Raw genomic sequence first — 57,671 nt, forward strand, 5'->3', positions numbered from 1 at the left:
CCTCCCAAAAGTGCTATTTTGCTGACTTTTTATAGTATTATTATACCATATTTAGCACTTTTTTGAAAGAGATTGGCGTATTTTACCCTACAATTAGTCCGAAAAATTTTTACTCCTCAGCGCTGAAAAATTTTCATCCTCTTGTTCATATATTATGTCTATTACGAAGGATACATATTTAAGCGCTTAAAAATGTAATTTCAAAATTAAAGTTCATAACAAACTTCTGGTGGAACATATAAATGAAATGATGAATGATGATAGTAAACAGGGCAACGCGAAATCGCCTTTGTTTTTCTCACTTGTAATGGTATATAAATGCTGGTAGAATAGTTATAAAGTTGTCGAATGTATAAATTTTTTAATTTTGGGGGTAAAGACATGAAAAATTGGATAAAAGCGGTCTTGGTTATAGGCGTTATACTCGTGTTGTTGGCCATATGGGTAATAAACGGCTACAATAGCCTGGTGGCAAAGAATGAACAGGTGCAAACGGCTTTGAGCCAGATAGACAACCAGCTTCAGAGGCGAAACGATTTGATACCCAATCTAGTGGAAACTGTAAAAAAGTATGCTGCCCATGAATCGGAGGTGTTCGCTCAGATTGCCGAGGCCAGGGCAAAGCTGGCTGGTGCCACCACCGTTGAGGGCATGGCACAGGCAGACGCCGAGGTTGCCAGTGCTTTGTCCAGGCTGCTTGCCCTAGCAGAGAATTATCCCGAGCTTAAGGCTAACCAGAATTTTATCCAGTTGCAGGATGAGCTGGCCGGTACCGAAAACAGGATTGCGGTTGCAAGGCGGGATTACAACGAAAAAGCGCGAGATTACAACACCGCTATCAGAAGGTTTCCCATGAATATCATAGCCGGCGTGTTTGGATTTGAACGCGCTGAGTATTTTGAGGCATCTGAAGATGCCAGGCAGGTTCCCGATGTAGGCGAACTATTTGGAGATTAAGGGTGCTTGAGCGTGAAGTGTATAAAGGATTTGAGGATAGTTGTATTTATATCAGCGATTGTGTTATTGTTTTCTGCCTGCAGCGCTGCACAGGACAGCTATCCTGACCCTACCGAGGCTTTTTATGTGAATGACTATGCCGGTGTGCTGGATACCGATGCCGAGGAGCACATTCTAAGGGTTGCTAAGGAGCTGGAGGACGTCACAACGGCTCAGGTAGTTGTTGTGACCATGGAAGGCATTGGTGACAGGCCGCTGGAGGAATACACCCTTCGGCTGTTCAGGGATTGGGGGATTGGTCAGAAGGATAAGAATAACGGCGTGTTGATATTTGTTGACGTACAAGGCAGGCAATCCAGAATTGAGGTGGGGTACGGCCTTGAAGGGGCGCTTACCGATGGCAAGACCGGCAGGATACAGGATGAGCACATGATTCCCCATTTCCGTAAGGGCGAGTACAGCCAAGGGATTGTTGCAGGGTTTAATGCGATAGTAAATGAGATCTACCTGGAGTATGGCTATACAGATAAATTGGTTGGAGACGATGCGCTGCTTGAAGAGCCAACTTTGCCTGTAGAGCAGCCTGAAGAGGACGATTTTTCTTTGTCCAGATTTATACTATGGCTGGTGCTCATTGTGGTATTTATCATCTTAGATTTTGCCTTTTTCAGGGGATCTATCACTTCTACCATATTCCGCTCTGGGGGTCGCGGAGGATATGGAGGCTGGTTTGGCCCGGGCCCAAGGGGTGGCGGATTTGGCGGTGGAGGCTTTGGAGGTAGAGGCTCTGGCGGAGGAGGCAGTGCCGGAGGCGGAGGAAGCTCACGGAGCTGGTAAAAGGATCTTGCATTATAAGCAGAAGGAAAATATTGAACTTTTGTACAGTGGTTTAGATTATACAGTAAGCGAGGCAGGGGAGGGAAAATGATGCCTAAAAGGCTTTGGAGAATATTGTCCGTTATCATGATTTTTGCAATGGTTATAATGGCTTTGGTTGATACAGTGGCGCTGGCCCAGGGTAAGGTTACTATGTCGGTAAGAATGAGTCCTTCGGTCGTACAGCCGGGAGAACCCTTTGAGCTCATCTATAATATAACAAATTCTATGGATAAACCTGTTAAGGTGCGCATAAGGGAAGAACTGTACAACCATGTTACCAATGGGAAGGAAACCACAATGCTGGAGAGGAGCATCGCACCGGGAGAAAAACAGGAAATAAGCAGTACGGATGAGGGCGAAGCTTACAAGGCCATAGATGGCTATGTGACCTATTTGGTGGAATATCAGGTCGAAGGGCAAAACGAATGGGCGGTTTTGGGAGAAGGCGTTTTCGATATTTTCAACATAGGATTTAACGTAAGTTATGCTGCCAGTGCATCCCAGGTGAAAAGGGACGACGAGGTAGAATACGTTGCGGTTGTGGAATCCACCTCAAACGTGGTTTTAACGGATATAGCGGTCATGGACAGCCAGTTTGGTGAGCTGGGCAGGATTCCAAGGCTGCAACCGGGCGAAAAGAAGATGGTGAAACGAAAGTTCAAGCTGGAAGATACCACCGAAAGCTACCTCATATTGAAATACAAGGATCCTCTGTCGGTACGGGGAGATGTGCTACAGGAATTTCCCGATGCAAGGGTCAAAGTTGAAGTGGAAAAGCCGCAGCCTGTATATTCTCTGGAGGTACAAGGCAGCGTTGACAAACAACAAATCACCTCAGCACAAGAGGTGACCTTTACTCTCAAAGTGAAAAACACCGGCAACGTTACCCTCCAAAATATCCAGTGTACCGACTGGAAGGGGAAGACCTTTTATGAGATAGTCCAGCTGCTTCCAGGGCAGGAAGCTACTGCTATCTATAAGGCTACAATTGACTCAGCGGGGAAATACACCATAACGTGCAGCGGTGTACCCGAAGACGGAGCACAAAAGGTGCAAGCTCATTATACTGTAGAGATATCCAGGGTTGAAGCAATGGTGGAGATCGAGAGAAGATTTGAGCCCCAAAAGGCAGCGCCGGGAGATACCGTTACCCTGACATATATAATCCGTAACACTGGCAAGGTGACATTGAAGGATGTGTCGGTGGATGAACCAGAACTGGGGGACATAGTCTCATTTGACAGCTTGAAGCCTGGCGATGAGAAAGTGGTTTCAGTGGAAAAGGAAATGGATGATGACGGCATAATAAGCAAGACCGTTTTGACCGCCAAGGATGAGCTGACGGGGGCTCCTTATAGATACGAGGCTGATGAGCTGCTGATTCCTGCCCAAGCGTTTGATAAGGCGGCTCATGTATCCATTGATGTAGAAGTGGATCCTCCCAGCCTGGAAAAAGCAGGGGCGGTACAGGTAAAATGCACCATAAAGAACGATGGCGGGGTAGTGCTGAAGAATATAGAGGTCTTCATTGAGGACTTGGTTAAAGAAAGAAACATCGGGATGGGAAGCATGCTTGTGCTCAACCCGGAGGAAGAGCAGACGTTTAACCTGCCATACCTCAGCGTAGAGGAAACCAGCTCCTTTGTTGTGGTGGTAAAAGCACAGGATCAAGAAGGGAATGACTTAGAGTTCAGAAGCCAGCACTTTGAAGTGGCAGTGGGGGTAACGGATGAAGCGCGAAATCAGCGTGGCTCAGATTCGGGAAAGGTGACCCTTCTTAAAGTTGCCCTTACCGTCGTGATATTTTTGATTATCCTGACAGCGGGAACCTTGATCTATCTGGTGCGCGATTCACTGCCCTTCTTTAGGCGGCGAAAGAGCCTGAAGCACAGAGCTGCAGGTGGGGATTAATTCCCATACTTTTCAACTAGGTGTTTGATGGACATCCAGAATTCCTGGGCTTGTCTGGCAGCGCTTGTTTTGGAGCGCTTCCGGGCGGTGGGTGGAGAGAACATCCAGCGTAAAAATCCCATCCAGGTTTTGAGCATTGTGGCGTTTTTGCCGGAAGGCAGAGGTCGTAACTGAAAGCCCATACGCTTTACGCCGGGGCCAAACAGGGTGACACCCCACAGCGCCTTTACTCGCGGGTCCAGCCTGCCGTCGCGGGCAAGCCGCGCCAGGTTGTACATCTCCTCCCTAAATAGAGGGAGCAGGTGTATGTCCGAAGCCACCGTTACGTTTCCTACTTTACCGCTGTATATGACGGTGTTGGAGATGTGAAGCTCGGCCACGTATTCTCCAGGCTGAAGGGTCGAGCCATCCTCCAAGGGGAGAGGGTCGCCGCTGTATGGATGGATGCTCATCCTCAGCAGCCCATAGGGGGAATTTTCAACGGTATAGATGTTGTTCAGCCTAGAAAATATTTTTTCCCACAGTATAAAGACGGGAGCTATCAGCCTTTTGATCATGTCCTATCTCCTTTCAGCTGGTCAAGGGTTACAAATGTGTAACCCTTTTTCTTTAACGTGTCGATAATGGAGGGGAGTGCTTCCAGGGTTTTGGCAGGTGCCCCGGGGGCTCCCCTGTTATCATGCAGCACCACTATAGAGCCGGGCTGTGCCTGGGAGATGACGGCGTCGTATATGTGCCGGGCTGTGGTTTTGGCTTCCCAGTCCTGTGCTTCGATGGACCAGTAAGCGATCTCAAGGCCCAACCTTCGAGCCGCCGCTGCGCTGCAAAGATTGAACATGCCCCATGGGGGCCGATACCAGCGGGGCTGATGTCCTAAAGAACTTTTGATGGCCTGGCAGGTCAGCTCAATGTCACTGAAGGTGCGCAGGGGGGACATCAGCCATGAATGGCGATGGGAAAAAGAGTGGCATCCCACGGTGTGCCCCTCGGAGTGCGTTCTGCGAAGTATATGAGGATACCGGAGTGCCTGCTCTCCAACGACAAAAAAGGTAGCCTTTACGCCGGCCTCTTTTAAGATATCCAGTAGCTTGGGCGTATATATCGGGTTTGGTCCATCGTCAAAGGTGAGGGCTATCCATGGCTTATTGGTCTCTCCGCATCGCACGACTCGTTTTGAACGGTTGCGCATCCAGTAGTTTGGTATGAGGCAGTAAATAGCAAATATCGCGATTGCAGCTGCCGCTATAGATGCAAATACCCACATCTTTTACGACCCTTTCCTGATACAGATATTTTGCTTTTTGAGTTTCATAATTAATTTTGCTGCAAACTTAATTTTTTGCCCACTCTCATTTTTGCTTCAAAATTGTCGATTTCGTTTTGAGCAGCAAAATTGACTTTTTACAGTTATAGTGGTTCGGTTTTGCTCATCATAGCATAAATAATTTACAGTGCTATGATGATGCAGTACCATTACGATGTAGTATATTGAATCGAATAACGCCAGTGTTTTATGCTTTAGTTACATAAAAAGGCTACAGGTCGATTTTATGATATAAACAGGTTGGGCTGCTGCGAACCATTCCTGTAGTTCTCGGCCATCTGTACTATTATATTTGCAGCGTCCCTGGCGGCAAAAGGCTTTGATATGGGTTCCATGGCCTGTGCCATGCTTTTCAGTATGGAAGGGTCATTGATGCAATCGATGATGGTCTTGATCACTTCCTCCTCGTCATCCACCTGTACGGCCACTTTGTAGCGAACCAGGAAGCGGGCGTTGCTCCTCTCATGGCCGGGTAGGGGTTTGTATATCAGCATTGGCAGCTTCTTGGCCAGAGCTTCAAATACGGTTACCCCTCCCGCCTTTGTCAGCAAAAGGTCGGATATTTCCATGAGCTCCGCTATGTTGTCTACGTAGCCCAGTACGCGAAGAGGTATCTTGGAATGTTGCGAAATGTCCTCCAGCCTTTTGGCCAGTGCATAATTGGTGCCGGTCACCGCTATGGCCTGCATGGGCAAGTCAAGCTTTGCCAGGCTTTCGCATATGTCCTCCATATCTGACAGCAGGCCGCAACCCCCGCCCATCATCAACAGCGTGAAGAGATCGCGCCTGAGGCCGTAGCGCTCCCATATTGAAGGATCATGGCACGGGGCCATGAACTCCTGCCGCAGGGGAAGTCCCGTGACATATAGGTGCGATGGAGGTATGCCTTTTCTTTTTAAGTATTTGGCCACGACGTCGGCCGCCAGTATATAAGCGTCCACGTACGGATGGATCCACTGGCTGTGGAAAGCCACATCCGTAATGACCGTTACAAGGGGTGTGTTTATATAGCCGCGGGATTTAAGGTAGGAGATCACCCCGGCCGGGTTGGGGAAAGTACACACTATGGCGCTGGGTGAACGGCTGTATATGGCTTCCAGCAGCTTTTGCCTGCCGATTCGGTTTAACATGCGCTGCCATCTGGAATCAGGAGGCAGATGGCGCGTAGCCTCGTAAAACCATTTATATCCGGTCGAAAAGTGTTTGATGACCTGGTGATAGCCAAACAGCAGCGTTTGCTTGAAAAACGGGTTTATATAATTTAAAAAATCGCATATTTCAACGTTCCAGTCGGGACGCTGCTGCTTTATGGCTGTGGCCAGTGCATTGGATACCTGGTAATGCCCTGCTCCGTAGCTGGCAGAAAATATTAACACGTCGCATCTGGTGCCTGGTCCAGAGGCCATAAAGCCATTCACCTCGCTTTTATCCAGTAAAGTTTATGGTTTCTCTCCGTTATTCTTGCATATTTAAGATTTGTACCGCTTTAATACAAATTATATTATACCAGAGTTCACCATATTTTGTATAATGAATTTTTTGTAATATATTTTTGGTAAAACGGACTAAAAACGCTAATTCAATTGCATACGCTTCAAATGTAAATTAAGCTATAAATAGTTTTGAACATTCTATTGAAAGGTGATAGAATATTATTGGTCGTATTATTCATGTTTGATATTATCTTTATGTAAAAGGATTCTTGTATGTTTTGTTAGTGTAAAGATTTATTTTGGTGCTCAAAACAAATTTTGAAAAAATGTAGCTGCAAAAGGAAGTCGGTTGATGGATAGGCGTCCGCGCACTCGTGATTTTAATCATGAGTTAGGACGTTAAAGTTGTATTAACATATATGAAGCAGGAATCACGCGACTTCTCGTGGGAGGTTCAAATGGCTGAAAATGGGATAGAATTAAACTGAACCGTTGATAAACTGAAACCGTCTTGAGAGTTTGACAGTCTAATTCTAATAGAAAACCAGGGGCAATACGGGAGAGTGTGAATATGCTGGATTTGAGCAAGATAAGCCTGCAGCTGATGGAGATGGCACGGGCCCGGCAGCAGGAAATACAGCAGCTGAAGGAGAAGGAGCGCTGCGTGCTGGAAGCCGTTTGCGATTTTCGAGAAAACCCGCAGGCTTACATAGAAAAAATAGATTCGGATTCACGGCATTTTTTTGTAGCCTTTCCCAGGGGCAGGTTAGATGATGTTTTTCCTCTTCCACAGCCCATTTCCACCCATACCGTTATGGCGGTGGACGGATCGCAAATCGATGTGGACACGCACGAGATCGTATTGTGCTATGTGCTCAACATAGGCAGGGTGGTGCTGCATTACGGTACAGGGGACCCGCCGCTTATGGACAGCCTGCCCTACCTGTATTATAGGGATGAAGACCTGTACAAGCAGGGGGAATTGGAAGTATTTCTGCTGCGGGGAGAGGATCTGGCTGAGAAGCGCGCCGCCATGGAGGCCCAGCACCTGAAGGATTTGATTTTAAATCACCGAAGAGAGGGTATCCCCACAGTGGCATTGGTGGACGGCACGCTTGTATCCTGGGATAAGGCGGCATCGGCCAAAAAGGATATAGGCGGTTTTACCGCTCCGCACTTCAAAGATGTCTTCAAAGTGGGACAAAGCCTTGGCATTCCGGTGGCAGGATACATATCGGGTTCCCGCACCTCCCTTGTGATAAACACTTTGCGGGCCCGTGACTGTACTCAGCCCATCATGAACTGCGCTGGCTGCGAATATCGAAGCGACGCGACGGCGCCCTGCCACAGGCTGGAGGGTTTGAGGGATACCACCCTATTTGCCCGCCTCCTCAGGCCAGGAGAGCGATCGGCATGCTTTTACGGCGGCATCAACACGTTGCCGCGGCATGAATGGCCCCTGTACCGTATAGGGTTCTTCTACATAAACGTCGGTAGCGAGATAGCCCGTGTGGAGGCGCCCGACTACGTGCTGGAGGACGAGGGCCTGCTTAACCTGCTTCACTGGGCGGTGTACGATCAAGCACAAAAGGGCATGGGCTATCCGATAGCGCTTCAGGAAGCACACCATTTTGCGGTGATAAGGGGCGAGGAGCGGGAGGCGTTTTACCGCCTGGTGGAAGGGCAGTTTGTCAGGCGGGGGCTTCCCAGCCGTGTCACCAATAAAGAACTGCGCAAGCGCACCAGGATTTTTTAGAAAGGGGTGCATACCTTGATAGGGGAGATCATAGAGAGCAGGACGGCCGAGTTTGTGGCCGAGGCAGTCAGGTACGACCAGGTGCCTGCCTATGGCTCATTTGTCAGGGTCATGGATGGTGAGCTGCGGGTATATGGCATTGTTTCGGGGGCTTATACAGGCAGCCTGGACGGCATGAGCAAGGCAAAGGCTTTTTTCAAGTCGATCGATGAGCTTAAGATGGAGCAGCCGCAGATCTTTGAGTTGCTTCGCACCGAATTTTCCTGCGTAGTGGTGGGGTATGCCCAGGACGGGCGGTACCATCCATATTACCCGCCTATACACCTCAGCCTTCATCTGCCTGTGGAAAAGGCGGATGACGATGAGATATTGACCATTTCGCAGCACCTTGGTTTTCTGGAAAAGACGCTCAACAGCCCCGCAGGTAACGGTGAGGAGCTGACGGCTGCGGCCATTCGCATGGCAGCCCGTTTTCATCCCGATCCGCGGGAATATATAGTCAGGGCAGGGCGCGAGCTTCTGAAGATGCTGAACTACGACACCCAGAGGCTCAAGTCCATTTTAGAGAGGGTGGATATAGCGTGAGGGGGACTATCCTCAGGGGTTCGCTTTCAGGCGGCCTGGAAGTAAGGCTAGATATAGGCGAGAATATAGAAGAAGTCAAAGTAGGCACCTTTTGCGTGGTGGAAGGCAGGACCCATGACTTTTTTTCAATGGTAGTGGATGAGGACATTGAAGCGGCCAATCCGAAGGCTTTTTACGAGACGCTGTCGGACAACTCGCTCCTCAATGAGGTGGTCAGAGGTACCGGTATAATAGACAAGGTGAAGATTCAGCCCATGATTGCCATAAGGCGTGAGGATGGCAGGGTACAGCCCGTAAAGAGCATACCCTCCTACCTGTCCCGCGTCCGTGAGGCACGGGAGGAGGACGTCTTCAAGATATTTGGGCGGCCTGACCGAACGCATTTCCATGTGGGCTCTCCACTGGATATGGATCACATACCGGTATGCATAGACCTCAAGAAATTCATAGAGAGGTCCAACGGGATATTTGGCAAGTCGGGTACCGGCAAGACCTTTTATACCCGTATCATGCTGTGCGGCATGATAAAGAGCGGGCTGTGCAACGTGCTGGTGTTTGACATGCATTCGGAGTACGGCTGGGAAGGCGAGGACGAGGATGAGACGCGCAAAAAGGCTAAGGGGCTAAAACAGCTGTTTGGCTCCAAGGTGGCCATCTTTACCCTGGACCCAGAGTCTTCGCGCAATCGAGGGGTGCATCCCGACTTTGTGGTGGAGATACCTTACCGCTCCATCGAAGCCGAGGATATCGTGATGGTGCGGGAGGAGCTGAACCTAAACCCCACTGCCCTGGAGGTAATATATGTGCTTCAAAAGCATCTGGGGCAGGACTGGCTGATCACCTTTTTGAACATGGACGCATTTGCCATAGAGGAGTTTGCTGAGAGGACTGGGGCTCATGCAGGGGCGCTACAGGCACTTCAGCGTAAGCTGTTCAAGCTGCAGAAGCTGCCGTTTATAAAGGAAAATCCGGCAGACGATGCGGTGGAGCGAATAATGCAGTATTTGGATAGCGGAATGAACGTGGTGCTGGAGTTCGGCCATCAAAGGAGCATGCTGGCCTATATGTTGGTGGCCAATATCCTGACCCGTCGCATCCACGAGCTGTATGTCAAGCGCAGCGAAAGGGCTTTGGGGGGAATGCAGGGCAATAACACGCCCCTGGTCATAGTCATCGAAGAGGCCCACAAGTTTTTGAGCCCAGAGCTGTCGCGCCAGACCATATTTGGCATGATCGCCAGGGAGATGAGGAAGTACAACGTAACGCTGTTGGTGGTGGACCAACGACCCTCTGGCATTGACCCCGAGGTGCTTTCACAGCTGGGTACAAAGATAGTGGCCCTGCTCACCGAGGAAAAGGACATAGAGTCGGTACTGTGCGGGGTAAACAATGCCAGGATGCTGCGCAACGTCCTGGCCAGCCTGGACACAAAGCAGCAGGCCATCATCATGGGGCACGCCGTTCCAATGCCCGTGGTTATAAAGACCAGGACGTACGACGAGACCTTCTATAAGGAAATCACCAGGGACGAGGATGGCGCGTTTAGCCGGGGGCCGATGGCGGGACACAAGCAGGCTTTTGGCAGCCCTGCAGGGAACTATGGCGTGGATGAACTGCCACCGGGTAAAGAATTCGAAGACCTTATGAAGGAGCTGTATGGCATATGATGGAGCCCATTCGCCTGATTCATACCGGTGACCTTCACATAGGGATGCAGAATTACGGCAGGCTGGATAGCGCCACCGGTATCCATTCCCGCATCAACGACTTTTTAACCACCCTGGATAAGCTGGTGGACTACGCTATAGGCAACGAGGTCGATGCCGTACTGATATGCGGTGACGTATTTAAGAACAGGGAGCCCGATGTCACCCAGCAGCGGGAGTTTGCCAAAAGGGTGAAGCGCCTTTCGGATGCCGATATAAAGGTATACATAATAGTGGGCAATCACGACTTGCATAGTGCTGCTGGGAAGGCCACCTCGGTGGAGATATACGATGTGGTTGACCTCCCGGGCGTATACGTGCGCCGGAAGCCCAGCCTGGATGTTTTAAATACGCGGCGCGGCGCTTTCCAGGTGGTGGCGCTGCCCTATGCCTCGCCCAGCAACCTTGCCGTTGAGGGTTCTACCATAGAGGAGATCTCCATCGCCATCCGCACCAGGCTGGGGCATCTGCTGGATATGCTGATAGAAAAGCTTGACCCTGCGCTGCCTGCCGTTCTCATGGCGCACTTTTCTCTGATAGGCGCGGTGTCAGGGTCAGAGAGGGCCATCATGCTGGGGCGGGAAGTGACGCTCCCTGTTGGCTTCTTTGCCAGGCCCGAAATTGACTATGTGGCTATGGGACACATACACAAGCACCAGGTGCTTTACGATAAGCCGCCTGTGGTCTACTGCGGGAGCCTGGACAGGGTGGACTTCAACGAGGAAAAAGAGGATAAGGGCTTTGTCGAGGTGTTGCTCAAAAAAGGTGAGACTTCCTTTGAGTTCATAAAACTGGATACCCGGCCGTTCAGGACCTTTTATGTGGATGCCACCACCGGTGATCCCTTCAAAAAGGTGGTGGAGGCCATTCAAGGGCAACCTTTGGAAGAGGCTATCGTCAAGGTAAAGGTGAGGCTGCCGGCCCATGCCATGTCCAATCTTAGAGAAAAGGAGCTTTACAGGATACTTCGCGAGAGGGCCTTTTATGTGGCCGGCATTGAAAAGGATATAATTTCCGACCTTTCGCACTTGAGACACCCGGGCATCACCGAGAGGATGGATGTCGTGCAGGCCGTGGCCGAATACATTTCAAAGAAGCAGGAATACCAGGAAATAAGGCAGGCGCTGCTTAAGGCGAACGAGCAGTTGATTCAGGAGCTCAAGGAGGAGGGAGCCATATGAGACCTCTTAGTTTGTATCTGCGAAATTTTAAGTCCTACGGCGAAAAAGCACCGGTGCTGGATTTTAACTTATTTGATGTGGCGCTGCTCAGCGGCGACAACGGCAACGGCAAGTCGTCCCTGGCAGATGCCATAGCCTGGTGCGTGTGGGGCAAGTGCAAGGGCATGGACGGCAGGGGTGGTGTAGATGACCTGGTGAGGACGGGTGCCGACGAGATGGAGGTGGCCTTTTCGTTTGAAGAAGATGGTCAAGTTTACAAAGTGGTGCGCAAGCGCGACAAGCGAAGAGGCCTGTCATCCCTGGACTTCATGATAAAGAGGGGTGACGCTTTCGTGCCCATAAGCGGAAACCGCATAGATGAAACCCAGCAGAAAATCCAAGAGGTCATCAAGCTGGATTATGAGACCTACCTGTGTACCGGGTATTTGAGCCAGGGCAAGGCTGACCTGTTTGCCACCAAAAAACCCAGCGAACGGAAGGAGATACTGGCCGAGATACTCAATTTATCGGTTTACGATAAGCTGGAGAGAAAGGCGCTGGATAAGCGCAACGAGGTGCAAAACAGCCTGGAGCTACTGGAGAGGGAGATAGAGCTGCTGCAGCAACAGATTGCCGAAAAAGAAGCTGTTCAAAGCGATATGTTTCAGGTAGAAAATACCCTTGATGAATTGCAGGCAAAGGAGAAGAGCCTGAGGGAGCAGCTGGAGGTGCTGAACAAGCAGAGGGAAGAGAAGAACGCCATAAAGGAGAGGATTGAATACCACCGGCAGCAGCTTATACTGGAACAAAAGCAGCTGGCTGCCCTGGAGAAGGACAGGGAAAATTTGCAGGCGCGAATCGAGGACTACAGAAAGGTGCTACAAAACCAGCATGAGATAGAGGAAAATTATGCCGAATTTAAGGCCCTGGAGGAACGGGAGAAGGTCCTGGCCTATAAATACCAGTGCATAGCCGAACTTAAAACCAGGAGGGAGCGCCTGCTGGGTGAGCTGCGCATTAAGGAGCAGGAGCTGCGCCACCACATCGATGTGCTGGAAAGGGAGAAAGCGCAACTTGAAATCAAGATTGAACAGGCAGAGGCTCTGCACAGGGAATATCAGTCCTGCCAAAAGAGCATTGAGGAGCTAAATGCGCTGGAGAAGGAGCTGGAGGCGCTGGAGAAAAGGGTGACAGAAATTGGACAGGAGACAGCTGATCTGGCTGGCAGGGAAGGTTCTCTGCGACGACAGCTGGAAGAGCTGAAGGAAAGGTTTACTGCGCTTAAAGGTGCCGAGTCCAGCTGCCCGGTTTGCGGAAGGCCGCTGGATGCACAACACAGGGATGAATTGTTGAAAGAGGTAGCGGAGCAGGGGAAGGCCGTTCAGCAATCCATACAGGGGCTTAAAAAAGAGATAGCCAGCCTTGAAAATGAAAGGAACCAGGTACAGCTGCGGATTGATAGCATAAGGGCAAAGCTTAAAAGCCGGAGCAGATTGGAGTCACGTATGGCTTTGATAGACCGCCAGATCAGTGAAATAAAGGAGGCGCGGCAAAGGATCGAAGAGCTGGTGGCACAGCTTGATCCCCTTAAAAAGCAGCTTGAAACAAAGGACTACGCCCAGGAGGCTATGCAACAGATAGAGGAGACAGAGCGTCAGATACAGCAGGTGGGCTATGACCCGCAGGAGCACAGCAGTGTGCGGGACAGGTTGGGTAAGCTGGCTAAGGTGCCCAGCCAGTGGGAGGCCGTGCAGAAGGCCCGGGCGCAGATGGATTCCGACCTTGAGAGCCTGCAGCGGATTGTTAGGCTCATCGACGACAGAAAAAAGCATATCAAGGACATGGCGCTTTTGTTGGAGACGCTGCAGGGCTCCATAAAAGACCTACCCGAGATACTTGCCAGGGCTTCTGGGCTGGAGAGAGAGCTTGAAAGCATTCAGAAGGATATCCGCTCGATGGAAGCCAGGAGAGGAGCTCTAAAGGAGCGCATGAACAAGATTTTGGCCGCCGAGCAGCAGCTTGAGAAGAAGAGGGAGGAGCAGCGCCAGCTGCATGAGCAGCTGGAGGTGTACAAGGCGTTGGCTTTGATATACGGCAAACGGGGCATACAGGCTGCCATCATTGAAAATGCTATACCCGAGCTTCAGGACGAGGCCAACCGGATTCTGGCCAAAATTACCGATGGGCGCCTTGCGGTGGAGTTTTTGACGCAGCGCGATACCAAGTCGGGCAACGTGGTTGAGACGCTGGACATCAAGATATCCGACGGCATGGACACCAGGAAATATGAGACATATTCCGGGGGCGAGGAGTTTCGCATAAACTTTGCCATACGCATTGCTCTTGCCAAGATACTGGCCAACAGAGCCGGAGCCAACATGCGGATGCTGATACTTGATGAGGGCTTCGGCGTGCTCGATGAGCAGGGGCGGGAGCGTCTGGTGGAGGTCATAAACGCCATAAGGGACGAGTTTGACAAGATACTGGTGATCACCCACGTCCAGGAGTTGAAAGACGCTTTCCCGGTTCAAATCGAGGTCATAAAGACGCCCGAGGGCTCAACCTTCAGGTTGGTGGGCTGAAATCTATAAACGCAATAAAAAATGTGTATTTTTTATGTAATGATTGTGATGTCAGAAGTAACGTAATAAAGGGAATGATATTTCTCAAAATAATTGCTGATAGTAATGCAATGACCATGAGAATTATAATAAAAATATATGTGCTTCAATATGACAAATTAAATTGCGGTATGTCAAATAAATATTTATCAGGCGCTGGCGTACCATTGGCTTATGATATTGAAAAAGCGGTTTTTATTTTTTTGCATTTAGACTGGTGCTTTGATAAAAGTTTGATGAAAATACACATAAAAGAGCATGAAAATTATAAAAATTATACAAAACCCCTAGAAATTCGACATGTGTATTAAACGTCTATATTTATTGTGGTATAATTAATATCTAGTAAGAAAGCGTTTGTTGGGGAAGATAACAGTTGACAACAGTTTGGCGATAGCTGGGGTATGTGTAATCTAAAAGGGGGGAGGGAATTGAATGAGCGATGAGGCCTTGCTTATAGAAATGGCCCAAAATGGCGATGTGTCGGCGTTTGAAGAGCTGGTCTCCCTTTATGCAAAGAAGATATACAGCTACTGTTATAGGATGACCGACAGCCGTGAGGACGCAGAGGACTTGGTTCAAGAAGTGTTTATAAAAGTATATCGAAATCTAAAGTCGTTTAAAGGGAACAGCAGGTTTTCAACCTGGATATACCGCATTGCATATAATACATGCGTTGATAGATATCGAAAAGGCAGGAGGCTTGATACCGTTTCGCTAAATCCAGGCAAAGGGGAAGATGCCGTTGAGATAGAGCTTGTATCCAGTGACCCCTTGCCGGAAGAAGAGGTGATAAAAAGGGAACGATACAGGAAGCTGCAAGCCTGTATCGCCGGTTTAAAGCCCGAATATAAAACGGTGATTATACTGAGAGATATACAGAATTACAGCTATGAAGAGATTGCAGAAATCCTGCAGGTCCCTTTGGGTACCGTTAAATCCCATATAAGCCGTGCAAGGGCTGCATTATGCGATGCTCTCCGGGAAATGCTGGAGTGACAGGAGGTGAGCCGTAGGATGGATTGCAGGGTTGCGCAGGAACTTATCTCCCCGTATATAGATGGTGAGCTGGACAGGGAAGAAGCCCGACAGCTGGAGGCACATATAGAGAGCTGTTCTGGATGCAGACAGAGGTTTGAACAGATGAAAACTGTGGTGCAAATGGTAGGTGCGCTCGAGGAAGAGGAGCTGCCCGATGGCTTTTTGGATAGGCTGCGGGCTCGCCTGGAGGCCGAGCAGGTAACCGGGATGGTACACAGAAAGCACAGCAGGTTTTCTGGGTGGATAAAGTGGGTGGGTATAGCTGCAGCAGCGGCTGTTATCGTACTGGCCATCAGGGTGCTGAGCCTGGACGGGCTGCTGTATACCTCTCCGCAGGAAAAGGGGCAGACCGATTCGGCAGCTCCAGAAGACATGTATAAAAGCTCGATGGAAGGCTCGCAGGCCGAAGAGTCGGCGGGTTCAAGCGATAGACTGGCAGTCGAGGCTGAGAAGCAGCAAAAGCTGGATAGAGGTGATGTTAGCGCTTCTAATGCTGAATCTGAAACATTAGAGCAAGCCCGAGAGGCCGATAGCTACATCAAGTCGGATAAGGTTGAGTTGAGGGTGCAGGATGTATGCATAACCCCTCAAACCCTTATGATAAGGGCCATTCAACATGGGATAGACATGGTTGATCAGACGGAGAACAGCATTACGCTGAGAGTTACGTCCATTGAACAGCGCAAGGCTCTGTATCATGAACTTGAATTGCTTGGAGTGGTGGAAGAGGTGGGAACCAATTTTGAATCGGATACGGTAACCATTGTGATTGTAGAGCAAGAGTGATGTATTTTTAAATTTTATAATATATACAGCATCAACTGTATAAACAGGATAATTATGGTTAATAATATTAGGTAAAAATTAATAAATCGATCGGGAGGGATATGAAATGGCTAGGAATGAAACCATCAAGAATGACAACGCTATGGACAACAGTGCACCAGGTATTGATGCTGAACTCATGTCTTCTATGAAGGAAGAGGTACTCCGTGCCAAAGAGGAAAATGTTCCTATGCTGCAGGCTTTCGAAGCGGTAGCGAAAAAGAGCGGCCTTAAGGTCAATACCATAAGAAACTATTATTACCGCTATTTGCATGCCCAGCTAGCCGGTGATAACGAGTCAGGCGAGAAAAGGGAGAAAGTCAGGTCCTTGAAAGGAGTAGCTGGCAAGTCTTTTACAGAAGACGAGGTCAAAAATCTGGTCATGTCTATATTGATAGCCCAGGCCGAAGGCGAGTCGGTACGCTCGTGCGCCAATCGCCTGGCAGGTGGAGACCCAAAGAAGATGCTGAGATTACAAAACAAATACAGAAATGTAATAGCCAGCCAGCGTGAATATGTTGAGGGTTTGATGGCCGAGATGTCTCAAAAAGGGATCAGGTATTTCAATCCTTACACCAGACAAATAGTGGATGGCGACTCTGTTTCAGCGTCTGCCCAACGAGATGTAGAAACTACAGGTGATACAAGGAGCGATGTGGATGTGCAGCGCAGCCGCAAGGATTCCCTTATAGGGATAATCGGAGACGCTGTTGCCAGCATGAGCACATTCGACGATTTCTTGGTTGAAGGTTTCTTCAGGGGATTGAAGCAGCTGGTAGACATGGCGGCAAGGGGTAGAGAAAAAGGAGATGGCGATGAGCTGACTCGTCTGGAAAAAGCAAACAAAGAGCTAAAGAACAAGCTGGAGGAGCTTCGCGATTTTGTGCGCCAGCTTGCGGGTATCAATCAACGGTTTGTGGATTTGCCGGATGAGCAAAAGCTATTTGCATTGAATGACTATATAAATGAAGTTAAGGCGTGGTTGGAGACTTATGAGAAGGTATATAAAGATGTCCACACTGCGAAAGATTAAGCGAACGAAAACAGGATGTCACAAAGACTATGATGGCCAGGGCCAGCCCGATCTTATATGAAAGGGCTGGTTTTTTGCTTTTATTGATGAAAACACAAATCTTTAGAGTTTCTAGATTAATTTGTACTGGTACTTGACCTGAAGAATTTAGAGACAGTAAAATATAAAGATGAGTGATGGTAAATTAACTTGGTTTTGAGCAAAGGTAATTTTAAACAAAAATTTAAGTTTGATTTTTTTGATTTTTTGTATTTATTGACCTATTTGCTATAATTTCATAAAAGTTGGAGTGAGCGAAAAATGATTTCTATGAAAGAAATAGCCAAGCAAGCTGGCGTGAGCGTAACAACGGTATCTAAAGCTTTAAACAATTACCCTGATATTAGTGAGGAAACCAGAAAAAGGATAATAGAAATAGCTAAAAAATATAATTACTCTCCTAATTTTACTGCTAGGAATTTGGCATTAAAAAAATCAAACATTATTGGTCTTGTTCTTTCTGATATACGTGAAACTGATAGCAACGGAAATATTATATATAGACTATTAATTGGAGCTAAAAATTTTTGTTCTGATAATGATTTTGAACTATTAATAATAAATACTGATCACAAAAAACAAAAAACAAAAAAATTGGAACAACTATGTAAAGAGAGGCAAATTGCCGGTGTTATAATATACGGGTTAAAAATAAGTGATCCTTATTTTGAAGAAATATCAAAATTTAAGCTTCCATGTGTATTAATCGATATAAGCATTGAAGGGAACGATAATGTTACTACAGTGACTACTGACAATATTAAAGCGGTAAAAGAGGTAATAAATTATTTGTATTTAAAAGGCCATAAGAATATTGCATTTATTAATGGTCTGAGAGAAGCTTATGTAAGTAAAGTTAGGGAATTAGGGTATAGAGAAGCTTTAAAGGGTTTAGGTTTGAAAGTACGTAATGAATATATAAAATATGCAGATTATTATGAGGATGTAGCATATGAAAAGGCTGTAGAATTACTAAAAGAACATCCTGAGATTACGGCTATATTCTGTGCTTCAGATTTAATGGCTTTGGGTGTGTTGAGGGCCATTAATGATTTAGGTAAAAAGGTTCCTGATGATGTTGCGTTAGCAGGGTTTGATGGAATTCAGTTGAGTGAATATGTTAATCCTAGGTTAACGACGGTTGTTCAGGATTTTAAAGAGATGGGGAGGATTGCAGCACAAAAATTGATAAAAATGTTAAAAAATGAATCTGTTGAACGGATAGATTATGTACCTTATGTTTTTAGAAAAAGAGAAAGTGTATAAATTTGATTTTATAATCTACAAAAAATTTGAAAATGGTCTTTACTTACGAAAAAACATGTAGTATAATGTTACTTAGAACGAAAGCGGTTTCGTGTGGTGATTATGGTGAGGTTGGTAATTTTTGATTTAGATGGCGTGATAACAAATACATCTTATTTTCACTTTTTAGCTTGGAAACAGCTAGCAAATGAGCTTAATATAAAATTTGATAACGCAATAAATGAAAGTTTAAAAGGGTTATCGAGAATGGATTCTTTGGAAAGAATTTTGGAATATAACAATATAAATGCTAAATTTACGCCGGCTGAAAAAGAAGAACTTGCTAATAGAAAGAATACTTATTATGTGAATATGCTCGAAAAATTGAATAGAGCTAATATCATGCCTGGGATAGAAGAATTTCTTGAGGAACTTAAAAGGGAAAAAGTTTATACGGCTCTAGCAAGCGCATCTCGAAATGCAACGTTTATACTTGATAAACTTGGCTTGATAGACAGATTTAATTACGTCGTAAACCCTAAAGAAGTTGCTAGAGGTAAACCTTTCCCTGATATTTTTCTAAAGGCAGCGGTAGAGTTGGGGGTACATCCTTACGAATGTGTAGGCATAGAGGATTCTGAAGCGGGAATTAATTCCATAAAATCTGCGGGTATGTTTAGCGTTGGAATCGGAGAAAAAAAATCTTTGCATAAGGCGGATTTGGTTTTGAAAAGTACATCAGAATTAAGATTTAAAACAATTAAGAGTTTTTATGAGAATTGGAGAACGATTAAATATTCAGTTTTGAATTTGAGCATATAAGAGAAATTTATGATGTATTTGTACGTATGGTTAATGAAATCAGAAAAAGTGAGTTGTTTTGATATCATGCAGAATTCCCTTTTTTACTGAATTTAATATGTAACGAATGTATAGTTCTACAAAATCGTAGGGAACTTCTGCCTGATATAAAGTAAAATTCTAGAAATAAAAATAAAGGTGGGGAGGAAAAAGATATGCTGAAGAAAAAAATTTTAATTGGTTTAGTTGTTTTAGTTATGACGGTGGCTTTGGTTTTAAATGGTTGTACTAAACAAAAATCTGGAGACGATGGGCAAATATCGAATGGCCAGAAGGAAGAGGGTACATCAGAACAAACTGATAAGCAGATTAAAAATGTAGCTATTGAGTTACTGCATGGACAGCCTGAAGAAGCCCGTGTAAAGACAATTCAAAGCATAATTGATAGTTTTATGGTTAAGAACCCGGGGATAACAGTAAAGCAGGTTCCGGTGCCTGAAGATGGTTTGTGGACTAAAATAACAGCTCTTATGTCGTCTGGTCAGCTTCCTGCGATGATAGAAGGGTCTATTGATCAAATGAGGTTAATGTATGAAGAAGGTGTTATTGATACTGAAGCAAACACAAAGGCCATTAACTCTAAGGGAACAGATGCATTTTTTAAAGGAGCATTAGCTGTATTAAAACTTCCTGACAAAGAAGAGTATATAGGTGTTCCTGTATCAGGTTGGGTAGCTGGTATTTGGTATAGAAAAGATTGGTTTGAAGAAAAAGGTTTTAGTGCGCCTGATACATGGGAAAATATATTAAAAGCTGCTCAAACTTTTTATGATCCTGACAATAAAAAATATGGTATTGTTTTTGCAACTGAAGTTTCGGATTTCACAGAACAGACATTCCAGCAAATTGCTCTTTCAAACAATGCTGAGCTTTTTGACGGAAATGGACAACCGAAATTTAATTCGCCTGAAATGAAAGAAGCAGTACAATTTTATAAAGATTTGTATCAATACAGCCCAAAGGGTTCCAATGGTGTTACTCAAGTAAAGGATACTTTTGTAGGTGGCAATGCGGCTATGGCAATGTATTCTACGTATATTATGCCTAGCTTGTATGAACAAAATATGGCTGACAAGATAGGGTTTGCGATTCCAACTAAAAAGGTAGCTGCAAGCTTTGGTATGACATCTACAATGACAATTTCAAATATGGTAAAACCAGAGGAAAGAGAAGCTGCTGTTAAATTCTTAGCGTATATGCTTGAGCGGGAACCCAATATAATGTGGCTTCATATGGCTCCTGGTGGGGCTAATCCAGTATTAAGAGATATTGCAAAAGATGAAAAATATTTATCCCATGAGTTGTTAAAAGCTTTTGGCGAAACTGCTGCAAAAGTACCAGAGGCTTTTGAAGACCTTAGAATGTTTGGCTTCCAAGACGGAAAAACCCATCCTAAGATGGGGAATATTACAGCTAAGCTAGTGATTCCGAAAGCTTTAAATGCTATACTTGTTCAAAATAAAGATATTGATGAAGAAATGGAAAGAGCTCAACAATTAATGGAAGAAATAGTCAATGAGTAAATACTGTAAAAGGGGCCCTGTTTGCCAAAAAACAGGGCCCCTCAATAAAAATTGTTTTAAGTGGAGAGGTGGATAATGTTTGGTCAAAGAAGACGGGAAAAAAGAGTGAGCCTCAAACAGGCGGAAGCAAGATTGGGTTTTTTGCTTATGCTTCCTGCGATACTTTTAATATTTTCAATCATTGTGTATCCAATAATGTATAATATATATTTAAGCTTTCATAAGGTTTCGTTAAGCCCTATGAAACCCCATAAATTTGTGGGAGCTAGTAATTATTTAAAGCTTTTTTCAGATGAAAGTTTTTTGAGGTCATTGTTGACTACTTTTATGTATGTGATAATTACGGTAGTGTTTTCTACAATAGTAGGATTACTTGTGGCCCTTTTAATGAATAGGGAATTTAGAGGAAGGAAATTTGCACGTTCATTAATTATTCTTCCTTATGTGGCGCCAGTTATTTCTACGGTTTTTGTGTGGCAATATATGTTTAACAGGATTTATGGAGTTGTCAATTACCTGACAGTAGATATACTATATCTGTTTAAGGATGCTCCTATGTGGTTTGATCACCCGCTTTTTTCTTTGATGTTGGTAGTACTGTTTGATACATGGAGAGTTTTTCCTTATAGTTTTATGATGATACTAGCTGGGCTTCAATCTATAGATAATTCATTATATGAAGCGGCTGAAGTTGATGGAGCAAGGGCGTGGAGTAAATTTTGGCACATTACTCTTCCAGAGATATTGCCCATTATAAGGTCGTTGGTGATTTTAAGAAGTATATGGAATTTCTATAAGTTTGAGGATATATACTTGTTAACTAAGCAAGTTCCAGTAATAGGAGTCTATCTTTATGAAACGGCTTTTTCGGTTAATAATCATGGCTTAGCAGCTGCTATTACTGTTGTGCTATTTTGTATAATTATGACTTTCGTGTTGTTTGTTGGAAGGAAGGTGTTCAAGAGAGCATGAAGTCGCTAAAGAAAATTAAAAAAATATTGTTTTACCTGCTTATACTGCTCATATTAAGTATTGTGTTGTTTCCGTTTTATTTAATGGTTACAACGGCGTTAAAGACTTCAGCGGGTTCCGTGGCATATCCTCCAGAGATTTTCCCCAAAGCAATTACGTTCCAACATTTTATCGACGTGCTAAATCCAGAAATATATCCATTTTTAAGGTATTTTTGGAATAGCACTCAGATAGCGTTTGCTACAGCTACTCTAGCTGTAATAATAGGAGGAATGGGTGGTTACAGTCTCGCTAAATTAGAGTTTTTTGGCAAAAAATATATTCAAGAAAGTACTTTGGTTGTATATATGTTTTCTGGCATATTATTGGTAGTTCCCTTGTTTAGGATAATATCTGGAATAGGCTTAAATGATAATAAGATGGCTGTTGTAATAACTTGTCTGGTGTCTACTATGCCTGCTACTTTGTTTATGCTAAGCAGTTATTTTACTACTATCCCGACTTCAATAGAAGAATCTGCAATGATAGACGGGTTAAATAGACTTCAAGTAATTTTTAGGATAGTGTTGCCACTTTCTATACCAGCTGTAATGTCGGTGTTTGTATATGTGTTTATGATTGCGTGGAATGACTTCTTGTTCTCTTTTACTTTTTTGTCATCACCTGAGAATATGACTCTCTCTGTAGGGTTAAGACAGCTTTTTAATTCAAAGGATTATGTTTGGGGACGGATGATGGCAGGGTCTTTCCTTACAGCAATACCCGTTATCATCATGTTTTCACTGGTCGAAAAGTTTATTACTGGAGGTTTGACTAGTGGTAGTATAAAAGGCTGATGTTTGAGTAAAGTTTCATTTCAGACAAAGATAAAAGATGGTGCAATAAGAAAGGAGGATTAAAATATGCCTAGACAGTTGGTGGCTGTTGCGCCGAGAGTGGCTGCTATAGTTGAATACGAGGATAGGGAAATAATGCCTAATGAAGTTAAAGTCAAAGTAGAGTTTGCATCTCCAAAGCATGGAACAGAACTTACAGATTTTAGAGGACAAAGCCCTTTTATTAAAGAAAAATATGATCCGGAATGGCAGTTATTTTTACCTAGGGAGGACAAGGATGAACAAGGGGTAAAATTCGGTGAGTGGAACCTTGGTAATCAGTGGGTTGGCAGAATAATAGAAAAGGGTGCTGATGTTAAGGATTTCGAAATAGGTGACAGGGTTTGTTCATATGGTGGTATACGAGAGACTCATATTGTTAATGCTGTGAATAATTATAGATTAAGAAAAGTGCCGGAGAATGTTTCGTGGAAAAATGCGGTGTGTTATGATCCTGCCCAGTTTGCTTTAGGTGGAGTTAGGGACGCAAATATAAGACCAGGTGACAGAGTGGCTGTTTTTGGGTTGGGAGCAATAGGGCAAATAGCGGCTCAGATTTGCAAAAAATTGGGGGCTAGTCTTGTCGTTGTCGTTGATCCTATAGAGCTCCGAAGAAATGTTGCCCTTAAAAATGGAGCAGATGTGGCTCTGGATCCTAATGAAGTAGATGTTGGATTTGAACTTAAAAAGCTTACAGATAAAATGGGTGTGGATGCTGTTATCGAAACAAGTGGGCATGTATCAGCGTTGCAACACGCTCTCCGGGGATTGGCTTATGGGGGTACTATTTCTTATGTTGCTTTCGCAAAAGAATTTGGAGGATTAAATTTAGGTAGAGAGGCGCATTTCAATAATGGCAGAATAATTTTTTCCAGGGCATGCAGCGAACCCAATCCCGATTATCCAAGATGGAACAGAAGACGAATTGAAGATGTTTGCTGGAAGATGCTCATGGAAGGGTATTTACAATGCGAAGATATAGTGTATCCTGTTGTACCATTTGAAGAATGCGCTGAAGCTTATATGAAGTTTGTAGATAGGGAACCCCATTTGAGCATTAAAATGGGTGTGAAGTTTTAGGGCAATTTTGATTATTTGGGAGGATAGAATTTATGAAGCTAGCAACGCAGGATAAACCTTTTTTTCCAGATAATTTTATTGAAAAATTAATGATGGTTAAAGATTTGGGATTTGATGCCTATGAGGTAGATGGGAATGTGCTTGTTAATAGGTTTGAAGAAGTGGAAGAAGCTGTTGTAAAAACAGGCGTTTCTATTTCAAGCGTCTGTGGTGGATACAGAGGATGGATAGGTGACTTTCAAGAAGAAAGGCGTAGGCAGGCATTGCAGGATATAGAAAAAATACTGAAATGTGCAGGAAAGATAGGAGCTAAAGGTATAGTAGTGCCTGCTGCCTGGGGAATGTTTTCACTGAGGTTGCCTCCCTTAGTACCCCCAAGGTCACCACAGGAGGATAGGGCTGTATTATTGGATTCTTTAGGCAAGCTTGATATTATAGCTGAAAGAACTGGTACAGTCATTTTATTTGAACCGTTAAACAGATATGAAGATCACATGGTTAACACGCTAGGTGCTGCCAAAGAATTAATACTTGCAGGTGGCTTTAAACATGTGCAAATCACAGCTGATTTCTTTCATATGAATATTGAGGAAAAAGATATTGCGCGTAGCATTATAGAGTGTGGTAATCTTATAGGCCATGTTCACATTGCGGATAGTCATAGGTACCAACCAGGAGATGGCCATATGGATTTTGTGAGCGGTTTTAAGGCGTTACATGACATAGGTTTTGATGGATATATGGCCTTTGAGTGTCGAGTTCTTGGAGATGACCCCGTTGTAGAATATAGAAAGTCTGTAGAATATATAAAACAGTGTATTGCTAAGGTGGTGCGTTAGAATGGGGAAATTGCGAATAGGGGTTATAGGTGCAGGACAAATAGCGGAAGTATCTCATATTCCGAATTACAGCAAACATGCAGATAAAGTTGACGTAATTGCTGTGTGCGATGTTAATTTAGAACGTGCGAAGTATATAGCTAATAAATTTGGTATACCTAAGGTCTACCAAGATTATAGAAAAATGCTAGAAAATGAAAGTTTAGATGCTGTAAGCGTTTGTGTTACCAATAAATATCATTCTGTGGTTACTGTGGATGCCTTAAATGCTGGTTGCCATGTTTTATGTGAAAAACCTCCCGCTATCAATTATGCAGAAGCTTTAAAAATGTATGAGGCTGTACAAAAAAATAAGAAGATACTTACCTTTAACTTTCATTATAGACATTCTAGCGAAGTAAAGGCTATAAAAGAATTAATTGATAAAGGAGTATTTGGGGATATATACGCAGCTAGAGTGCAGGCTTTAAGAAGGAGGGGTATTCCGGGCTGGGGAACATTTATTAATAAGGAATTGCAAGGAGGGGGACCGCTTATCGATATAGGCATACACATGTTGGATACTGCGTTGTATTTGATGGGATATCCAGAGCCAGAGTGTGTTTTAGCATGCACATATCAAAAAATTGGCAACAGGCCGGGTATTGGCCTGATGGGTTCATGGGATTATACCAAGTTTACAGTTGAGGATTCTGCATTTGGGTTTATTAGGTTTAAGGATGGGTCCTGTATAAATATAGAAACTTCATTTGCTTTAAATATTAAAGAAAGTAAAGTCATGAACGTGCATCTTTTTGGAGAAAAAGCAGGTGCTTCGATATTTCCGGCTGAGATATATTCTGAAAATGGTAGTAGTTTAACTAATATAGAGCTGCCGTTTTTGCCAGAAGTCGATAAGCATTATGAAAGCATCACTGATTTTATAATGAGCTGTATTGAGGGAAAACTTCCGGTATGTAAAGTTGAAGAGGCTCTTATGATACAAAAAATAATAGATGCTATGTATGAATCCGCTGAGAAAGGACAACCAATGATTATATAACTTAACAACTTAAAAGGAGTAGGTGATATGCTTAGTTATAGCAAAGGTACCGGTGAATACGAGAATTGGATTTTGGCGGAAGAAGATTTCGATCTTAAATATCAAAATAAATGTGAAAGCATTATGGCTTTGGGGAATGGATATTTAGGGTTAAGGTCATCCTTTGAGGAGCCCTATGTAGGTCAGATTAGGAATATGTTTGTTGCAGGTACGTATAATAAGGCAGATGTTAATGAAGTAACAGAACTTCCTAATGCTGCCGATGTGGTGGAAATGCAAATATATCTGAATTCAGAATTGTTTTCGTTGACTTATGGGAAAATACTTGAATATTCACGATATCTTAATCTTAAAGATGGAGAATTGGTAAGAGAAGTACTATGGGAAAGCCCCAAGGGCTTGAGATATAGATTATTATTTAGAAGATTTGTATCCCTTGATGATTTGCATTTTATAGGGATTAAAGTTTCTATTACCCCTATTGATGAGGATGCAATAGTAAAAATAAAAACTGGAATTAATGGGAAAATGACTAATTCGGGTGTGCAACATTTTAAAGATGGAGAAAAAAGAGTTTATGAGAAAGAATATCTCCAGCTTATCCAAACAACTACCGAATCCAATATCGACTTTGTTATAAACTGCTGTTGTTCTTGTTACTTAGAGAATAAAATGAATAGAATCTTCTATATACGGAAAGATTTTTTTCTTGAAAGGCGTAGTATTTTTGGACTGTACGAGTTTAAAGCTAAAAAAAATTTAACTATAAATTTTGAAAAGTTTGCTAATGTTTTTACTTCAAGAGATAAGGAGTACGCAGAAAAATATAACCTTCAGGAGATGAGACATGATTCCCTGGAGCACTTAAAGATTTGTTCTTTATTAAGCTATGATGAGCTTTTTGAGAAAAGCAAATCAAAATGGAGACAATATTGGAAAGATGTAGAAGTAAGGGTTGAAAGCAAAAACAGTGTTGATCAACTTGCTTTGCGGTTTGCGCAATATCATTTACTTATAATGACGCCCATGCATGATGAAAGGTTTAGTGTTGGAGCAAAAGGCTTAACTGGTGAGGGATATAAAGGGCATGTGTTCTGGGATACTGAACTGTTTATTTTGCCGTATTTTCAATATAATATGCCAAACATTGCAGGGCAACTACTAAAGTATAGGTATTTGACATTGGAAGGTGCTAGAAAAAAAGCTAAACAATACGGATATGAAGGGGCTATGTATCCTTGGGAAAGCGCTTATACAGGGGAAGAAGAAACGCCTGAATGGGCTGCAATAAATATTATAACTGGTGAGCCTACGAGGGTATGGTCAGGGATAAAAGAGCATCATATCACGGCCGATATTGCGTATGCGGTTTGGAACTACTATCTTTCTACAGACGATGTAGATTTTTTGAAAAAGTATGGAAGCGAGATAATTTTTGAATGCGCTTGGTTTTGGTGCAGCAGAGCAAAGTGGAACAGTAATAAGTCGAGATATGAAATACTGGATGTGATAGGGCCTGACGAATACACGGAACATGTGGATAACAATGCTTATACCAATTATATGGCGCACTACGTTATATCAATAGCACTGCGTTTATATGACCTATTACCTGAAATAGACAGAGAAACGTTTGAATTCTTAGACCGTAAATTAAATCTAAAAAAGAGGTACGACACTTATTTAGATGTATATAACAAACTATATCTACCCAAACCAAATGAAAACGGAATTATTCCACAGGATGACACCTTTTTATCTAAAAAGCAAATTGATATAGATAAATACAGAAATAGCGAAGCAAAGCAGAGTATATTATTAGATTATTCTCGGGATCAGGTTGTTAACATGCAGGTGTTAAAGCAAGCAGACGTCGTTATGCTTTTGTATGTATTAAAAAACCTATTCGATAAGGAGGTGATTGAAAAAAACTGGAAATATTATGAAGCTAGAACTATTCATGATTCATCGTTGAGTATGGCTATACACAGTATTGTTGCTACTTTTTTTGATGATATTCAGGCAGCATACGAGTGCTTTAAACAAGCGTCTATGATTGATATGGGACAAAATCCAAATTCGTCTGATAATGGAATACATGCAGCTTCTATGGGAGGCATTTGGCTTGCGGCTGTTATTGGATTTGGAGGTGTCTTTAATAATGAAGGCATATTGGAATTAAATCCCGCATTGCCATATGAATGGGAAGGATTAGAGTTTGACATAAAATTGAAGCTAAGGAAGATTCATATAAGTATCGATAGGGATAAGATTGAAATTACTTCAAAGGACGGTGGAATTACTGATATCATGGTTTATGGTGAAAAATATATTTTAGAAAAGAGGCTTGTTTTGCCTTATAGAAAAGAATCTCAACAAGGGTGTTCTCCTGATGTAAAAGCAGAGGATTATTTATCTTGATTTAAAAGATAAGATGTTAGGGATGAAATAATTTTATTGAAAAGTTTAAGGAGGCTTTTGATGACATTGATGGCATTAAGTAATGATTATTCCCCAAAATTAATGGAACTTCTTCAAGTGCTATATGGAGAAAAAAGCAGACGATTATATAAGTCGTTTGATGCCTTTATAAATATTTGGAAAAATAAGGCAAAAAATTACAGCTCTAAAGGTTGGGTTACTGAAAATGATGTTATGCTCATTACCTATGCAGATTCGATCAGAGATGAAGAAGAAAAACCTCTTGTAACATTGAATAAGTTTTTGAGTACTTATGCTGATGATGTTATAACAGCAGTCCATATACTTCCAATGTTTCCTTATACTTCTGATGATGGATTTTCGGTGGTAGATTATTACAAAGTAGACGATAAATTGGGCAGTTGGGATGATGTCAGGGAATTATCAAAGAAATTTGATTTGATGCTGGATGCCGTTATAAATCATGTTTCGAAATCCAGCAAATGGTTTCAAAGTTTCCTCAAATGTAAGGGTAAATATAAAAATTATTTTATTGTTGCAGACCCTAATGAAGATTATTCAACTGTTATAAGGCCAAGGGCATTGCCTTTACTGACGCCTTTTGAGACAGCTGAAGGCGTAAAATACCTTTGGACCACCTTCAGTGATGATCAAATAGATCTAAATTTTTCAAATCCCAATGTTTTATTGGAGGTTCTCAATGTCATTTTAACTTATGCTTATAACGGGGTAAGGTTTATAAGGCTGGATGCGGTGGGGTTTGTATGGAAAAAGCTGGGCACTACTTGCATGCATCTTAAAGAGACCCATGCGGTTGTAAAGTTAATAAGGTTGGTATTGGATGAAGTATTTCCAGGTACCATGATCATTACAGAGACCAATGTTCCGCACAAGGATAATATAAGCTACTTTGGTAACGGGTATGATGAGGCGCATCTGGTATATCAATTTCCCTTGCCTCCTTTGGTGCTTTTTTCCTTTATTACTGGTAATGCTGAAAAATTGAGCAAATGGGCTAAATCTTTAGAGAGTACGCCTCTTTCTGAATATACTACGTATTTTAATTTTTTAGCATCTCATGATGGAATAGGGCTTAGACCCGTTGAAGGGATTTTATCAGATGATGAAGTACAGATGATGGTCAATACTGTCATAAATCATGGAGGAAAAATAAGCTATAGGTTCAATAGTGATGGTTCCCAAAGTCCTTATGAGCTTAATATTACTTATATGGATGCGCTGACTGATCCAAAATCTAAAAATATGCAAGAAAGAGTCAATAAATTTATTGCGGCTCATGCCATACTGTTGTCATTAAGAGGAGTTCCAGGGATATATATTCACAGCTTATTAGGTTCGCAGAATTGGTATGATGGGGTAATAGAATCGGGTATAAATAGGAGAATAAATAGGGAAAAATTAAATTATAAGCTTGTGTGCCGAGAGATTGAACAGAGTAATACTCTTAGAAATTTGGTATTTAATGAACTTTCTAAACTTGTAAAAATCAGGAGAAGGCACCCCACCTTTTCGCCTAATGCCTCGCAGGAAGTTATATTTTTGGATGGTAGAATATTTTCGTTTGTAAGGTATAATAATAGGTCAAACGAGAAGATTTTAGTACTTGTAAATGTTTCAAGTGAAAGGGTCTCAATTCCTAATGATTTTAGAGGCATTGATATAATAAGTGACGAGAAGATTTACAATGAAACCATAGAGATGTTGCCATATCAGGCGAGATGGATTGTAATTGAATAATTATGGACCTGATTAAGTTTTGTGCAAACAGCTAAGGAGAGCAAGCATAAAGTAATCCCTGCCTTAGACAGAGGTGGGGATTGTCTATTTTTTTAAGCTTTTCACGCTGTAATACACACGCACAACAATATCCTGGTCATAGTTACCAAACCCTTTGCCATAAATGGTGACTCCTCCTATGTGTTTTGCGTCGTCCAGCACCGCGATGCGAAATGTCCACTGCTTCAAGGTGAGAGATAAGTCTTCAATGGTAACTTCCGATAGCTTTTCCCCGTCTATGAAGCTGCCTTTATCGTTTACGCGGATAACCTTCAGCAGGCCATACTGATTTATATTGTTGCTCCACCACGAAGGAGTATATATCCCCCTTTTGCCTCCAAAATCGCCGGGGCTAGTCCATTTTCCGATGTATACCCCGTTGATGAAGAAGGATATGTCCGATGGCCAATTGTTGTTAACGCCTGGGGCTTCGGAGCCCAGCTCTATTGAGATCTCCAGCTCTTCGGGTTGCTGATTGGGCAAAAGGTAATTCGGGATTTTGTATTCCACATACCCTTGCGTAAACCACAGGATTCTGGCGTTTACCCTTTCAGGGTCAAGAAAATAGCGGGGGTCGTCAAAATGGCCTATGACTTTTTCGTGGGTAGCCAATCCACAGGTGGGGGTCACCTTAAAATCGGTGTAGTGGCCCACAGGGATGGATATTTCGTGGTACTTCCTTTGGGGCTTTTGACCTGTTGGAAAAGATATTTCCAGCGAATCTATTGCAAGGCTGCACAGTTTTTGTATACCGCCCCTACAGGGAGTGATCTCGGCCTTTATGATGCCGGCTTTTTCAAGCTTTCTTATATGCATGGTCATGATTGCATTGCTGAGATTCAGCTTTTCGGCCAGCTCCTTTATATTCATTGGCTTTTGTGCCAGAAGGTTTATTATTCTCAGCCTTACGTTACTGGCCAGTGCTTCGTATACAGGCAGCCATCTTTCGGTGGTGTCTATTTTCATACAGGTACGGCGCATGAAGTTCCGTCACTTTGATCTTGTTGGGCTGGGAATGCGCCTTCTCCTCCTTTCTGTAGCTTGGCGTGTACTTTGGCACAGCTTTGCAATTAATAGTATTATAAACAACTTAATCCATACAGTAAAGCCTGTGTTTGCCGCCAAGAAGTTTGTCTCTGTCGCCGACAGCCCATTAATATTATAAGAACGCGTTTTGTATTGCTGTTGCTTTTTATAGTGTACGTATGTTTTTGTGTTTACACAATGTGTCGGGCACGCGTTATTTAAACCGATGTTGAGAGGCGTATTTGCAGTTATAACGCTTTAATAAACGTATATTTCATGTATGAGGCATATATTAAAAGTGTTCAAGAACATTTGATAAATAAAAAATTGACAGGTATTACATTGACGTCTTATAATGAATACAAACAATTGTATTAAGCATTTAATATAATCATTAAACACTTAAAAGGCGAGCAGGAGGGGATTTAAAATGGTCAAGATGATCTTGAATGCCGATGTCAAAAGGGGGAGAATAAACAAAAACATTTACGGGCATTTTGCCGAGCATCTTGGCAGGTGCATCTATGAAGGGTTCTGGGTAGGCAAGGATTCGCCCATTCCCAACACCGACGGCATACGCGATGATGTGGTTGAGGCCTTGAGGAAAGTGAAAGTGCCTGTGCTCAGATGGCCGGGAGGGTGTTTTGCCGATGAATACCACTGGCGGGACGGCATCGGCCCCTATGAGAGCCGACCCAAAACTATCAATACCCACTGGGGTGGGGTGGTGGAGAACAACCACTTTGGAACACACGAGTACTTCAGGCTGTGCGAATTGCTGGGTGCAGACGCGTATATCACCGGCAATGTGGGGAGCGGCACCGTCAGGGAGCTCCGCGAGTGGATCGAGTACATAACCTTTGACGGGGATTCTTGGCTGGCCAACTTAAGAAGGGCAAACGGCAGGGAAAAGCCCTGGAAACTGCCTTATGTTGGCATAGGGAACGAAAACTGGGGCTGTGGAGGGAACATGCGCCCTGAATACTATGCTGACCTGTTCCGCCAGTACGTCACTTATGTGCGTAATTTCAGCGGCAACAGGATATACAAGATTGCCTGCGGGCCCTCAGATGCCAACTACCATTGGACTGAGGTGTTGATGAGGGAAGCTGGACGCTATATGGATGGCCTGAGTCTGCATTATTACACCGTGCCGGGGACGTGGCAGAAGAAGGGATCGGCTACCCAGTTTGACGAGCGCGAATGGTTTGTCACCTTGAAGAAGACGCTGATTATGGATGAGCTTATTACCAAGCATTCCACCATTATGGACCGGTACGACCCCGAAAAGCGGGTAGGGCTTATTGTGGATGAGTGGGGCACATGGTATGACGTGGAGCCGGGTACCAATCCGGGGTTCTTGTATCAGCAGAATACCCTGCGGGATGCGCTGGTAGCGGGCATCAACCTCAACATATTCAACAACCATTGTGACAGGGTGCACATGGCCAACCTGGCTCAGACGGTAAACGTGCTTCAGGCCATGATTCTGACCGAAGGCGAAAAGATGATCGTCACTCCCACCTATCACGTATTCGATATGTACAAGGTCCATCAGGACGCTCAGCTTCTGTCTCTGGAGTTTACCAGCAGCCTGTACAGCTACGGAGACGAGAGCATTCCTCAGATAAGCGCTTCTGCTTCCGAGGACGACCAGGGCAGGGTCCATATATCGCTGTGCAATCTGGATCCCAGCTCGGTAGCCGATATACGCTGTGAGCTGAGGGGAACCAGCAGGACCAAGGTAAGCGGAACCATACTGACATCCTCTGAGATGAATGCCCACAATACCTTCGATGAACCCAATGCTGTCAAGCCGGTGGCCTTTAGCGATGCAACTCTGGTGGATAACGTGCTGGAGGTCAAGCTTCCATCCAAGTCGGTGGTAGTGCTGACTCTCGAATAGAAAGATACAGCCTAAGGGAATGCACTGTTCAGATGAATGAGATGAGTATTCTTAAGAGGTGCGATGCCATGGAAAACGGTGAATGCAAGGGATGCAGCGCTACCGTTAGGCTTTCACAGGAGGAGATAGATAAAATATTCGGCGAGACGCTGAAGGTAAAAAACGTCAAGCTGGTAACCCGGGAAGAGTATCGCAGCAGGCTTGAGATTTGCAGGCAGTGCCAGTATTTGGATTATGGTACCACGTGCAGGCTATGCGGCTGTTTGGTACAGATTAAAGCCAAGCTGGCTGGTGCGCGGTGTCCTTATCCATATCAGCCCAGATGGTGATAGTTTTAAGTAGCCCCTGAAGGGATTTCCCAGGGGCTTTTCTTTTTGGTTTTTGTACTTTTCAATATGAAAAGGAAAAGGGTGGAAATGGATGGAACAAGGTTATGATTTGATGCTGTGCAGATCGTACGGCCAATTTAATATGCCCGCTGTGTATTTTGGAGAGCAATCCTTAAAGAGGTTAAAATGCAGGATGTACAGCCATGTGTTTCAAGCAGGGGCGAGAATGGAATTTGATTGCTTAGCCTGTCCGGCATGCTCCACTAATTGTGAATTAAACGGGTTTTACAAATTTGAAAGATGTAAATTTTAAAATTGCAAAATTTTGAATAGTGCATGGATTAAATGTATCAGTCACACTTGACTTTTATATTGCATAATTCTATAATAATCCTTGTTATTCTAGCGTTGGGAGGATTGAAGGAAGTGGGAGTGATAGTTGCAAAATTCGGGGGGACGTCCCTTGCAAATGCCGCGCAGTTTTGTAAAGCGCAGAACATAATATTGAGCGATCCGCGAAGACGATATGTGGTGGTGTCTGCACCCGGGAAATGTCACAGCGGCGACACCAAAATAACCGATCTTCTATATACCTGTCACAAAAAGGCCAGTCAGGGTGAGAAGTTCGAAGACGTATTCGAGGTTATAGCGCAGCGTTACAGGGATATAATCAAGGGGCTAAACCTCGATCTGGATTTTGAGCCGTTGTTGAGTGATATCAAGGAGAGGATTGCAGCCGGAGCTTCCGCAGACTACGTTGCAAGCCGCGGCGAGTATTTGAACGGCATTATTATGGCAAGGCTACTGGGATATGACTTTGTCGATGCCGCAAATATCATATTCTTTGATCAAAATGGCATATTTGACAGCGAACGCACCAACGAGGCTGTAGCACGGCGCCTGAGCCAGCATGAACGAGCTGTCATCCCCGGGTTTTACGGTTCGATGCCAAATGGGGAAATAAAGACCTTCCCTCGAGGAGGTTCTGATATTACCGGAGCCATCATAGCGCGGGGCGTAAATGCCGAGGTATACGAGAATTGGACTGACGTTTCGGGGTTTTTGATGGCCGACCCGCGCATAGTTGAAAATCCTAAGCCCATTCGCAAGATCACCTATCGTGAGCTGCGAGAGCTGGCCTATATGGGAGCCAGCGTGCTTCACGAGGATTCGATATTTCCGGTCAAAAAGGCCGGCATTCCGGTACACATAAAGAACACCAATGCTCCCGAAGAGCCGGGGACTATAATAGTAAACGAGGCAGAGCCGGTTACCTGCACGGGGGGTATAACGGGTGTAGCCGGCCGGAAGGGGTTTACGGTGATTGCCATAGAGAAGACGCTGATGCATGTGGAGCTGGGGTTTGGACGGCGTCTGCTTTCCATCCTGGAATCTAACGGCATCTCCTTTGAACACATGCCATCGGGCATCGATACTATATCCCTGGTGATCGCCGACTCACAGCTGGATGGCAAGCTTGAAAAGGTGATTGAGGAGATCAAAGCACAGCTCCACCCCGATTCGGTAGAGGTTCATTCCAACATGGCGCTGATTGCCACCGTAGGTCGCGGTATGGCCCACACTCCTGGCATAGCGGCAAAGCTGTTTACGGCGCTGGGCAATGAAGGCATAAACGTTCGGATGATTGACCAGGGGTCCAGCGAGATCAACATAATCGTGGGGGTTGAGAATGAGGAGATGGAACGGGCGGTCAGGGCCATCTACTATGCTTTTGTGGATAGTTGCAAATGAAAAATTGCAAAAATTGCAGCTAGGCCTTTACAAATGAGCGTATTTTGATTATAATACTTGCAAATGGGGAATTTGATTGAAAGTCGGAAGGGAATAGTCCTATAACTCGGAGCAAAACGTGATGAAGGGGAGAAGTAGGTACCTTTGATGGCACAGCGAGTTGGGGATGGTGCGAGCCCAACCCACAACAAAGGTACTGAATATCACCCCGGAACGGCCGGCCGAAAAGTGTTGCCATGTGGCGGCACGTGAGTAGGCTGGGACGGGGCCCTACCGTTACAGAGGGAGCATATAGGGTAGTCCCTGTATGCGCATAAGAGGGTGCATGTATGCTGTGCGCCAAATCAGGTGGTACCGCGGAAGCCAAGCCTTTCGTCCTGGTAATGGATGAAAGGCTTTTATTTTTAAGCAAAAATTTTATTATATCCGCTGTTTTCGAGTGGAACTGGGCGTAAACCTTTTAAATGTGTATAAGTTGTGCTTGGTAACCCAGAAATACCTCGATTAGAGCCTAGCTTTTTACGGAAACGCTTTATTTAAAGCGTGTAAATTCTGAATGCGAGACTATATTGAGCTGATGGAGGGGACGGTATGTATCAGAAGGTTTCAACCAGCCTGGATTTTGCCCAGAGAGAACAGAAAATACTGGAATTCTGGAAGCAGAACCGCATATTTGAAAAGAGCATAAAGATTCGAGAAGGTGGCCCCACCTTTACGTTTTACGACGGGCCTCCTACGGCAAACGGCAAACCCCACATAGGGCACATATTGACTCGCGTGATAAAGGACATCATCCCCCGGTATAAGACCATGAAAGGGTACAAGGTGCTGCGTAAGGCCGGATGGGATACCCACGGTTTGCCGGTGGAGCTCGAGGTGGAGAAGGAACTGGGCATAAACGGCAAGCCCGAGATCGAGAAGTACGGTATTGAGCCGTTTATCAACAGGTGCAAGCAGAGCGTGTGGAAATACAAGCAGGAATGGGAGAAGATGAGCGAAAGGGTTGCCTACTGGGCCGACATGGAGAACCCTTACGTCACTTATTACAATGAATACATCGAGTCGGTGTGGTGGGCCCTTAAAAAGATATGGGAGAAAGGGCTGCTGTACAAGGGACACAAGGTGGTACCCTATTGCCCGCGCTGCGGCACTTCGCTGTCCAGCCATGAAGTAGCCCAAGGTTACAAGGAGGTCAAAGACCCATCCATTTACGTAAAATTTAAGGTGAAGGGTCAGGATAACACTTTCCTCATGGCATGGACGACCACCCCGTGGACGCTTCCATCCAACGTGGCGCTTACCGTCAACGGCAACGAAACCTATGTTAAGGTCAAGTGCGGGGACGAGATATACATCCTGGCCGAGACGCTGGCTCCCACCGTGCTCAAAGAGGAGTATGAAGTGCTGGAGCGCATGAAGGGTGCAGATCTGGTGGGCATGGAATACGAGCCGCTGTTTGACTTCGTCAAGGTGGACAGAAAGGCCTATTACGTCGTGGCCGACGATTTCGTAATGCTGACCGAGGGTACCGGCATCGTGCACACCGCTCCTGCTTTCGGCGAAGATGACGCCAAGGTGGGCAAGCAGTACAACCTGCCTTTTGTTCAGCTGGTGGACTCTGAAGGCAAGTTTGTGGATGCCGTCAAACCGTGGAAGGGAATGTTTGTCAAGGACGCCGACCCTGAGATAATAAAGCACCTGGAGCAGAGAAACCTGGTATACGCCGTGATGGAGTATGAGCACTCCTATCCTTTCTGCTGGCGGTGTGATACCCCTCTGCTGTACTATGCTAGGGATACCTGGTTTATCAAGATGACGGTAGTAAAGGAGCAGCTGCTCAAGAACAACCGCCAGATTAACTGGTTGCCAGAGCACATAAGGGATGGCCGGTTCGGCAATTTCCTGGAGAACGTGGTTGACTGGGGTTTGAGCCGCGAGCGATACTGGGGTACCCCGCTGCCCATATGGGAGTGTGAGTGCGGTTACCGCCATGTGGTGGGCAGCATAGCCGAGCTTAAGGAGATGGGCAAGGATGTACCCGATGATATCGAGCTTCACAAGCCATATATTGACCGCGTGTTCTTGAAGTGTCCTGTGTGCGGCAATGACAGGATGAAGAGGGTGCCTGAGGTCATAGACTGCTGGTTTGATTCGGGGTCTATGCCCTTTGCCCAGTGGCATTATCCTTTTGAGAACCAGGAACTTTTCAAGGAAAACTTCCCTGCCGACTTCATAAGCGAAGCCATTGACCAGACTCGAGGGTGGTTCTATACCCTGCTGGCAATTTCCACGCTGCTGTTCGACCAGCCGGCATATAAGAACGTGATAGTGCTTGGCCTGGTGCTGGATAAGGACGGGCAGAAGATGAGCAAGCACAAGGGTAACGTGGTGGACCCGTGGGTGGTGCTTGATCGCCAGGGGGCCGATGCAGTACGATGGTACTTCTATATAAGCAGCGCACCGTGGTTGCCCAGCCGCTTTTCGGAGGAAGCGGTAAGCGAGGCCCAGAGGAAGTTCATGGGCACCCTGTGGAACACGTACGCATTCTTCGTGCTGTATGCTAACATCGACCAGTTTGATCCCACCAAGTATGCGCTGGAATACGATAAGTTGTCGGTGATGGACAGGTGGATATTGTCCAGGCTGCACTCGCTTATAGCCGTGGTGGATGGCAACTTGAGCAACTACCGCATCACCGAGGCCGCAAGGGCCATACAGGATTTTGTGGATGATCTGAGCAACTGGTATGTCAGGAGGAGCCGTGAGCGCTTCTGGCAAAAAGGTATGCCGCAGGACAAGATAAATGCGTATATGACTTTGTACACTGTGTTGGTAGAGCTGGCTAAATTGGCGGCGCCTTTTGTGCCCTTCATTACAGAGGAGATATATTGCAACCTGGTAAAGAGCGTGCGAAGCGACGCTCCTGAGAGCGTGCACCTGTGCGATTATCCGCAGTCTGATCCAAAGTGGATCGACAAAGAACTGGAGCAGAACATGGACATGGTGCTCAAGCTGGTGAGCCTGGGGCGTGCCTGCCGCAATGCAGCCAACGTGAAGGTACGCCAGCCGCTTAAGGCGCTTTATGCAAAGCTGGGTAGCAGCCTGCCCGAGAGCTTCATCGAGCTGGTTAAGGATGAGCTCAACGTCAAAGAAGTGGTGTTAACCGATGATATCGATAGGTTCACTGTTGTGACCATCAAGCCGCAGCTTAAGACTGTGGGGCCCAAATACGGTAAGCTGGTGCCCAAGATTTCAGAGGCACTAAAGGCGGTGGATGGCAAGAAGGCGCTGGAGGACTTCGAGAACGGTAGGCCGCTTGTGCTGACGGTGGACGGTACGACGGTGGAACTTACCAGGGATGACGTGCTGATCGAGACCGGGCACATGGAGGGCTTGGTGGTGGAGAGCGAACACGATATAACGGTAGCTCTTGACACCAACCTTACGCCCGAGCTGATTGAAGAAGGTTTTGTGCGCGAGATCGTCAGCAAGGTGCAGAACATGAGGAAGGAAGCCGGCTTTGAGGTAACCGACAGGATTGTGCTGTATTATCGCGACAACGACAGGATTGCCGGAATAATTGAGCGCAACAAGGGGGCAATAGCCGAGGAGGTCCTGGCGCAGGAGATACTTGAGGGGAGCGCCGAGGGGTACACCAAGGAATGGAACATAAACGATGAAAGGGTAACGTTTACTGTTGTGAAGAAGTAGGGGAGATTTAGAAGGATGGGGTTTTTACCCCATCCTTTTTTGATTCGTTGTTTTTGATACTGCATTGTCGAAGGCGTATATAGACAAAATGTGATTGACAGAGAATTCATAATCTGCTATGGTCATAGTTAAGGTTTCAGGCCACGCAATTAAAGCAGTGTAATACTGATGAAGTATACGAGGCCGGTGTTTTATTATGTTGAAAAAAATTGCCAACCCCCTAAAGAAGCGATCTAAAGAGTTGAAAAAAGAGGTTGCAGCGCTCTACCTTGCATGTAAGAGAAAAGATGTTCCCTGGTATGTAAAGGCTGTTGTCACAGCTGTAGTTGCCTACGCTTTAAGCCCTGTTGACCTTATTCCAGACTTTATCCCTGTGTTGGGCTACTTAGACGATCTTATAATATTGCCTTTAAGCATACTGCTGGCGATAAAGCTTATACCAGCTGAAATTATGGCTGAGTGCCGCAGTCAAGCCGGTGACTTATTTAAAGATGAGAAAGTTTTAAAGGAGGGAGGAGATTAGCATGAAGTGGATAGACATAACCCTGCCCATGGAGGAAGGTCGCCCTAGTTGGCCGGGCGATACTCCGTTTACCCGTCGTGTAACTCGCGAGATAGGCAAAGGTTCTAATGCCAATGTATCCACCATTGAATGCAGTGCCCATTTTGGAACTCATCTGGATGCTCCCTATCATTTCATACCCGATGGCAAAAAGGTTGATGAGTTGGATTTGAATCTGCTCATTGGGCCCTGTCAGGTGGTGGAGGTACCAGCAAGGGGCGTATATGTAGACCTTGAAGCCCTTAAAAAGCTTGTGGTGCCGGGAGTCAAGAGGCTGCTCATCAAGACCACCAACTCGCGAATAATCAATGACAGGGAGTTTCACAGGGATTATGTTGGGCTGTCGGCAGAGGCAGGTCAGTGGCTGCTTGAGCAGGGCATAAGGCTCATCGGCCTGGACTATTTCTCGATAGGCGCCTACGGCGATACAAAGGATATACATACCGTATTTCTGAGGCGCAATGATACAATAGCCCTCGAAGGGATTGACCTATCGGGCGTGCAGCCAGGAATGTACTATTTGATATGCCTGCCCATGAAGATTGCAGGGGCGGACGGAGCGCCAGTAAGGGCGGTACTGGGCGTTGAGGATTGATCTTTTATAAGGGATTTGTGATAGGATGCGTTTTGGCGTTTGACAAATACTATGCTTTTGTGGTTCGTGGTGCTGGGCAAAATCCGGTTTCTTATGCGGGGTGTATGCCGGCATATATGTTGCCGTATTATGCCTGTGTGATCCCATAAAATTTCTTTTAACCATTTTTAGGAAATCCAAAGTACGAATTATAAAGGGATGAATTTATATAATTGTTGGTAAGCATGGGCAAATAATCCAAACGACTTCCATAAAGAATACTATGAAAAAGGAATACTAGAATACTATAAAAAATAAAAAAAGTTCACAGGAAACATCTATAAAAATTTTTTAAACAGCGCTATTATAAGTATCAAAGAGCTCCATACTATAAAAGTAATTGAAAGTATCTGCATACTAAAAGGAGTAGCAATAGTATGAAAGAGTACTTTGTGGATTTGCATGTCCATATCGGAAGGTCTTCGGATGGGAAAGTAGTCAAGCGCGGCACTGCCAACGACCTGACCTTTGCAAACATCGCCTATGAGGCGCGTTACCGCAAGGGCATAAATATCATAGGAGTGGTGGATTGCGTCTCACCCTGGATTATAAAGGATATAGAAGACCTGCTCAAAAAAGGCGAGCTGGAGGAACTGCCTGAGGGAGGCATGATATACCGGGATGACCTGGTCATACTCCTGGGCTCTGAGATTGAAACCCGGGAGAAAGGGGGCTGCCATGCCCATTCTGTGGTGTTTTTTCCCTACTTTTCGCAGGTCAAGGAGTTTTCGCGCATAATGGAGGACTACATACCCAATCTGGCAGAGAATTCTACTATGAGCAGGCTTTCGGGACAGCAGCTTTTCGATATAACGGATTCGCTGGGCGGGTTTTATATGCCGGCCCATGCCTTTACGCCTCACAAGAGCTTTTACGGCAATTGCACCCACAGCTTGCACACTGTTTTTGAGGAGAACTCCTTTGCCAAAATTTCTGCCATAGAGTTGGGGCTCAGCGCCGATACCTACATGGCCAGTTTGCTTTCTGAGCTGGACGGGAAGGCCTTTACCAGTAATTCGGATGCCCATTCGCTGATCAAGATGGGCAGGGAGTACAACGTCATGAGGCTTGCTGCTTTGAACTATGACGAGGTGTTGAAGGCGCTAAAAGGGCAGGACGGCAGAGGAATTGTAGCAAATTACGGCCTTGACCCTAAGCTGGGGAAGTACCACAGGACCTTTTGCCTGCAGTGCAAGGAGATTGCCGATCTACCGCCGCCCGTGCTCAAGTGCCCCAATGACCCTGACCACAGGGTGGTGGTGGGCGTCAGAGACCGAATAGAGGTTATCAAGGATCGCGATGACAGCCCGACTGATATGAAGGAGCAGTTTGCTAAAAGAGCCTCAAGTGCCAAGCGTCCACCCTATCATTATCAGGTGCCTCTTAATTTTTTGCCCGGGGTGGGGCCAAAGACCATAGATAGGCTTCTTGATGCCTTTGGTACCGAGATGAACATCATGCACAGGGTTGATCCGGAGGACCTGGCCAAGGTGGTCCCACAGTCCATCGTGGACCTGATAGTAAAAGGGCGCGAGGGACGCCTGGCCATAGCCCATGGAGGCGGGGGTATATACGGAAAGGTTTTGGGCTGATCTTGAGTTAGGTTTTTTGCATTGAAGGGGAGTGCTCTATGATATATATTGTGACCGCTTTACCATGTGAGGCCAGCCCCATTGTTAAAAAATATGATTTAAAGCGGGATAGCGCCTGCAGGCATTTTCCACTTTACCGGGGCGATGACATGTTTCTCATAGTGAGCGGCGTAGGCAAGATGGCTTCAGCAATAGCTACCGCTTACCTTATTGCTCAAAACGTAAAGCTTGACGGAGCTGGAGGGGAGGAAGGCCTGGCTATTATCAATATAGGGGTGTGCGGTACGCTCAATCAGCGATATCCAATCGGAACTCCGCTGCTCATTCACAAGGTCATAGACCATGAGACCGGGAAGCAATATTTCCCTGATATTCTAATAGAACATCCTTTTGAAGAGGGAAGCATTGAGACGCATAACGATGTGGTAAGGCGGGAGGACGTTTTAAGCGGACGAGTGGAATTGCAGGCTGATTTGGTGGACATGGAAGCATCGGGCTTTTTTCAGGCCGCATCCCGCTTTTTGGCCCTGCACCAAATATATGTCATAAAGGTGGTGGGGGATTACCTGGATGTGGTGGATTTTGACAGACAGCGTGTGGCTCAATGCGTATCGGGGGTGATGGATGCGCTAGATGGGTTTATAAAACAGGTTGAAGGGTTATGCAGGGTGGAAGGCGATGTGCTCACCCAGGATGAGCGCCTGCAGCTGGAAAGAGTTAAAGAAAGCCTGCGCCTTACTGTGACGCAGAGCCATCAGTTGATGGACATGGCCAGGAGGTATAAGCTCAGGACCGGCAGGCCGCTACCTGACCTTTCAGAGTTTATTCAAACCAGGGTCAAGGTCAAGGCTGAGGGGAGGAAGGCGATTGAGAGAATCAGAAAGCTGTTCCTTTATGAGTAAATTTTCCCACATATATATAGAGGAACGAGCTGCAGCTTATCCTGTGGCACAGCACGTCTTGAGCCGTTTTCCCGGATCTATAAGGGTGATGATACGGCACTACAAGGATGTCTTCAACAGGCCCCATCAGGATTTCCGACGTCAAAAGGCTTCCACAAAGCTGATCCTAGCTGTGAAGCAGGAGCCTTTTTTGTATCCTGGCCCTGAAGTATGCGAGGATTTTGGCAACCAAAACTTTTACTACACATCGCCAGTTTTGAACTGTATCTATGACTGCGATTACTGCTATCTGCAGGGGCTTTACCCTTCAGCCAATATTGTAATTTTCGTAAACATAGAAGATTTCTGCAAGGCCGTGGACAGACAGCTTGAGAGCGGGCCCTTGTACCTTTGCCCTTCTTATGACACCGACTTGCTGGCTCTGGAAGGGATTGTTCCCTATGCCTCCCGCTGGATAGAGTTTGCGGGTACCAGGCAGGGCCTGCGCATCGAGCTGAGAACCAGGAGTGCCAACTACAGCGCCATTGCCGATCTGAACCCGGTAGAACAGGTGATACTGGCATGGTCGCTGTCGCCTCATGAGGTTGCGCGGCGCTATGAGAGACTGGCTCCTTCCCTTAAGGCCAGGCTGACGGCCATAAGGGCTGCCCTGCAGGACGGATGGCAGGTGCGGCTGTGCTTTGAACCATTGATCAAGGTACACAACTGGCAGCAGGTATATCGTGAGTTTTTGGATGAGGTTTTCAGCATAATCCCGGCGGAAAGGGTTTTTGATACCAACATAGGAGTTTTTCGCATGAGCAAGGAGCAGTTCAAGAGGATCAGCAGGCTGAGGAGCGATACAGATGTGTTTGCTTTCCCCACGGTATGCCGTGAGGGAGGGGTTGTGACGTATGAGGACGAAAAGGAGATCAGGGGCTTTTTTTACCAGAACCTTAATAGGTATTTGCCAGAGGAAAAGATATATGGATGAGAGATGTATGTGTAATATAGCACGTATAGCACAGGCTATTCAGCGAGCATTCTGCAAATTAAGTTTGCTGCAAAACCAAATTTAAATGTTTGCTGTAGCAGGAATTTCGACTGTTTGTGAAGAATGTCATATTATTGTAAAAAGTCATATTTAGCCTCCAAAAAGCAAATACCAAAAATTCAGAAAGGAGAGTGGGTCAGCTATGCCCGTTACAGTTAAAGAGGTCAATTACGGGGAGTTTGGCAAATGTGTTGAGATTTCCAATGGAACGGTTGATCTGTTGGTCACGGTCGATGTGGGGCCTAGGATCATAAGGTTTGGCTTTGTAGGCAGAGAGAATGAGCTGTGCGAGGCACCCCAGGCTTCACAGCCGGTGATGGAGCCCGTAGGAGGGGTATGGAAGATAAAGGGTGGGCACAGGCTGTGGCACAGCCCCGAGAACAACCCCCGTACCTATGTACCCGACGACCAGCCTGTGGAGTGGCAAGAGGTTGAAAACGGCATAAAGGTCAAGCAGAAGGTGGAGCCATGGGTGCAGATCGAGAAGGAGATGGAGATTACTCTGGCATCCTGCTGCGACAGGGTACGGATAGTCCATCGCCTGACAAACAGGAATGCATGGCCTGTGGAGTTTGCCGCATGGGCCTTGACCGTCATGGCACCCGGTGGCAAGGAGGTTGTACCCCAACCTCAGAGGGATACCGGCCTTCTGGGCAATCGTGTGCTTGCGCTGTGGCCGTATTCCAAAATGAACGACCACAGAGTATACTGGGGAGACAAGTATATCGTGCTGCAGCAGGACCCCAATACCAAACATCCCTTCAAGTTTGGTATAAACAATGAAGATGGATGGGCGGCCTATTTCAATCACGGCAATCTGTTTATCAAGCGGTTTGTGCATCAGATGGGCAGAAAGTATCCCGATTTCGGGGTTTCGTACGAGACCTACACCACTGATTTCATGCTTGAGATGGAGACGCTTTCGCCCATGACCCTTGTCGAGCCTGGAGATACGCTGTCCCATGTGGAGGAATGGGAGCTCATCGGCGATGTGGAGATGCCTTCTAATGACGAACGCGAAATCGATGAAGTGGTAAAGAAATACATAGTGTGCTGCTGTGGCTGCTGCGAATAAGCCATGGGATTGTCTGTTAAATGAGCGGGTTTGCTTTCTACAATAAGCCCGCTTTCTCTTTTTTGGTGTCTAAAAAATTTTGTTTGAATTTTTGACAGGTGTGTGCTATTCTATTCGAGTGAAGTTTACAAATTTTGAACTGGTATGGAGGTGGTAGAATGGACGCCGGCCCTAGTAATTTGCCTAAAAGTATAAATGAAATAGGGTATAGAGGGGGTGTGCGTTCTACTGCCTCTGTTTTCCATTTAATAAAAATTTAAACATGTTTTGGCATTAAAAGCTCTTTACAATTGTCTGAGCCATACATTACCTAATAAGGCTATATGGTTTTGAGAGCAATACGAATAATAAGTTTATGAAGCCGGTTTGTAAATGGAAAACACGGGGCAGTAGATGGGGTAGAGATAGTGCGGTGTTTTGATGCAAACGGATTTCTCGACTCTATTATGCTTTCAAAATCATATAGCGCAAAGGAGGTAATGGTATGGCTATCGATGACATCAAGCAGCTGCTGAAGGAAAAGAGATACGCTGAGCTGAAAGAAAAGATAAAGGATATGCAGATACAAGATATAGCAGAGATTGTCGATGAGCTTGATACCAAAAACGCCATTATTCTATTCAGGCTGTTGCCCAAAGAGATAGCGGCCGATGTTTTTTCATACCTCTCTTCCGAACGGCAAAGCGAAATATCCATGATGATAGATGAAAACGAGCTTAACGAAATTGTAAGCGACCTGTTCTTCGATGATAAGATCGATTTCCTGGAAGAGATGCCGGCCAACGTTGTCAAGAGAATATTGAGAAATACCTCTGAGGCCGAGCGCAAGTTGATCAACCAGTTTTTGCAGTATCCGGAATATTCAGCTGGCAGCCTGATGACCATTGAGTTCGTTGACCTCAAAAAAGAGATGACGGTGGCCGAGGCTCTGGAGAAAATTCGCAGGGTTGGCCGGGACAGGGAGATAATTTATACCTGTTATGTCACCGATGCTCGGCGCAAGCTGGAAGGCATCGTCTCTTTAAAAGACTTGGTTTTGGCTTCTCCCGATACCAAGGTCGAGGATATAATGAAGAAAGACGTCATATATGTTGATACCTATGATGACCAGGAAGAAGTTGCTGATGTGTTCAAAAAATATGACCTTCTGGCTGTGCCGGTGGTGGACCAGGAGAAAAGGCTTGTGGGTATAATAACCATAGATGATATCGTCGACGTCATTGAAGAGGAAAATACCGAGGATATTCAGCGCATGGCTGCTATTCAGCCCACCGAAGAGGAGTACCTGGATGCCACTCCTTTTATGATTGCGAGGAAAAGGCTATTATGGTTGCTCATATTGATGATATCGGCTACCGTAAGCGGATATATCATACGGAAGTATCAAGTTGCTCTTGAAGCGGTAGTGGCTTTGGCGGCTTTTATACCCATGCTTATGGATACCGCAGGGAATGCCGGATCGCAGGCCTCGGTTACGGTGATACGAAGCCTTGTACTGGGAGAACTGGGGTTTAGAGATGTATTCAAGGTTATATGGAAGGAAGCTCAAGTGGGGGTGTTGGTCGGTGTAGCGCTGGCTTTGGTTAACTTCATCAGGGTGTATTTTGTTGAAGGCTATGTTTTTGGCATTGCAATTACCATATCCCTTAGTTTAATATTTACGGTGATAATTGCTAAAATTATTGGTGGGACGCTGCCGATGATTGCTAAAAGGATTGGACTTGACCCCGCTATTATGGCCAGTCCACTGATTACTACCATTGCAGATGCCATTTCGCTGACTATATATTTTTCATTGGCGGTTTGGATACTGCATATTAGTATTTAATGAACTGAAGGGCGAGAATATAATCTTGAGTACATCTGCTTGAGGATGCCCTCAATTTATTGAGGAGAAAACCTCATAATATTATTGACAAACATTGTTATAAAGTGCTATTATCGCAAGTGAGCAATAAGATTAAATATCAAACGGGGAGCTGAAGCAATTCGGCTGAGAGGGAGTTGTATGACTCCGACCCGATGAACCTGATCTGGGTAATGCCAGCGTAGGGAACGAATTGTGGAAGGGGACTACGTGCCCTATTGTTTGGCATGTAGTCTTTTTTTCTCCCCGGAAAAAGGGAGGAGAGGATAGTATGAAGAGGACGAACACCAGGATGCTGGTGGAAGCCGGAGTTATGATAGCTCTGGCGCAGGTGCTAAGCTATGTTATACTATTTGAGATGCCACAGGGTGGTTCTGTCACGGCAGGTTCTATGGTACCCATTTTTATCTTTGCCTTAAGGTGGGGCACTCCCAGAGGGCTGTTGGCGGGTATGGTTTATGGGATTTTACAGTTCATCCTAGGGGAAAAATACAGCTTCCATATAGTATCCATACTATTTGATTATGTTATAGCATTTGCCTGTCTTGGCTTGGCAGGCGTGTTGAGGCATAATGGGATGGTCGGCGTAATGGCCGGCGTGTTTATGGGAGTGCTGGGGAGATTCATAAGCCATGTCATATCTGGAATAGTGGTGTTTCCACACTATGCTCCTGAGGGACAAAGCCCATGGGTATACTCCATACTCTACAACGGCTCTTACCTGCTTCCAGAGTTTATAATCTCAATGGTGATTGTAGGGTTGCTGTACAGGGTCCTTAAATTCCAACTGCACATGGATAATAGATCCTCTTCTAATTATTCAGCTTAATGTGCAAAGTAAAAACTCAGGAGGAAACTCCTTTAATCATTTATACACAAAAGTTTGGAATCTCCGGTTATTACAATTCTTTGAATGCGATGCTTGTAAAATAAAAAGTCCAGGTATTTCGCCTGGACTTTACTCGTTAAATGGTACCTTGTTCTTTTCTGCGAATCTCTTGAGAACATCGACGATCCACTGGAAATCGTCCTTTATAACGCCCTTTTCGATGATATATGGTGCATCTTCACCCTGAACGTGAACTTCTATCCTTTCAACGGGCTTGGAGAAAAATAGTATTTTCTTTATGCCGGTGGTGCGTTGAAACTTGATTATCTTGCTGGCATGGAATCTTTTCCAGTGTTTGCCGCCTGCAAGTAATGAAAGCTCTCCCAGATCCGCATTAAACTCCTTGACATACTGGGCCCCCATACTACCCATTCCTCCTTATACGTTTTTACTCCCGTTGAAGTAAAACGCTGAGGAATACGGTATAATAGATATGCAAATACGCTTTCTGGATATGATACAGCGGCAAACGGGATGCTATATTAATTATAGCATACTACTAAAACCGAGAAAAGGGGTAAGGATTGTCATAAGTTTAGAATTTAACGATACATTTTTGTGACAATGTGCTAAAATATGGTTATGCTGTACTTTGCAAAATCAATACGGGGAGGCATTTTCATGAACAGCACTATCAGGGATATAACTCTGGCAGATGAAGGCCAGAGACGAATCGACTGGGTCAGGCGCTACATGCCTTTGCTTAACCAGCTGGAGAAGGAATTTGAGGCGACAAAACCTTTTAAGGGTAAGAAGATTGCGGTGTCGGTACATCTAGAGGCCAAAACGGCTTATCTGTGCCTCGTTTTGGCAGCCGGAGGCGCTGAAGTTGCTGTCACCGGCAGCAACCCGTTATCTACGCAGGATGCCGTGGCGGCGGCGCTGGTAAAAGCCGGGCTTACAGTTCATGCATGGCACGGCGCCACCGAAGAGGAGTATAAAGAGCATCTGAGCAGGACTCTGGATATAAGGCCCGACATCATCATCGATGATGGGGGAGACCTGGTGGCTATGCTGCATTCTTCACGCCAGGAGCTGTGTGACAGGATAATAGGCGGCTGCGAGGAGACCACCACCGGCGTCCTCAGGCTGCGGGCCAGGGAAAGGGAAGGTAAGCTGAAATTCCCCATGATTGCTGTAAACGATGCATACTGCAAATACCTCTTTGACAACCGGTATGGCACGGGACAGTCGGTATGGGATGGTATCATGCGCACCACAAACCTCATCATCGCGGGCAAGAACGTGGTGGTGGCAGGGTATGGCTGGTGCGGAAAAGGGGTGGCCATGAAGGCCAGGGGCCTTGGTGCAAACGTGATCATAACCGAGGTGGACCCGATAAAAGCCTTGGAGGCTGCCATGGACGGCTTCAGGGTGATGACCATGCTTGAGGCTGCCGAGATTGGCGATATATTCATAACCACTACCGGTTGCACCAAGGTCATAAGGCGAGAGCACTTTGAAAGGATGAAGGATGGGGTACTGCTGGCCAATGCGGGGCACTTTGACGTTGAGATATGTAAACCTGATCTGGAGGCCCTGGCGGTGGAAAAGCGCATGATGCGCCACAATGTGGAGGGCTACGTGATGAAGGATGGAAGGGTGCTGAATCTCCTGGCCCAGGGTAGGCTGGTGAATCTGGCCTCGGGTGACGGGCATCCTGCTGAAATCATGGATATGAGCTTTGCGCTGCAGGCCCTTTCGGTGCAGTATCTGATTGAAAACGGGGACAAGCTCGAACCAAAAGTATACAGCGTTCCACGGTTTATCGATTACAGGGTAGCACGGATGAAGCTCCAGGCCATGGGTATTAACATCGATTCCTTGACCCCTGAGCAGGAACGCTATCTTATGTCTTATTGAATTTACATGGAAATGCTGTGCCGGGACAAGCGTTTTTGAAGGATAAAATGAGTTTGGCGTGTGAAGCCAGAGGTGAAAACTGAGGCGGTTCAAGATAAGCATATAAATGCACGGAAGGAGGCAAAGGGCGCATTTGTGATATCCTGTGTAGAGATAGGATGTGCTGCGCCGGTATGTTATGAGGGCTCTCATAAGAAACGTTTATATAATCACCATGGATGATCAAGATAATCAATATCCTGGCGGCTGCATTGCCGTAGAAGGCGATACAATTGCATACGTAGGGGATGAAGAACGTCTACCTGCGGGTTTTGTGCCCGATGGGATACTTGACGGCTGTGGCATGTTGGCCTTACCTGGGTTTGTCAATGCCCATACCCATTCGGCTATGTCGCTGTTCCGGGGCTATGCCAACGATATTCCGCTCATGGATTGGCTGGCGCAAAAGATATGGCCTCTTGAGGACAGGTTGCAGCCGCAGGACGCTTACTGGCTGTCCATGCTGTCCATTGCAGAAATGGCCATGAGCGGGGTCACCGCTTTTGCCGATATGTACATGTTCATGGATCAAACAGCAAAAGCGGTGGAGCATTCAGGGATTCGAGCTGTTCTGGCAAGAGGATTGCAGGGGCCGGATGCCAGGTCGGAGCAGCGCCTTGCGGAAAACCGCCGACTGTGGGAGGAATGGCACGGTGGGGCAGAAGGGCGTATAAGGGTTATGGTTGGGCCACATGCCATCTATACCTGTGACGGTGACTACCTGAAGCGCTGCATGGATCTGGCAGAGCAACTGGGGGTGGGCCTCCATATCCATTTGGCCGAGACGCGCACCGAAGTCGAAGAGGCATTGAAGAAACATGGCAAAACTCCTGTTGAATACCTGGAGAGTATAGGTTTTTTCAATCTGCCGGTTTTGGCCGCTCACTGCGTGCACCTTACGCAGCGCGATATGGATATACTTAAGGAACACGACGTACAGGTGGCGCATTGCCCTGTTAGCAATTTAAAGCTGGGCAGCGGCATCGCACAGGTATCCCTGCTCCTTGAAAAGGGGATAAACGTAGGGCTGGGGACCGACAGCGCAGCCAGCAATAACAGCCTGAGCGTTATGAGGGAGATGACCTTTGCCGCTTTGCTAGGCAAAGGTATAAACGAGGACCCAACCGTTATTCCGGCAAAACAGGCCCTTAAAATGGCCACTGTTTGCGGTGCAAAGGCTATAGGGTGGAGCCACGAGATAGGTTCACTGGAGCCGGGAAAGAAGGCCGATATAATACTGATCAAGTGTGATGCCCCGCATTATTATCCTGCTGCTGACCCGGTTACCCATCTGGTGTACAGCGGGCGCGACGCTGACGTTGATACCGTTATTGTAAACGGAAAGGTATTGATGAGGAAGCGGCAGCTGACCACCATAGACTTAGAGAGGGTATACTATGAGGTTGGACAAATAAGAAACAGGGTTATGGGGGGGGGAACTGAAGATGCGTGCTGAAAATGTTGCAATGAGTCGCATTGAGGAACAGGCAGGGAGGGTCGACAGGGCCTTGAAGGGCCTGGTTTTGTACAGGCAGCTGCGGCATGAGCCGGCTGTTCAGGCATTCGAGGATTTTGTGGCCGGCCTTGTAAGCGACGGCGTTTGTGCCGGACGGCTGTGGGATGACTATAACCGTTTTGTACGAGGACCTACCTGGAGATGGTGGAACGCCTTGCGTCCAGATGCGGGATCTCGATGGACGCCGATGCTTTGAGGGAAGAGGCCCTGCGCTGGGAGAAAAGGTATAACGGCCGTTCGGGGCGTACAGCCCGCCAGTTTATAGATTATCTTGAGGCAAGGCTGGGCGACGCGTCTCAGAGCTGGGAGACTGCGTCAAAATATGATGAGGGGGCATAAATGTTTTAATGCTTTGTTAGGTGATTATTAAAGGTTTTATAAAAGTTGCGTAAAACTTTTGAAATATATCTAGGGTATAATATAAGCAAGCCAAATAAGAGGGGGGAGGCCCATGTACAGGTTGTTCAGGAGCGAGGTCGGAAGAGGGATTACCGGAATCATAGTCTCGATTATACTGGTGTTGGCGGCATTATTTCCCATATTCTTTATGGAGCTGTTAAGCCAGCTGGTATCTTTGACTTGAGTTTTGTAACAAATGCTGTGTTGGGCATTTGATGGACGGTATAGATTGTGGTGGATATAACATCTGCACAGGTACATGAAAGTCAGTGGTATATGAAGGCCATCTCCGTGGGAGGGGATGGCTTTGTGTTTTTAGATGATCTATATTAAACATGAAATGACCGAGCACTGCCCGGTCATTTCATGAATACATGGTTGCCTATCACCACGCTGCTTGCAGCCTTGCGCTCCTTCATCCATCTGGATGTGGCCGTCCTGGGGTTATAATAAAACAGGCATCCTCCGGTTGGGTCATACCCCATTACGGCATCCAGGGCGGCTCGATAGCATTCTACATCAGGGGTGAGATAAATCTGTCCGTCCTGAACACACGTGAAGGCGTAGGGCTGCATTATAACCTCTTTCAAGGTATTGGGGAAAAGGGGAGATTTCAACCGGTTCATTATTACGGCGGCTACTGCTACCTTACCTGTATATGGCTCCCCTCTTGCTTCGCCATTTATCACTCTGGCCAGCAGGTGTACATCATCTGGCTTTCAATGGGTAATGCTGCATATCCTGTTGACGTAGTCTGTTATGACCCTGTGCTGGTTTAAGTCTGTCTCTGCCAGTGCTTGGGTGGGTATCATGAAGCAGGCTGTTGCAAGCACGAGGGCTAGAGCCTTTTTCATGATTGTTCCCTCCTCCATGTATTATTTTGTGCTGGCCAGAACTTAATATACCTTGAAATACTTGAAATAAAAGGCTATATCTTGTTATAGCGTTTTAGTATGCCCTGCAGCATTCTCGCATGCCTTGCTTCATCTTTTGCCGAAAGGTTGAAATAGTCCCGGGCCGAAGCGATACCCAGCTCTTGTGCCTTGTCTGCTGCCTCTTTCTTTCCTTGATTGGCAAATACTTCACCTTCTAACATTCTTTTGATGTTTTCGAATATGTCTTCCTGCAACATGCCGTTGAGCTCTGCAAATACTGCGGCATGCTCGGCTTCCTCCCAGGCAATGGTTTTGAGTACCTCTGCTATCTCAGGATAACCCTGCCTTTGGGCCAGCCTTGCCATGGCCAGGTACATGCCCACTTCGCTGGTTTCGCCGTTGAAGTTTTGTTTGACCACCCTTTCAAGCTCTGTACCTTTGGTTTCGCCGAGTATGTTTTCAGTTACAAGCTTTAAATCCTGCATATTATCGCCTCCCATCACTTGTTGTTTTTTATATTGCTGAAAGCCTCAAATATCCTTTGTGCAATTTCCTTATTTTCATTGTTCAAATCGGCAAAGTACAGAAAGGTGCTGCCCTTATATTCTAAGTAGTCTCCCAAAAGCGCTATTTCCATACAGCTTCTTATTATGTTTATGACGCATTCGTCATCGTGATATAGCTGACAGTTTTTGCATTCGTTGAGTATAAAGGCTATGGCATTTATCAAGTCTTCTTCGTCATACAGCTTGGTGTCGAAGGAGGGTATGTTGTCCATGCCGCCATCTATGAACTCGTTGTGTTGCTTAAAGGCTTTTAGCAATACGTGCTTGCAATAGCCTATCAGGCACGCCTCTTTTTGACATGTACCGCAAAAGTCCTCGGTGAGGCAGCATTTTCCAACCTGTTCAATCAGCCGGTCATAGTTGATGTTCTTGTTCAATCATTATCCCCCTTTTATGGAGAGTTATGTTGTGTTATTATTTCTATATATTTACCTAACCCGCGTGGTAAAGCATGAAACAGCTTTTTCAATTTGTTAAAAAGGGGTTGCTTTAAATACGGAAATTCAGCTTATTGATCGATACGTCGGATTACGGCTATGTATGGACGGATGGATAAACAAATCCATGCGAGTGTTGAAGGCCAAAGGGTTTTTGAGGCGACAAACACAGTAATATGCCGGTGTCTGATGATGATTTTTGTTGTGAAAAAACGGCAGTAAACTGTTGTTCGGAATGTTGAGAAGGAAACAGTGCATGAGATTTTACGTGACAACGGTCATGCATATGGGTATAAAATTAGTGTTAATGTTTTAATTTACATAGATTTTAACAGAAATTTAACGGAAAGGGGAAATGTGTAGGCGATGCTTAGCGATATCGAAATTGCACAGCAGGCAAAGCTCAGGCCTATCGTCGATGTGGCATCACAGATCGGGCTTGATGAGGATGACCTGGAGCTGTACGGCAAATATAAGGCTAAGGTGAACTTGGCGGTATGGGGCAGGATTAAAAACAGGCCAAATGGCAAGCTCATATATGTAACCGCCATTACCCCCACTCCTGCCGGCGAGGGCAAGACCACAACCGCGGTGGGGATTACCCAGGCCCTGGGCAGGCTGGGCAAGAGAGTGGCGCTGTGCTTGAGGGAGCCGTCCCTGGGTCCGGTCTTTGGCATCAAAGGTGGGGCAACCGGCGGGGGTTATTCCCAGGTGCTGCCTATGGAGGATATAAACCTCCACTTTACCGGTGATATACACGCCGTGGGGGCAGCACACAACTTGCTGGCCGCCCTGATTGACAACCACATTGTCAAGGGAAATGAGCTTAACATCGACCCCACGCGCGTTGTCTGGAAACGGGTGATGGATATAAACGACAGACAGCTGCGCAGAATAGTCACCGGTTTAGGAGGAAAGGCCAACGGTATCCCCATGGAATCCGGTTTTGATATCACGGCTGCCTCCGAGATTATGGCCATACTGTGCCTGGCATCGGATATGGAGGATTTAAAGAGGCGTCTGGGAGACATGCTGGTGGCATATACCTACGATGGACATCCGGTGTATGCCAGGGATTTGAAAGCCGTGGGCGCCATGGCCATACTGCTCAAAGATGCCATAAAGCCCAATATAGTGCAGACTCTGGAAGGTCAGCCTGCTTTTATACACGGTGGCCCGTTTGCTAATATCGCTCATGGCAACAACTCCATCATGGCTACCCGCATGGCCTTGAAGCTGGCTGACTACGCCGTTACCGAAGGCGGTTTTGCAGCTGATCTGGGTGCCGAGAAGTTCTTTGATATAGTCTACAGAATCGCTCATATAAGGCCCGATGTGGTGGTGCTGGTGGCCACCATTCGTGCGCTCAAGTTTCACGGCGGCCTGCCTTTGTCCAGTTTAAATGAAGAGGATTTGGCCGCACTTGAGAGAGGACTGGCAAATTTGGATCAGCACATAGACAATTTGAAGAATGTTTTTGGCTTGCCGGTTGTGGTGGCTTTGAACAGATTTCCTAGCGATACTGCCGCCGAGATACAGCTTCTGAAAGAGCATTGTGCAAGGATAGGGGTGAAGATGGCGGTCTCCGAAGTGGTAACCCGCGGTGGAGAAGGCGGAATTGAACTTGTCGAGGCGTTGCTGGAGGCAATGCACGAGGAGAACAACTTCAGGCCGCTTTATGACCTTGAGACCTCCATTGAGGACAAGATCGAGGCCATCGCCTGCCGGGTTTACAGGGCGGATGGCGTTGTGTACAGCAAGGAAGCCAAACGTGCCATAGACACCTTGAAACATCTGGGATACGGCAATCTTCCAGTGTGCATAGCCAAGACGCAGATGTCATTTTCGGACGACCCGTCCTTGAAAGGTGCTCCCAGGGGCTGGAAGCTCAACGTTCGCGAGGTCAAGGTATCGGCCGGTGCGGGATTTATCGTGGTGCTGACGGGATCCATGATGACTATGCCGGGGTTGCCCAAAAACCCGGCTGTCGAGAATATGGACATAATGCCAGATGGCACCATAGTGGGGCTGTTTTAAGGCATACGGCGGGTACATGATTTGTGCGGCATGTGCTGTACACGGGTATTTGGGGCAGTATAGTGCCTGAAAATTTTGTACAGCTCATGCCGCACGCTTTTTTGCTTGTTTTGTACTGTTAAAAAGAAGTTTTCTGTTCAGCTGAGTAATGATATATCAATGATCAACATTCATTGGGAAACGGACAATTGACAATTGGCTGTTTAAACGGTAGTATTGAGCAGCATATCGCCGATGCGGTATACATCTCCGGCGCCCATGGTAAGCACTATATCCCCTGGGCTGATGTTCTCTTTGAGATAGTTTGCTATCTCCTCAAACGTCTGCATGTACATACAGGGCTGGCCGGTTTGTAAGATGGCCTGCACCAGGTCACGAGAGTGAACCTCGCCAGTGTCCTTTTCCCGCGCTGCGTAGATATCAGTTATTATGAGCCGGTCGGCCTGTTTGAAAGCATGCACAAATTCGTTAAACAGCTTTTTGGTGCGGGTATATGTATGGGGCTGAAACACGCACCATATCCTGTTGTGGGGATAGTTTTTCACTGTCTCCAGGGTGGCCTTTATTTCGGTGGGGTGATGTGCGTAATCATCTAGAATGGTGACGTCCCCCATTTTGCCCTTGAATTCCAAACGGCGGTGAGTGCCCCTGTAGGTCGTCAGGGCCTCCTTTATTACCTCGAAGGGTATGCCCAGGGCATATGCGGCGGCAGTTGCCGCCAGGGCATTGTACACGTTGTGCTTGCCGGGTATAGACAGGCTCATATTACCCACGTATTCTCCTTTGTAGTAGGCTTTAAAAGAAGCCGTTCCCTGGCTGTTGTAATGTATATCGCAGGCCTTCCAGTCTGATGGTCCGTTGATACCATAGCTTATGGTGTTGCATTTGACCTCGGAAAGCAGCTTTGCTACCAGCGGATCATCGGCGCAGCCCACTGCGTATCCGTTTTGTGGCACCAGGTGTGCGAACTTGCTGAATGCCTGGTATATGTGATCTATGTCTTTGAAATAGTCCAGGTGGTCTGCGTCTATATTTAGAATAATGGCTATGTACGGCTTAAAGTGAAGGAAGCTTTCGACGTATTCGCAGGCCTCAGTTATAAAGTACGGGCTGCTGCCCGTGCGTACGTTGCCGCCTATGACGTCCAGCTCGCCGCCCACCAGTATGGTGGGGTCCAGGTTTGCATGGAGCAAAATGGTTGAAAGCATGGAAGTGGTGGTGGTTTTGCCGTGGCTGCCCGATACACCTATGGAATAGGGATAGGCCTCCATGATCTGGCCCAGCAGCGTGGCCCTGTCGATCACAGGGATGTTTCTTTTATGGGCTTCTTGGATTTCGGGATTGTCTGCTTTGACGGCGGCGGTATGTACCACCAGCCGGGCGCCTTGCACGTTTGAGGGGTGGTGCCCTATAAACACCCTGGCGCCTTTTCCACTGAGCCTCTGCGTGATGTGTGATTCCTTCAAATCCGAGCCGGTGACGATGTATCCCCGCCGAAGCAGTATCTCGGCCAGGCCGCTCATGCTGATGCCGCCTATACCTACAAAATGGACCTGGCATCCTTTAAAATCGTCTATGTGAACCGTTTGCATTGTTACACACTCCTTGAATATAAAGGCTATTTCCTATTATAACCGTTGGGATTGCCGTTAATCAATGGGCGAATTTTTAAAATAGAGATTGACTTTATAGGGTTCTTATCATATAATTATATACTGCGATAGAAATGTATGATTGATAATTTTCAATATGGAGGGGTGCCCGAGTGGTCAAAGGGGGCAGACTGTAAATCTGTTGGCGCAGCCTTCGGTGGTTCGAATCCATCCCCCTCCACCAGGAAGAAGGGTGGTTGATATAAAAATATCAGCCACCCTTTTTGGTATTCTTCGACTAAACGGGTTTAATCTCTGGCTTGCGTGGAGCATTTTGGTTCTATGCCTGTATTGATTTTTTACTAGTGGTATGCTATACTTAAATCCATTGTTGGACAAATTTATATTTAACCAGTATCTTTACTGCTTGAGGAGGCGAACAAATGAGAAGAAGGTTGTTTACGTCGGAATCTGTTACTGAGGGGCATCCCGATAAGATATGCGATCAGATCTCTGATGCTGTGCTGGATGCCATTTTGGCCAAGGACCCCTATGCCAGAGTGGCGTGTGAAACCGCTGTGACTACCGGCCTTGTATTAGTCATGGGAGAGATCACCACCGACTGTTATGTGGACATTCCCAGCATTGTACGTGAAACAGTTCGTGAGATAGGATATACAAGAGCGAAATACGGCTTTGATGCTGATACCTGCGCTGTTATAACCTCTATAGATGAGCAGTCGCCAGACATCGCAATGGGGGTAAATAAGGCTCTTGAAGCCAAGATGCAGGAGATGGAGGACGATATAGAGGCCATTGGGGCGGGCGATCAGGGCATGATGTTTGGCTTTGCCTGCAACGAGACCCCTGAGCTCATGCCTTTGCCCATTTCGTTGGCCCATAAGATTACCAGGAGATTGGCACAGGTACGCAAGGATGGCACGCTGGAGTACTTAAGGCCCGATGGGAAATCCCAGGTTACCGTGGAGTATGAGGGGGACAAGCCGGTGCGTGTACATACCGTCGTCGTTTCGACGCAGCACAGCCCGGATGTCGACCACTCTACCATCGAAAGGGACGTAATCGATAAGGTCATAAAGGCCGTTATTCCTCCCGAGCTTCT

General features: G+C 45.9%; 51 protein-coding genes, 1 tRNA gene, 1 riboswitch and 1 other annotated feature (1 of these 54 running past the window's edge). Of the genes, 42 read left to right on the plus strand and 10 right to left on the minus strand.

The features are described 5' to 3' along the window. Positions 1 to 381 precede the first annotated feature (381 nt). The 3 genes from KVG29_RS04175 to KVG29_RS04185 all read left to right on the plus strand — a co-directional run bounded on the left by KVG29_RS04175 (position 382) and on the right by KVG29_RS04185 (position 3,747). Entirely contained in the window at positions 382 to 957 is a 576-nt protein-coding gene (locus tag KVG29_RS04175) for a LemA family protein (protein WP_252226807.1), read from the plus strand. Positions 958 to 969: 12 nt separating this feature from the next. Beyond that, a complete protein-coding gene (locus KVG29_RS04180; RefSeq protein ID WP_252226809.1) occupies positions 970 to 1,794 on the plus strand; it encodes a TPM domain-containing protein in 825 nt (274 codons plus the stop codon). A gap of 90 nt (positions 1,795 to 1,884) precedes the next feature. Further along, positions 1,885 to 3,747, plus strand: a complete 1,863-nt coding sequence (locus tag KVG29_RS04185) for a DUF7507 domain-containing protein (protein WP_252226811.1) — start codon at positions 1,885 to 1,887, stop codon at positions 3,745 to 3,747. On the opposite strand, the gene KVG29_RS04190 is transcribed toward KVG29_RS04185, so the two are convergent. The 3 genes from KVG29_RS04190 to KVG29_RS04200 form a co-directional block, all read right to left on the minus strand. Then, complete coding sequence (locus KVG29_RS04190) at positions 3,744 to 4,304, minus strand: YkoP family protein (RefSeq protein WP_252226813.1); 561 nt, start codon at positions 4,302 to 4,304, stop codon at positions 3,744 to 3,746. The genes KVG29_RS04185 and KVG29_RS04190 overlap by 4 nt on opposite strands. Then, a complete protein-coding gene (locus KVG29_RS04195; protein WP_252226814.1) occupies positions 4,301 to 5,011 on the minus strand; it encodes a polysaccharide deacetylase family protein in 711 nt (236 codons plus the stop codon). Before KVG29_RS04195 ends, KVG29_RS04190 begins: the two co-directional genes overlap by 4 nt. A gap of 284 nt (positions 5,012 to 5,295) precedes the next feature. Further along, a complete protein-coding gene (locus tag KVG29_RS04200; protein ID WP_252226815.1) occupies positions 5,296 to 6,477 on the minus strand; it encodes an MGDG synthase family glycosyltransferase in 1,182 nt (393 codons plus the stop codon). A 598-nt stretch (positions 6,478 to 7,075) separates the two neighbouring features. On the opposite strand from KVG29_RS04200, the gene KVG29_RS04205 reads away from it, so the two are divergent. From KVG29_RS04205 to KVG29_RS04295, 19 genes are all read left to right on the plus strand, one after another. Further along, positions 7,076 to 8,260: a DNA double-strand break repair nuclease NurA gene (locus KVG29_RS04205; RefSeq protein WP_252226816.1), complete on the plus strand. Its 1,185-nt coding sequence runs from the start codon at positions 7,076 to 7,078 to the stop codon at positions 8,258 to 8,260. A 15-nt stretch (positions 8,261 to 8,275) separates the two neighbouring features. Further along, positions 8,276 to 8,845: an HAS-barrel domain-containing protein gene (locus tag KVG29_RS04210; protein ID WP_252226817.1), complete on the plus strand. Its 570-nt coding sequence runs from the start codon at positions 8,276 to 8,278 to the stop codon at positions 8,843 to 8,845. Further along, a complete protein-coding gene (locus KVG29_RS04215; RefSeq protein ID WP_252226818.1) occupies positions 8,842 to 10,512 on the plus strand; it encodes an ATP-binding protein in 1,671 nt (556 codons plus the stop codon). The genes KVG29_RS04210 and KVG29_RS04215 overlap by 4 nt, the downstream gene beginning before the upstream one ends. Further along, complete coding sequence (locus KVG29_RS04220; RefSeq protein WP_252226820.1) at positions 10,509 to 11,732, plus strand: metallophosphoesterase family protein; 1,224 nt, start codon at positions 10,509 to 10,511, stop codon at positions 11,730 to 11,732. The genes KVG29_RS04215 and KVG29_RS04220 overlap by 4 nt, the downstream gene beginning before the upstream one ends. Continuing rightward, positions 11,729 to 14,293 carry an AAA family ATPase gene (locus KVG29_RS04225; protein ID WP_252226822.1) on the plus strand — a complete coding sequence of 855 codons (2,565 nt, stop codon included), beginning with the start codon at positions 11,729 to 11,731 and terminating at the stop codon, positions 14,291 to 14,293. Before KVG29_RS04220 ends, KVG29_RS04225 begins: the two co-directional genes overlap by 4 nt. 23 nt (positions 14,294 to 14,316) lie before the next feature. Next, positions 14,317 to 14,643, plus strand: a complete 327-nt coding sequence (locus KVG29_RS04230; RefSeq protein WP_252226824.1) for a hypothetical protein — start codon at positions 14,317 to 14,319, stop codon at positions 14,641 to 14,643. Positions 14,644 to 14,767: 124 nt separating this feature from the next. Beyond that, positions 14,768 to 15,331 carry an RNA polymerase sigma factor gene (locus KVG29_RS04235; protein ID WP_252226826.1) on the plus strand — a complete coding sequence of 188 codons (564 nt, stop codon included), beginning with the start codon at positions 14,768 to 14,770 and terminating at the stop codon, positions 15,329 to 15,331. Between the two features lie 18 nt (positions 15,332 to 15,349). Beyond that, complete coding sequence (locus tag KVG29_RS04240; RefSeq protein ID WP_252226828.1) at positions 15,350 to 16,159, plus strand: anti-sigma factor family protein; 810 nt, start codon at positions 15,350 to 15,352, stop codon at positions 16,157 to 16,159. 106 nt (positions 16,160 to 16,265) lie between these two features. Continuing rightward, a complete protein-coding gene (locus tag KVG29_RS04245; protein ID WP_252226829.1) occupies positions 16,266 to 17,231 on the plus strand; it encodes a hypothetical protein in 966 nt (321 codons plus the stop codon). A gap of 300 nt (positions 17,232 to 17,531) precedes the next feature. After that, positions 17,532 to 18,536, plus strand: a complete 1,005-nt coding sequence (locus KVG29_RS04250) for a LacI family DNA-binding transcriptional regulator (protein ID WP_025747976.1) — start codon at positions 17,532 to 17,534, stop codon at positions 18,534 to 18,536. A gap of 102 nt (positions 18,537 to 18,638) precedes the next feature. After that, positions 18,639 to 19,337, plus strand: coding sequence for a beta-phosphoglucomutase (gene pgmB, locus KVG29_RS04255; RefSeq protein ID WP_252227020.1), 699 nt, complete (start codon positions 18,639 to 18,641; stop codon positions 19,335 to 19,337). 194 nt (positions 19,338 to 19,531) lie between these two features. Continuing rightward, complete coding sequence (locus tag KVG29_RS04260; protein ID WP_252226831.1) at positions 19,532 to 20,899, plus strand: ABC transporter substrate-binding protein; 1,368 nt, start codon at positions 19,532 to 19,534, stop codon at positions 20,897 to 20,899. Positions 20,900 to 20,959: 60 nt separating this feature from the next. Next, entirely contained in the window at positions 20,960 to 21,871 is a 912-nt protein-coding gene (locus tag KVG29_RS04265) for a carbohydrate ABC transporter permease (RefSeq protein ID WP_252226833.1), read from the plus strand. Further along, positions 21,868 to 22,707 carry a carbohydrate ABC transporter permease gene (locus tag KVG29_RS04270; protein ID WP_252226835.1) on the plus strand — a complete coding sequence of 280 codons (840 nt, stop codon included), beginning with the start codon at positions 21,868 to 21,870 and terminating at the stop codon, positions 22,705 to 22,707. The genes KVG29_RS04265 and KVG29_RS04270 overlap by 4 nt, the downstream gene beginning before the upstream one ends. Positions 22,708 to 22,773: 66 nt before the next feature. After that, complete coding sequence (locus tag KVG29_RS04275) at positions 22,774 to 23,826, plus strand: zinc-dependent alcohol dehydrogenase (RefSeq protein WP_252226837.1); 1,053 nt, start codon at positions 22,774 to 22,776, stop codon at positions 23,824 to 23,826. A gap of 32 nt (positions 23,827 to 23,858) precedes the next feature. Continuing rightward, positions 23,859 to 24,665, plus strand: coding sequence for a sugar phosphate isomerase/epimerase family protein (locus tag KVG29_RS04280; protein WP_252226839.1), 807 nt, complete (start codon positions 23,859 to 23,861; stop codon positions 24,663 to 24,665). Between the two features lies 1 nt (position 24,666). Next, complete coding sequence (locus KVG29_RS04285; RefSeq protein ID WP_252226841.1) at positions 24,667 to 25,707, plus strand: Gfo/Idh/MocA family protein; 1,041 nt, start codon at positions 24,667 to 24,669, stop codon at positions 25,705 to 25,707. A gap of 27 nt (positions 25,708 to 25,734) precedes the next feature. Further along, a complete protein-coding gene (locus KVG29_RS04290; protein WP_252226842.1) occupies positions 25,735 to 28,128 on the plus strand; it encodes a glycoside hydrolase family 65 protein in 2,394 nt (797 codons plus the stop codon). 60 nt (positions 28,129 to 28,188) lie between these two features. Then, positions 28,189 to 29,907, plus strand: coding sequence for a sugar phosphorylase (locus KVG29_RS04295; protein ID WP_252226844.1), 1,719 nt, complete (start codon positions 28,189 to 28,191; stop codon positions 29,905 to 29,907). An 84-nt stretch (positions 29,908 to 29,991) separates the two neighbouring features. Here KVG29_RS04295 and KVG29_RS04300 read toward each other — a convergent pair whose 3' ends face one another. Further along, a complete protein-coding gene (locus KVG29_RS04300; RefSeq protein WP_252226845.1) occupies positions 29,992 to 30,912 on the minus strand; it encodes an ArsR/SmtB family transcription factor in 921 nt (306 codons plus the stop codon). A gap of 490 nt (positions 30,913 to 31,402) precedes the next feature. On the opposite strand from KVG29_RS04300, the gene KVG29_RS04305 reads away from it, so the two are divergent. From KVG29_RS04305 to thiT, 12 genes are all read left to right on the plus strand, one after another. Beyond that, entirely contained in the window at positions 31,403 to 32,878 is a 1,476-nt protein-coding gene (locus tag KVG29_RS04305; protein WP_252226847.1) for an alpha-N-arabinofuranosidase, read from the plus strand. A 32-nt stretch (positions 32,879 to 32,910) separates the two neighbouring features. Continuing rightward, positions 32,911 to 33,207 carry a DUF6171 family protein gene (locus KVG29_RS04310; RefSeq protein WP_252226848.1) on the plus strand — a complete coding sequence of 99 codons (297 nt, stop codon included), beginning with the start codon at positions 32,911 to 32,913 and terminating at the stop codon, positions 33,205 to 33,207. Positions 33,208 to 33,633: 426 nt separating this feature from the next. Then, positions 33,634 to 34,959, plus strand: coding sequence for an aspartate kinase (locus KVG29_RS04315; protein ID WP_252226849.1), 1,326 nt, complete (start codon positions 33,634 to 33,636; stop codon positions 34,957 to 34,959). A 112-nt stretch (positions 34,960 to 35,071) separates the two neighbouring features. Continuing rightward, positions 35,072 to 35,342: a binding site (T-box leader), on the plus strand. Between the two features lie 208 nt (positions 35,343 to 35,550). Next, positions 35,551 to 38,670 (plus strand): isoleucine--tRNA ligase, encoded by a 3,120-nt coding sequence (gene ileS / locus KVG29_RS04320; RefSeq protein WP_252226850.1) that lies wholly within the window; start codon positions 35,551 to 35,553, stop codon positions 38,668 to 38,670. 196 nt (positions 38,671 to 38,866) lie between these two features. Then, positions 38,867 to 39,193 (plus strand): YkvA family protein, encoded by a 327-nt coding sequence (locus KVG29_RS04325; protein WP_252226852.1) that lies wholly within the window; start codon positions 38,867 to 38,869, stop codon positions 39,191 to 39,193. Between the two features lies 1 nt (position 39,194). Then, a complete protein-coding gene (locus KVG29_RS04330; protein WP_252226854.1) occupies positions 39,195 to 39,827 on the plus strand; it encodes a cyclase family protein in 633 nt (210 codons plus the stop codon). A gap of 416 nt (positions 39,828 to 40,243) precedes the next feature. Beyond that, on the plus strand, positions 40,244 to 41,458 hold the full coding sequence (locus KVG29_RS04335) for an endonuclease Q family protein (RefSeq protein WP_252226856.1): 1,215 nt from the start codon (positions 40,244 to 40,246) through the stop codon (positions 41,456 to 41,458). Between the two features lie 38 nt (positions 41,459 to 41,496). Continuing rightward, complete coding sequence (locus KVG29_RS04340) at positions 41,497 to 42,360, plus strand: 5'-methylthioadenosine/S-adenosylhomocysteine nucleosidase family protein (RefSeq protein ID WP_252226858.1); 864 nt, start codon at positions 41,497 to 41,499, stop codon at positions 42,358 to 42,360. Further along, positions 42,326 to 43,333, plus strand: a complete 1,008-nt coding sequence (locus KVG29_RS04345) for an SPL family radical SAM protein (RefSeq protein WP_252226860.1) — start codon at positions 42,326 to 42,328, stop codon at positions 43,331 to 43,333. The genes KVG29_RS04340 and KVG29_RS04345 overlap by 35 nt, the downstream gene beginning before the upstream one ends. Before the next feature lie 202 nt (positions 43,334 to 43,535). Beyond that, positions 43,536 to 44,468, plus strand: a complete 933-nt coding sequence (locus KVG29_RS04350; protein WP_252226862.1) for a DUF4380 domain-containing protein — start codon at positions 43,536 to 43,538, stop codon at positions 44,466 to 44,468. A gap of 484 nt (positions 44,469 to 44,952) precedes the next feature. After that, positions 44,953 to 46,296, plus strand: coding sequence for a magnesium transporter (mgtE, locus tag KVG29_RS04355; RefSeq protein WP_276576386.1), 1,344 nt, complete (start codon positions 44,953 to 44,955; stop codon positions 46,294 to 46,296). Between the two features lie 134 nt (positions 46,297 to 46,430). Beyond that, positions 46,431 to 46,540, plus strand: a riboswitch (TPP riboswitch). 66 nt (positions 46,541 to 46,606) lie between these two features. Next, a complete protein-coding gene (gene thiT, locus KVG29_RS04360; protein ID WP_252226863.1) occupies positions 46,607 to 47,164 on the plus strand; it encodes an energy-coupled thiamine transporter ThiT in 558 nt (185 codons plus the stop codon). A 129-nt stretch (positions 47,165 to 47,293) separates the two neighbouring features. Here the strand turns inward: thiT and KVG29_RS04365 are convergent, their stop codons facing one another. Beyond that, a complete protein-coding gene (locus KVG29_RS04365) occupies positions 47,294 to 47,587 on the minus strand; it encodes a hypothetical protein (RefSeq protein WP_252226864.1) in 294 nt (97 codons plus the stop codon). Between the two features lie 258 nt (positions 47,588 to 47,845). Here KVG29_RS04365 and KVG29_RS04370 point away from each other — a divergent pair, with 258 nt between their 5' ends. The 5 genes from KVG29_RS04370 to KVG29_RS12375 all read left to right on the plus strand — a co-directional run bounded on the left by KVG29_RS04370 (position 47,846) and on the right by KVG29_RS12375 (position 51,225). Continuing rightward, positions 47,846 to 49,087 carry an adenosylhomocysteinase gene (locus KVG29_RS04370; protein WP_252226865.1) on the plus strand — a complete coding sequence of 414 codons (1,242 nt, stop codon included), beginning with the start codon at positions 47,846 to 47,848 and terminating at the stop codon, positions 49,085 to 49,087. A 178-nt stretch (positions 49,088 to 49,265) separates the two neighbouring features. Then, a complete protein-coding gene (locus KVG29_RS04375) occupies positions 49,266 to 50,582 on the plus strand; it encodes an amidohydrolase (protein WP_252226867.1) in 1,317 nt (438 codons plus the stop codon). Beyond that, positions 50,572 to 50,838: a hypothetical protein gene (locus KVG29_RS04380; RefSeq protein ID WP_252226868.1), complete on the plus strand. Its 267-nt coding sequence runs from the start codon at positions 50,572 to 50,574 to the stop codon at positions 50,836 to 50,838. Before KVG29_RS04375 ends, KVG29_RS04380 begins: the two co-directional genes overlap by 11 nt. Next, a complete protein-coding gene (locus tag KVG29_RS04385; RefSeq protein WP_252226870.1) occupies positions 50,820 to 50,981 on the plus strand; it encodes a DUF815 domain-containing protein in 162 nt (53 codons plus the stop codon). Before KVG29_RS04380 ends, KVG29_RS04385 begins: the two co-directional genes overlap by 19 nt. Positions 50,982 to 51,093: 112 nt before the next feature. Then, positions 51,094 to 51,225, plus strand: coding sequence for a hypothetical protein (locus KVG29_RS12375; protein WP_276576387.1), 132 nt, complete (start codon positions 51,094 to 51,096; stop codon positions 51,223 to 51,225). A gap of 175 nt (positions 51,226 to 51,400) precedes the next feature. On the opposite strand, the gene KVG29_RS04390 is transcribed toward KVG29_RS12375, so the two are convergent. The 4 genes from KVG29_RS04390 to KVG29_RS04400 all read right to left on the minus strand — a co-directional run bounded on the left by KVG29_RS04390 (position 51,401) and on the right by KVG29_RS04400 (position 52,859). Beyond that, the gene (locus tag KVG29_RS04390; RefSeq protein WP_252226872.1) at positions 51,401 to 51,730 is read right to left on the minus strand and encodes a cell wall hydrolase; all 330 of its coding nucleotides are present in this window, start codon (positions 51,728 to 51,730) and stop codon (positions 51,401 to 51,403) included. Between the two features lie 30 nt (positions 51,731 to 51,760). Next, a complete protein-coding gene (locus KVG29_RS12380) occupies positions 51,761 to 51,895 on the minus strand; it encodes a hypothetical protein (RefSeq protein ID WP_276576388.1) in 135 nt (44 codons plus the stop codon). A 74-nt stretch (positions 51,896 to 51,969) separates the two neighbouring features. Then, positions 51,970 to 52,401, minus strand: a complete 432-nt coding sequence (locus KVG29_RS04395) for a ferritin-like domain-containing protein (RefSeq protein WP_025747942.1) — start codon at positions 52,399 to 52,401, stop codon at positions 51,970 to 51,972. Between the two features lie 14 nt (positions 52,402 to 52,415). Further along, positions 52,416 to 52,859 carry a hypothetical protein gene (locus KVG29_RS04400; protein ID WP_252226874.1) on the minus strand — a complete coding sequence of 148 codons (444 nt, stop codon included), beginning with the start codon at positions 52,857 to 52,859 and terminating at the stop codon, positions 52,416 to 52,418. Between the two features lie 426 nt (positions 52,860 to 53,285). On the opposite strand from KVG29_RS04400, the gene KVG29_RS04405 reads away from it, so the two are divergent. Continuing rightward, a complete protein-coding gene (locus KVG29_RS04405) occupies positions 53,286 to 54,956 on the plus strand; it encodes a formate--tetrahydrofolate ligase (protein WP_252226876.1) in 1,671 nt (556 codons plus the stop codon). 203 nt (positions 54,957 to 55,159) lie between these two features. Here KVG29_RS04405 and murC read toward each other — a convergent pair whose 3' ends face one another. After that, positions 55,160 to 56,548 (minus strand): UDP-N-acetylmuramate--L-alanine ligase, encoded by a 1,389-nt coding sequence (gene murC / locus KVG29_RS04410; RefSeq protein ID WP_252226878.1) that lies wholly within the window; start codon positions 56,546 to 56,548, stop codon positions 55,160 to 55,162. Positions 56,549 to 56,707: 159 nt separating this feature from the next. Here murC and KVG29_RS04415 point away from each other — a divergent pair. Further along, positions 56,708 to 56,792: transfer RNA gene (locus tag KVG29_RS04415), tRNA-Tyr, on the plus strand. A gap of 199 nt (positions 56,793 to 56,991) precedes the next feature. Next, positions 56,992 to 57,671, plus strand: partial view of a methionine adenosyltransferase gene (gene metK / locus KVG29_RS04420; protein ID WP_252226879.1) — the 5' portion only. The gene runs 511 nt beyond the window's last position; the window shows 680 of its 1,191 coding nt (coding positions 1-680); the start codon lies at positions 56,992 to 56,994; the stop codon falls past the right edge of the window.

The sequence above is a fragment of the Caldicoprobacter algeriensis genome (genome assembly GCF_023838525.1).
GTDB classification, from domain to species: domain Bacteria; phylum Bacillota; class Clostridia; order Caldicoprobacterales; family Caldicoprobacteraceae; genus Caldicoprobacter; species Caldicoprobacter algeriensis.

Bases quoted from the DNA above. Each gene is read 5' to 3' on its own strand.
- KVG29_RS04385 (WP_252226870.1), top strand. From the start codon at position 50,820: ATGGACGCCGATGCTTTGAGGGAAGAGGCCCTGCGCTGGGAGAAAAGG.
- KVG29_RS04380 (WP_252226868.1), top strand. From the start codon at position 50,572: ATGCGTGCTGAAAATGTTGCAATGAGTCGCATTGAGGAACAGGCAGGG.
- thiT (WP_252226863.1), top strand. From the start codon at position 46,607: ATGAAGAGGACGAACACCAGGATGCTGGTGGAAGCCGGAGTTATGATA.
- KVG29_RS04305 (WP_252226847.1), top strand. From the start codon at position 31,403: ATGGTCAAGATGATCTTGAATGCCGATGTCAAAAGGGGGAGAATAAAC.
- ileS (WP_252226850.1), top strand. From the start codon at position 35,551: ATGTATCAGAAGGTTTCAACCAGCCTGGATTTTGCCCAGAGAGAACAG.
- KVG29_RS04405 (WP_252226876.1), top strand. From the start codon at position 53,286: ATGCTTAGCGATATCGAAATTGCACAGCAGGCAAAGCTCAGGCCTATC.
- KVG29_RS04330 (WP_252226854.1), top strand. From the start codon at position 39,195: ATGAAGTGGATAGACATAACCCTGCCCATGGAGGAAGGTCGCCCTAGT.
- KVG29_RS04240 (WP_252226828.1), top strand. From the start codon at position 15,350: ATGGATTGCAGGGTTGCGCAGGAACTTATCTCCCCGTATATAGATGGT.
- KVG29_RS04300 (WP_252226845.1), bottom strand. From the start codon at position 30,912: ATGAAAATAGACACCACCGAAAGATGGCTGCCTGTATACGAAGCACTG.
- KVG29_RS04220 (WP_252226820.1), top strand. From the start codon at position 10,509: ATGATGGAGCCCATTCGCCTGATTCATACCGGTGACCTTCACATAGGG.
- KVG29_RS04280 (WP_252226839.1), top strand. From the start codon at position 23,859: ATGAAGCTAGCAACGCAGGATAAACCTTTTTTTCCAGATAATTTTATT.
- KVG29_RS04270 (WP_252226835.1), top strand. From the start codon at position 21,868: ATGAAGTCGCTAAAGAAAATTAAAAAAATATTGTTTTACCTGCTTATA.
- KVG29_RS04335 (WP_252226856.1), top strand. From the start codon at position 40,244: ATGAAAGAGTACTTTGTGGATTTGCATGTCCATATCGGAAGGTCTTCG.
- KVG29_RS12380 (WP_276576388.1), bottom strand. From the start codon at position 51,895: ATGAAAAAGGCTCTAGCCCTCGTGCTTGCAACAGCCTGCTTCATGATA.
- KVG29_RS04195 (WP_252226814.1), bottom strand. From the start codon at position 5,011: ATGTGGGTATTTGCATCTATAGCGGCAGCTGCAATCGCGATATTTGCT.
- KVG29_RS04250 (WP_025747976.1), top strand. From the start codon at position 17,532: ATGATTTCTATGAAAGAAATAGCCAAGCAAGCTGGCGTGAGCGTAACA.
- KVG29_RS04370 (WP_252226865.1), top strand. From the start codon at position 47,846: ATGAACAGCACTATCAGGGATATAACTCTGGCAGATGAAGGCCAGAGA.
- KVG29_RS04190 (WP_252226813.1), bottom strand. From the start codon at position 4,304: ATGATCAAAAGGCTGATAGCTCCCGTCTTTATACTGTGGGAAAAAATA.
- KVG29_RS12375 (WP_276576387.1), top strand. From the start codon at position 51,094: ATGTACAGGTTGTTCAGGAGCGAGGTCGGAAGAGGGATTACCGGAATC.
- murC (WP_252226878.1), bottom strand. From the start codon at position 56,548: ATGCAAACGGTTCACATAGACGATTTTAAAGGATGCCAGGTCCATTTT.
- KVG29_RS04365 (WP_252226864.1), bottom strand. From the start codon at position 47,587: ATGGGGGCCCAGTATGTCAAGGAGTTTAATGCGGATCTGGGAGAGCTT.
- KVG29_RS04395 (WP_025747942.1), bottom strand. From the start codon at position 52,401: ATGCAGGATTTAAAGCTTGTAACTGAAAACATACTCGGCGAAACCAAA.
- KVG29_RS04340 (WP_252226858.1), top strand. From the start codon at position 41,497: ATGATATATATTGTGACCGCTTTACCATGTGAGGCCAGCCCCATTGTT.
- KVG29_RS04235 (WP_252226826.1), top strand. From the start codon at position 14,768: ATGAGCGATGAGGCCTTGCTTATAGAAATGGCCCAAAATGGCGATGTG.
- KVG29_RS04225 (WP_252226822.1), top strand. From the start codon at position 11,729: ATGAGACCTCTTAGTTTGTATCTGCGAAATTTTAAGTCCTACGGCGAA.
- KVG29_RS04185 (WP_252226811.1), top strand. From the start codon at position 1,885: ATGCCTAAAAGGCTTTGGAGAATATTGTCCGTTATCATGATTTTTGCA.
- KVG29_RS04375 (WP_252226867.1), top strand. From the start codon at position 49,266: ATGAGGGCTCTCATAAGAAACGTTTATATAATCACCATGGATGATCAA.
- KVG29_RS04310 (WP_252226848.1), top strand. From the start codon at position 32,911: ATGAATGAGATGAGTATTCTTAAGAGGTGCGATGCCATGGAAAACGGT.
- KVG29_RS04350 (WP_252226862.1), top strand. From the start codon at position 43,536: ATGCCCGTTACAGTTAAAGAGGTCAATTACGGGGAGTTTGGCAAATGT.
- KVG29_RS04290 (WP_252226842.1), top strand. From the start codon at position 25,735: ATGCTTAGTTATAGCAAAGGTACCGGTGAATACGAGAATTGGATTTTG.
- KVG29_RS04200 (WP_252226815.1), bottom strand. From the start codon at position 6,477: ATGGCCTCTGGACCAGGCACCAGATGCGACGTGTTAATATTTTCTGCC.
- KVG29_RS04275 (WP_252226837.1), top strand. From the start codon at position 22,774: ATGCCTAGACAGTTGGTGGCTGTTGCGCCGAGAGTGGCTGCTATAGTT.
- pgmB (WP_252227020.1), top strand. From the start codon at position 18,639: ATGGTGAGGTTGGTAATTTTTGATTTAGATGGCGTGATAACAAATACA.
- KVG29_RS04325 (WP_252226852.1), top strand. From the start codon at position 38,867: ATGTTGAAAAAAATTGCCAACCCCCTAAAGAAGCGATCTAAAGAGTTG.
- KVG29_RS04285 (WP_252226841.1), top strand. From the start codon at position 24,667: ATGGGGAAATTGCGAATAGGGGTTATAGGTGCAGGACAAATAGCGGAA.
- KVG29_RS04260 (WP_252226831.1), top strand. From the start codon at position 19,532: ATGCTGAAGAAAAAAATTTTAATTGGTTTAGTTGTTTTAGTTATGACG.
- mgtE (WP_276576386.1), top strand. From the start codon at position 44,953: ATGGCTATCGATGACATCAAGCAGCTGCTGAAGGAAAAGAGATACGCT.
- KVG29_RS04295 (WP_252226844.1), top strand. From the start codon at position 28,189: ATGACATTGATGGCATTAAGTAATGATTATTCCCCAAAATTAATGGAA.
- KVG29_RS04175 (WP_252226807.1), top strand. From the start codon at position 382: ATGAAAAATTGGATAAAAGCGGTCTTGGTTATAGGCGTTATACTCGTG.
- KVG29_RS04245 (WP_252226829.1), top strand. From the start codon at position 16,266: ATGGCTAGGAATGAAACCATCAAGAATGACAACGCTATGGACAACAGT.
- KVG29_RS04205 (WP_252226816.1), top strand. From the start codon at position 7,076: ATGCTGGATTTGAGCAAGATAAGCCTGCAGCTGATGGAGATGGCACGG.